Source organism: Acidovorax sp. NPDC077693, assembly GCF_044542805.1.
In the GTDB taxonomy this organism is placed as follows: domain Bacteria; phylum Pseudomonadota; class Gammaproteobacteria; order Burkholderiales; family Burkholderiaceae_C; genus Acidovorax.
Genome location: NZ_JBITVD010000026.1, coordinates 1 through 53,197 on the forward strand (window position 1 = coordinate 1; position 53,197 = coordinate 53,197).

Below are 53,197 nucleotides of genomic sequence, written 5' to 3' on the forward strand. Positions count from 1 at the left end.
TGGTCCAGCCGTTGGTACGCCAGCATCCGCGACTTCGCGGGCATGCTGGCCGAAGACATCAAGGTGCGCGAGTACCTGAAGGCCAAGCTCAAGAACGCCGCCGTGTCGCGCATCCTGATCGAGCGTCCTGCCAAGAACGCCCGCATCACGATTTACTCGGCACGTCCTGGCGTCGTGATCGGCAAGAAGGGCGAAGACATCGAGAACCTCAAGAAGGAACTCGCAGCTCGCCTGGGCGTGCCCGTCGCAGTGAACATCGAAGAAGTGCGCAAGCCTGAAATCGATGCCAAGCTGATCGCCGACAGCATCACGCAGCAGCTCGAAAAGCGGATCATGTTCCGCCGTGCCATGAAGCGCGCCATGCAAAACGCCATGCGTCTGGGTGCCCAAGGCATCAAGATCATGTCGTCCGGCCGTCTGAACGGTATCGAAATCGCACGTACCGAGTGGTACCGCGAAGGCCGTGTGCCACTGCACACCCTGCGCGCCGACATCGACTACGGCACCTCCGAAGCCAAGACCACCTACGGTGTGATCGGCGTGAAGGTGTGGGTCTACAAGGGCGATACGCTGGGTCGCAACGATCTGCCAGTGGCAGAAACGCCGCGTCCTGAAGAAGAGCGCCGTCCCCGTGGTCCTCGCCGTGATGGCCGCCCAGGTGGCGACCGTCCAGGCGCAGGCCGTGGTCCACGTCGTCCTGTCGGTGGCAACACCGCACCGGCCGACGGCAGCGACAAGCCAGCGGAAGCTGGTGGCGCTGATAACACCGCCGTTAAGCGCGTACGCAAAGTCGCCGCGCCCGCTACAGCAGCGGACGGAAAAGGAGAATAAGTATGCTGCAACCTGCTCGCCGCAAGTACCGCAAGGAGCAAAAGGGCCGTAATACCGGTGTCGCAACGCGGGGTGCCTCCGTTGCGTTCGGTGATTTCGGTCTGAAGTGCACCGATCGTGGCCGTCTGACGGCCCGCCAGATCGAAGCTGCACGCCGTGCGATTTCCCGTCACGTCAAGCGTGGCGGCCGTATCTGGATCCGCGTGTTCCCGGACAAGCCAATCTCTACCAAGCCCGCAGAAGTGCGTATGGGTAACGGTAAGGGCAACCCCGAGTACTACGTGGCCGAAATCCAGCCCGGCAAGATCGTTTTCGAAATCGTCGGTGTGCCCGAAGAACTGGCCCGTGAAGCGTTCCGCCTGGCTGCTGCCAAGCTGCCGCTGCGCACCACGTTCGTCAGCCGTCACATTGGCGCGTAATTCAGGAGAACAAGCAATGAAGACTACTGAACTGCGCCAAAAAGACGTCGCCGGCATCGAAGCCGAAATCAAGGCTCTGCAAAAGGCCCATTTCGGCCTGCGCATGCAGAAGGCTACGCAGCAACTGGGTAACACCAACACGCTGCGCACCACCCGCCGCGATATCGCCCGTGCCAAGACCATCCTTGCTGAAAAGCAAGCCGCCAAGTAAGGAGCCCCCTATGACGGAACCTAAAAAATCCCTCAAGCGCACCTTGGTTGGCAAGGTGGTCAGCGACAAGCGTCAAAAGACCGTGACTGTGCTGGTCGAGCGCCGTGTGAAGCACGAGCTCTACGGCAAGATCGTTGCGAAGTCGAGCAAGTACCACGCCCATGACGAAAATGGCGAGTACAAGCTGGGCGACGTGATCGAAATCACCGAGAGCCGTCCGCTCTCCAAGACCAAGAACTGGGTGGCTACCCGCTTGGTGCAAAAGGCCGGCCTGCTCTAAGCCCTTGCGGCTGATTGGCAGCACTGCCCTCCAGAACGACCCACAATGTGGGTCGTTTTGCTTTTGGGGGCCGCATTTTTGCAAGGCCTCGCATGCGGACGTGACAGCCAATCCGCCCATCCATCAAACCCACCAACCAACCCACAACCTAGGAGAGATCAATGATCCAAGTCGGTGACACCCTGCCCGCAAGCACCCTGATGGAGTATTCCGAAGTCGAAGGCGAAGGCTGCAGCATCGGCCCGAACGCCGTGCCGGTCGACAAGGCCACTGCAGGCAAGACCATTGCACTGTTCGCGCTGCCCGGCGCGTTCACACCCACCTGCTCGGCCAAGCACGTGCCTGGCTACCGCGACAAGGTCGAAGAATTCAAGGCGGCCGGCGTCGATGAGATCTGGTGCGTGAGCGTGAACGACGCCTTCGTGATGGGCGCCTGGGCGCGCGACCAGAAGACCGACGGCAAGGTGCGCATGCTGGCCGACGGCGATGCCGTGTTCGCCAAGGCCACCGGCCTCACGCTGGACCTGAACGGCAAGGGCCTGGGCCTGCGCAGCAACCGCTACTCCATGCTGGTCAAGGACGGCAAGGTGGTCACGCTGAATGTGGAAGCCCCGGGCAAGTTCGAAGTCAGCGACGCGGACACGCTGCTGGCCCAGGCCAAGGCATAACTCCGCTGACACCATGGCGCGTGATGCTATCTAAAACGTAGCATCACGTGCTGGATGATCAAGCGACGGCACCCTCAATGCCTCAGTAGATATCCACCTTGAGGTAATGCGCCCCGGCGATGGGGTTGTGATAGTACGGAGGAATTTCCTCGAACCCCAGGTCCGTGTAGAGCGCACGGGCCGATTCCATGTCGTCCAGCGTATCGAGCAGCACGCAGGCGTACCCCGCCTGCCGTGCGCGGTCGAGCATGGCTTCGGCCAGCTCGCGGCCCAGGCCGAAGCCGCGGAAGGCCTTGCGCACGTAGAGGCGCTTCATTTCGCTGGCGTTGGGATAGTCGGCGGTATCCAGGGGCCGCAGGGCGCAGCAGCCGGCGACTGCGCCATCGACCTTGGCCAGCAGCAGCGAGCCGCGTGGCTCTGCGTAGTCACCGGGCAGGTCGGCCATTTCGCCTTCGAAATCCTGAAAGCACAGGTCCACGCCCAGGGTGCTGGCGTATTCCCGGAAGATGTCGCGAACCTCCTGCATCTCGGCGTCCGAGGTGGGGGTCAGCAAGGTGACGGTGGGTTTGTCCACAACACGGTTGGTGCAAAACGACGGAAGCGGCAGTGTAGCGAGTCTGCTAGAACGAGGGCGCGCCGGCCAGTGTGGAGACCCACCAGGCCAGCGCTCCGCTGGCTGCGAGCACCACCAGTGCCACCAAGCGGCTGGCCCAGTCGTCGCGCGACGGGGCGGCGGGGGCTGCCAGGTCCTTGTCGCCGTGCACCATGGGTCGCACGATGCGCTGGCGCCGCACCAGTACGTAGAAGGCGATGGCCAGCAGGTGCAATACCACGAGGCCGATCACGAGGTACTGGCCGATCTCCTTGTGGTAGCTGGTGGCCTGGCCCACCACCGCGTTGGACACGAAGCGGGTGAGCGGCCCGGCGAACGCGATTTCATCGTCGCTGAGCAAGCCCGTGGCCACCTGCGCGATCAGCACCGCCAGCAGCCCGAACACCGACAGCGCACCCAGCGGGCTGTGGCCGACGCCATCTTCCGGGTGGGCAGAGCCTTTCAGATAGCGCACCAGGCGCCCCGGCGAGTACAAAAAGGACGTGAAACGCGACCACCGGCCGCCCACCAGCCCCCACACGATGCGAAACACCAGCAGGGCCAGCACCACATAGCCCAGCCGGAAGTGCCATTCCATGGCGTTGCCGCCGACCTTGGCGGTGACGACCAGTGCGATCACGCTGGCGGCCAGCGCCCAGTGGAAGAGGCGGACGGGAAGGTCCCAGATGCGTACGGTGTGCTGTGGCTGCGTCATGGTGGCTGCGGCGGCGTGGGTGGATGGGTGGGTGGGTAGGTCGGTGGGTGAGTGCGGGAAGGCTGCTCCGATGGATCGATACCCGGGCGATGGCCGCATTGTGCGGGAGAGCAGGCGCCGCGAAAAGCGCCCGGCGCACGCCAAAGCAGCACAAACAGCGCCAAACCGGCATACTGCCTGCGCTGGGAATCCGTTTCGTGATCTGGCGTGGGCCGCCATCGGTGCGCCTGCAGGGTCGCTGCCGGTTCCAAGCCGCCGATTCTTGTTCCCACCCCACGACAAAAAGGAAGTTCCCATGAAAGCAATCGCTGCGCTCGCCCTGGCTGCCGCCACCCTCGCCGTGTCGGCACCGGCCTCCGCCCAGTTCGCCAAGGCCGAAGACGCCATCAAGTACCGCCAGAGCGCGCTGTTCGTGATGGGCCAGCACTTTGGCCGCCTGGGCGCCATGGCCAACGGCCGCATTCCGTTCGATGCCAAGGCCGCACAGGAAAACGCCGACGTGGTGGCCCAGATGGCCAAGCTGCCCTGGGTGGCTTTCGGCCCTGGCACCGACAAGGGCGCCCCGACCAAGGCGCTGCCGGAGATCTGGACGGAGCAGGCCAAGTTCAAGGAACATGCCGAGAAACTGGAAGCCGAGTCGGTGAAGCTGGCGGCCGCCGCAAAGACGGGCAACCTGGACAACCTCAAGACCGCCTTCGGTGCCGCGGCCGGCACCTGCAAGGCGTGTCACGACAACTATCGCGCGAAGTAAAGTACACCCCCCCTGAGCGGCTGCGCCGCTCGGTGCTGGTCGCCAGAGGTGACAGCTCTTCGGGCCGTCCAAGGCTGCGCAGGCAGGCTCGGAGCCGCGGCCCTCAGCCCCTTCTCTCAAAGCGCTGCGCAATTCGGGATGGGGGACGACGCCAGCGCGGCGGGGCGGCCCTTGCGCGGCGTCCCTGGTCTAGGACGCAGCCGTTGCAAGCATTTGCTATCAATAAAATAGCTTTTAACGCTTCTCACATAAGCCAAAAGGCCGATTTCGTAAGAAATCGGCCTTATGTTTTGGAGGTGCAGTCGCGCCTCAGGTCTCTGCCAGCAGCTTCTCGATCAACTGGTGCAACTCGGGGAAGTTAGGCGCGCCGACGTAGGTCTTCACGATCTCGCCGCGCTTGTTCACGATGAAGGTCGAGGGAGTCAGGCGCACGTCGCCCCAGGCCTTGGCGACGTTGCCGGTGTTGTCGATGGCGACCTTGAAAGGCAGCTTGCGGGTTTCCGCAAAATTCACCACGTAGCTCGGTGGGTCGTAGCTCATGGCCACGGCCAGGGTGTCGAACCCCTGGCTGTTGTACTTGTTGTAGGTGGAGATGATCTCGGGCATCTCGGCCACGCAGGTGGTGCAGCTCGTGGCCCAGAAGTTGACCAGCGTCACCTTGCCCTTGAGGTCGGTGGTCGACTTGCTGGTGCCGTCCAGCAGCACGAACGTCGATTCGGGCGCGGTGGAGCGGCCCGTGTCCAGGTACACATAGGCGCCCACGGCAGAGAACGCCGCCACCGCCACACCCGCCGCCCAATGTTTGATTGCCATGACTTTCGCTTTCGTCCATCCGTCGATGCTGAAACTGCCGGCCGCCCTTCGTTCCGCCTGACTGACGCCACTGCCTGCAGGCCTGCCGGTGAAGGCACCGCCCGAGGCAGATTGTGCCGGACCGGGCATTGCGGCGCTGGCGCAAAGCCCTGAGACCCCGCCGCCAACCATCGGATGGAGCGGCGCCGCGGGCAAAAGTTCTGCGCGCAGCATGATCTGGCGCAAACCAGGAGCGCTCTGCCGATAATGGGCCGATGAAATGGACACTGACCGGGGCCCGGGCCCTGCCGCTGATGCTCTCGGTATCCGTCGCGCTGGGGCTGATGATGATGATGATGGGCTGCAGCCCGGCGCTGAACTGGCGCAGCGTGCCGCTGCCTGAGGCCGCGATCACCATCACGCTGCCCTGCAAGCCCGACCAGGCCACGCGTGCGGTCGAGCTGGCCGGTATGCCGGTCGAGCTGGCCATGACGGGCTGTGACGCCGACGGCGCCACGCTGGCCGTGTCGCACACCGCGCTGGCCGACCCATCGCAGGCAGGCGCTGCCCTCACGCACTGGCGCGCCGCAGTCCTTGCCAACCTGGGGCCCGCAGCCGCCGCGTCGGCCACCGACACGCCCTACACACCCACGGGGGTGCTGCCCCTGCCGCAGTCGGTGCGCACGGTGGTGCAGGGCCAGCGGGCTGACGGCAGCGCGGTCAGTGCGCAGGGCGTGTGGTTCGCGCGGGCCGTGGGGCCGCAGGTGCGGCTGTACCACGCGGTGGTCTACACCGCCAAGCCGCGCCCCGAGGTGGCGGACAACTTCTTCGCCGGGATCGCCTTCCAATGACGGGCGCGCCCCACCTGTTGCCGCGGCGGGCGGCCATCATCGTCTTTCTCGCCTTTGCGTTCGCATACTTTCTGTCGGCGCTGGTGCGGGCCGTGACCGCCACGCTGGCGCCCACCCTGGCGCAGGAATTCTCGCTGCATGCCAGCGACCTGGGCCTGCTGGCGGGCGGGTACTTCCTGGGCTTTGCGGCCACGCAGCTGCCGCTCGGTACCTGGCTGGACCGGCACGGGCCCCGCAAGGTGGCGCTCGGATTTTTGGGCGTGGCGGTGGTGGGCAGCCTGGTGTTTTCGGTGGCCACGGGGTTTTCGGGCCTGCTGGCCGGGCGCGTGCTGTGCGGCGCGGGCGTCAGTGCCTGCCTGATGGCGCCGCTCACCGGCTACCGCCGCTGGTTCGAGCCCACCACGCAGATGCGCGCCAACTCCTGGATGCTCATGACGGGCTCGCTCGGCATGGTGGCGTCCACGCTGCCGGTGCAGTGGGCGCTGCCGCTGGTGGGCTGGCGCCCGCTCTTTTGGGGCCTGGCCGCGCTGATCGCGGTGTCGATGGTGGTGATTGCCGTCTGGGTGCCGGGGTGGGCGGCTGCAGGGCAGGGCGGGGCGGACTCGTCGGCAGGCCGCCGAGATGCGCCGCCGCCCGAGGCGCCGGGCTATGCGGTGGTGTGGAGCCATGCGTACTTCCAGCGGCTGGCCCCGCTGGGCTTCTTCGTCTACGGCGGCATGGTGGCCATGCAGACGCTGTGGGCGGGCCCGTGGATGCAGCGCGTGGCGGGCTACACGCCGCTGGAGTCGGCCACGGGGCTGTTCTGGATCAATGTGTCCATGCTGTGCACCTTCTGGACCTGGGGCATGGTCAACCCGTGGCTGCTGCGCAAGGGACTGGGGCCCGACCGGTTGATGGCGGCGGGGCTGCCGTTCTCGCTGCTGATCCTGCTGGCCATCATCGTGGCCGGCCCGCGGGCCGGCGGCGGGGCCTGGGCGCTGTTTTGCGTGTCGTGCACCTTTGTCTCGCTGTCGCAGCCGGCCGTGGGCATGGCGTTCTCGCAGGCGCTGGCGGGGCGGGCGCTGTCGGCCTACAACCTGGTGATCTTCGCGGGCGTGTTCGTGGTGCAGTGGGGCATCGGGCTGGCCGTGGATGCGTTCGCCGCGCTGGGGATGGACACCGTCCCGTCCTTCCAGGCCGCCATGGGGCTGTTCCTCGCGTGCAACGTCTCGGCCTATGCGTGGTTCATGCTGCGGGGGCGGCGCCATAATGTGCTCCAAACATCCGTCCCATGAGCACCACCAGCATCCTCCTCATCGCCCACGCCCCGCTGGCCCATGCACTGCGTGAATGCGCGCTGCATGTGTTCCCCGACTGCGGCAGCAGCGTGGCCGCGCTGGACGTGCCGCCCAACCAGCCGCCCGAAGAGTCGCTGGCCCAGGCGCGCATCCTGCTGGACCAGCTGGGCACCGACTCCACCCTGGTGCTCACCGACGTGTTCGGAGCCACCCCCTGCAACATCGCGCAGCGCCTGACCGACGGCGTGCGATCGCGCCTGGTGACGGGCGCCAACCTGCCCATGCTGCTGCGCGCAGTCAGCTACCGCAGCGAGCCGCTCGACTCGGTGGTGAACCGCGCGGTGGTGGGGGGCACGCAGGGTGTGATGCAGGTGGCGATCTCCGCGCCGCAGAACCAGAACCGCCGTAATTCCCATGATCAAGACACGTACGACCATCAGCAATAAATTGGGCCTGCACGCCCGCGCCTCGGCCAAGCTGACCAAGCTGGCAGGCAGCTTTCCCTGCGACGTGTTCATGAGCCGCGGTGACCGCCGCATCAACGCCAAGAGCATCATGGGCGTGATGATGCTGGCCGCCGGCATGGGCACCGAGGTCGAGGTCGAGACCAGCGGCGACCGCGAGCAGGAAGCCATGGATGCGCTGCTGGCCTTGATCGCCGACAAGTTCGGCGAGGGTGAGTGAGCTGTTCGGCTGCCCATTTTTCATCACCCTGTTGAACCTGTAGCCCCACCACCATGACCTTTTCCGTCCACGGTCTCGCAGTCGCCCGGGGCATCGCCATTGGCCGTGCGGTGCTGGTGGCATCGAGCCGCGTGGACGTGGCCCACTACTTCATCCAGGCCGAGCAGATCCCGGCCGAGATCGAGCGCGTGCGCCAGGGCCGCAATGCCGTGGTCGAAGAGCTGCAGCGCCTGCAGGCCGACATGCCCGCCGACGCGCCGCACGAGCTGACCGCGCTGCTCGACGTGCACCTGATGCTGCTGCAGGACGAGGCCCTGACCGGTGGCGTCAAGCACTGGATCACCGAGCGTCTGTACAACGCCGAGTGGGCGCTGACCACGCAGCTCGAAGTCATCGCGCGCCAGTTCGACGAGATGGAGGACGAGTACCTGCGCGAGCGCAAGGCCGACCTGGAGCAGGTGGTCGAGCGCATCCTGCGCTACATGAAGGGCGTGGCCAGCCCCGTGGCGCCGCCGCCCAGCAGCCCGCGGCGGCACAAGCAGCTGGGGCTGCAGCAAGACCTGCTGCTCGACGAGACCGTGGACGTGCCCCTGGTGCTGGTGGCGCACGACCTGTCGCCCGCCGACATGCTGCAGTTCAAGCAGAGTGTGTTCGCCGGCTTCGTGACGGACGTGGGCGGCAAGACATCGCACACCGCCATCGTGGCGCGCAGCATGGACATCCCGGCCGTGGTGGGCGCGCGCGCTGCCAGCCAACTGGTGCGCCAGGACGACTGGGTCATCATCGACGGCGACGCGGGCGTGGTCATCGTCGACCCGTCGCCCATCATCCTGGCCGAGTACGGCTTTCGGCAGCGCCAGGTCGAGCTCGAACGCGAACGCCTGGCCCGGCTGCGCCATACGCCCGCCGTCACGCTCGACGGGCACAAGATCGAGCTTTTGGCCAACATCGAGCAGCCCGGCGACGCCGCCGCCGCCGTGCGTGCCGGTGCCGTGGGCGTCGGGCTGTTCCGCAGCGAATTCCTGTTCATGGGCAAGACGGGCAACCTGCCCGGCGAGGACGAGCAGTACCGCGCCTATTGCGAGGCCATCGACGGCATGCAGGGCCTGCCCGTGACCATCCGCACCATCGACGTGGGGGCCGACAAGCCGCTGGACAACAAGGCCCACAAGGACAGCTACCTGAACCCGGCCCTGGGCCTGCGCGCCATCCGCTGGAGCCTGGCCGACCCGAGCATGTTCCGCACGCAGCTGCGGGCCGTGCTGCGCGCCGCGGCACGCGGCAAGGTCAACCTGCTGTTCCCCATGCTGGCCCACACGCACGAGATCCAGCAGACGCTGGCCCAGGTCGAGCTGGCCCGCGCCGAGCTGGACGCCCGCGGCGAGCCCTACGGCGATGTGGAGCTGGGCGCGATGATCGAGGTGCCGGCCGCGGCGCTCATGGTGCGCACCTTCCTCAAGTACTTCGACTTCTTGTCCATCGGCACCAACGACCTGATCCAGTACACCCTGGCCATCGACCGCGCCGACGAAGCCGTGGCCCACCTGTACGACCCGCTGCACCCCGCCGTGCTGCGCCTGGTGGGCGATGTGATCGCCGAGGGCCACCGCCAGGGCAAGAGCGTGTGCGTGTGCGGCGAGACCGCCGGCGACGTGACCATGACGCGCCTGCTGCTGGGCCTGGGCCTGCGCAGCTTCTCCATGCACCCGGCGCAGATCCTGGCCATCAAGCAGGAGGTGCTGCGCGCCGACACGCGCAAGCTCGCGCCGTGGGCGCAGCAGGTGCTCGAGGGGGACGAGCCAGGGACCCTGCTGGCGTCCTGACGTGCCTCCCCGCTGTGCGGTGGGCGATTGGTAATTGGTAATTGTGGTGGTTGCTATTTAATTCATAGCTGCTTGCGCTTTCTGGATAAGCGGTAGAGGCCTTTGGGATTCAATATCTGGCGGCTGGCCGCGGCCCTTGGCAACCCGGCGCAACGCTGCGCACCCGTCGCGACGCTTACACATCTGATCGAGCCGTCCATGCAGCCCACCGCCCCCGCAGACCCCTCCCTTATCGACTCGCCCCAGGCGCTCCAGCGGCTGCTGGCCACGCTGGGCCTCGTCGTGCTGGGCAACAGCAGCATGTACGTGGTGTCGGTGGTGCTCCCCGCCGTGCAGAGCGAGTTCGGCATTGGCCGCGCGAGCGCGTCGCTGCCCTACACGCTGATGATGGTGTGCCTCGGCCTGGGCGGGCTGCTCACGGGCCGGCTGGCGGACCGCCATGGCCTGACCCCGGTGCTGTGGCTGGGCGCGCTGGCCGTGTTCGGCGGCTTCCTGGGCGCGAGCCTGTCGGGCAGCATCTGGGCCTTCGGCCTGGCCCACGCCATCATGGGCTTCATCGGCGGGTCTTCCACCTTCGCGCCCCTGCTGGCCGACACGGCCCTGTGGTGGAGCCGGCGGCGCGGCATCGCGGTGGCGGTGTGCGCCAGCGGCAACTACGTGGCGGGCGCTGTCTGGCCGCCCATCGTGCAGTACGGCATCGACACCATCGGCTGGCGGCCCACTTACATGGCGCTGGGCGCCGTCTGCGGTGCGGGCATGCTGGCCCTGTCGCTGCGCATGCGCCAGCGCCCGCCGGCCATCCCGGCGCAGGCCACGGGTACCGTTGCCAGTGCCACGGCGGTGGACCGCAGCCTTCCCTTCGGCCTGGCGCCGGGCACCGCGATGGCGCTGCTGTGCGTGGCCGGCGGGGCGTGTTGCGTGGCCATGGCCATGCCCCAGGTCCACATCGTCGCCTACTGCACCGACCTGGGCTTCGGCGCCGCGCAGGGCGCGCAGATGCTGTCGCTCATGCTCGCCTGCGGCATCGTGAGCCGCCTGGTCTTCGGCCTCATCTGCGACCGCATCGGCGGCATCCGCACGCTGCTCCTGGGGTCTGCGCTGCAGGGCGTGGCGCTGCTGCTGTTCCTGCCCTACGACGGCCTGGTGCCGCTGTACGTGATCTCGGCGCTGTTCGGGCTGTTCCAGGGCGGCATCGTGCCCACCTACGCCATCATCGTGCGCGAGCACTTTCCGCCCAGCCAGGCCAGCGTGCGCGTCGGCGCCGTGATCATGGCCACGCTGGTCGGCATGGCGCTGGGCGGCTGGCTGTCGGGCTGGATCTTCGACCTGACCGGCAGCTACCACGCTGCCTTTCTGAACGGCATCGGCTGGAATCTGCTGAACCTCTCCATCACCGGCTGGCTGTTTCTGCGCCTGCGCAGCCAGCACGCAGCCGCGCATGGTACGGTGCTATCAAAATAGGAGCTGCCAGCGCTTGCTGATCGAGCGGCAGCTCCCCATTTCACTCACATCGTTCAAAACAGGGCGCGCCCAATGCCAGCGCTCCCGTGGATCTGGCTCGGCCAGTCCACCGGGTGCGTCCCCCCTCGGGGGGGAGGCGCGCAGCGCCTCAGGGGGGCTTCACTTCGCCCGCATTCCCATGATGGCTGCGCTGATGATCATGGCCGTGGCCAGCGCAATGCTCCAGCTGAACGTCCGCCCGCTCACCACGATCAGCAGGCTGGTGGAAGCCAGCGGCGTGATGTAGCTCAGGATGCCGATGTGCCGCGCGTCGCCCAGCTTCAAGGCCTTGTCCCACAGGAAGAACGAGGCCCCCAGCGGCCCCAGGCCCAGCAAGGCCAGCAGTGCCCAGTCGCGCGGCTGCAGCGCCACCGACGGCTCCAGCGCCACATGGCACAGCAGCGACAGCACGCCCGACACCAGCCCGAACAGGCCGATGGCCGTGGTCGGGAACGCCGCCACCCGCTTGGTCAGCAGCGAGTAGGTGGACCAGATGAACGCGGCCGCCAGCGCGGGCAGGTAACCCCAGGCCAGCGTGCCGCTCAACTCCCGGCCGCCGGCGATGGCAATCGCCGCGCCGCCAAAGCCCAGCAGCGCCGCCAGCACGTGCGGCAGGCGCAGCGACACGCCGGGCAGCACCACGGGTGCGAGCACCACGATGAACAGCGGCCACAGGTAGTTGACCAGATTGGCCTCCACCGGCGGCGCATGGCGCAGCGCGATGAACAGCAGGAAGTGGTACGCGAACAGGCCGTACACGCCCAGCGCGAGCGTGCGCAGCGGAATGCGCCACTGCGACGGATCGCGCACCACGAACGGCCAGGCCGGCACGCTGCCGATGATGAGCGCGATGCCCGTGAGGAGGAACGGCGGCACATGGGTGAGCGACACCCCCAGCGACGCGAGCGAGGCCCACAGCGCAATGGCGCCCAGGGCGTAGAGATTGGCTTGCATGCCGCCGACTGTATGCGCACCGGGCCGCCGGCATCGTCGCGCAACTATGGCGTGTCGTCGCGCAAGAGGGGGAGGGCCAGGCGCCTGCGGCTGCTACGGCCCCGCGCGGCGCAGCGCTGCGGTCAGCGCCGACGGCGATCGGTAGCCCGTGCGCCGCGCCACCTCGGCCACCGCCATGCCGCTGTCGCGCAGCAGCCGCGCCTGCGCCAGCCGCTGGCCGCGCAGCCAGGCCATGGCGCTGATGCCCAGGTCATCGCGGCAGCGTGCTGCGAACTGGCTCGCGCTCAGGTGCACCCGTGCGGCGAGGTCTGCCACGGTGATGTGTGCATCCCCCTGCTGTGCAGCCCAACCCTGCAGTTGGGCCCAGTCGATGGTCCTGCGCCGGGACGCAGGCCCTGCAGTGCCGCTGTGCGCCGCTGCGGGTGCCGGCAGGGCCTGCCAGGCTTCCAGAAGCAACGCGGGGCCGTGGGCCTGGGCCATCGGAAGGCCCTGCTGCAAGGCGCTCGCCAGGTAGTGGACCAGCGCCAGTGCCGGCGCGGGAGGCTTTGCGCATTGCGACCACGCGTGGTCCGGGCTGTCGAGCACCAGGCACACGCTTCCGTGGCGGGATTCGAAGTCGTGGCGGGCTCCGGGTTCAATCACGTATCCGCTGCCAGGGGCGACGCGCAGGCCGCGCCCCTCCACTTCCAGTTCCAGCGCACCGGACACACCCATCAACACCTGGAAATGCCCATGGCTGTGGCTCCCCGGCGAGGCACCGTAGCTGCGCAGCGACAGGCTCGGCGCAGCGGTGGAGTCCATGGCAGCCGGGGTGCGGTATCAGACGCCAGCGGCGTGCGCCTGCTGGTCGGCGTGGTAGCTCGAGCGCACCATGGCGCCCACGGCCGCGTGGCTGAAGCCCATCTTGTAGGCCTCTTCCTCGAACATCTTGAAGGTGTCGGGGTGCACGTAGCGGCGCACCGGCAGGTGGCTGTTGCTGGGCGACAGGTACTGGCCGATGGTCAGCATGTCGATGTCGTGCGCGCGCATGTCGCGCATCACCTGCAGGATCTCTTCGTCGGTCTCGCCCAGGCCGACCATGATGCCGCTCTTGGTCGGCACCTTGGGGTGCAGCGCCTTGAACTTCTTGAGCAGGTTCAGGCTGAACTGGTAGTCCGACCCCGGGCGCGCTTCCTTGTACAGGCGGGGCGCGGTCTCCAGGTTGTGGTTCATCACGTCGGGCGGCGCGGCCTTGAGGATCTCGAGCGCGCGGTCGTCGCGGCCACGGAAGTCGGGCACCAGGATCTCGATCTGCGTGGTGGGCGACAGCTCGCGGATGTTCTGGATGCATTCGACGAAGTGGCCGCTGCCGCCATCGCGCAGGTCGTCGCGGTCCACGCTGGTGATCACCACGTATTTGAGGCGCAGCTGGGCAATGGTGCGGGCCAGGTTCAGCGGCTCGTCCTTGTCCAGCGGGTCGGGGCGGCCATGGCCCACGTCGCAGAACGGGCAGCGGCGCGTGCACTTGTCGCCCATGATCATGAAGGTGGCCGTGCCCTTGCCGAAGCATTCGCCGATGTTGGGGCAGGACGCTTCCTCGCACACCGTGTGCAGGTTGTTCTGGCGCAGGATGTCCTTGATCTCGTAGAAACGCGTGGTGGGCGATCCCGCCTTCACGCGGATCCACTCGGGCTTCTTGAGGACTTCGCCCTGTTCCACCTTGATCGGAATGCGCGACAGCTTGGCCGCGGCCTTCTGCTTGGCCAGCGGGTTGTACGTTTCGGTGGATTGCGCTTCGCGGACGACTTCAGGGGTGCTCATGGCGTGTAGGCAGCGTGGTGGAGGTCAAGGCGCAAGGCGGATGCTGAGCTGCTGGCCCAGCACCTGCGCGGCTTCGTCCCAGGTGGTGTGGACCCCGATTGTAGAAAGGTCCACCGTTTGCAATCCTGCGTAACCGCAAGGGTTGATGCGGCCGAAGGGTTCCAGGTCCATCGCCACGTTGAGCGCGACGCCGTGGTAGGTGCAGTGCCGGCTCACCTTGATGCCCAGCGCGGCGATCTTTCCCAAGCCGTCGAAGTCGGGCTCCGGCGGCGCGCCATCCACGGCGCGCTTTTGCGGGCGCTGGGGCAGCATCGCGTGGCTGTGCGGGTCGGCAAGGCGGACGTAGATGCCCGGTGCGCCCGCCACGCGGTGGCCCGTCACGCCGAAATGCGCCAGGGTGCGGATCACCGCTTCTTCGACCCGGTAGACATACTCCTTGACGAAATAGCCGGCCCGTCGCAGGTCGACCAGCGGGTAGGCCACGACCTGCCCGGGGCCATGGAAGGTGACCTGGCCGCCCCGGTTGGTCGGCACCACCGGAATCTCGCCGGGCTGCAGCAGGTGGTCGCTCTTGCCCGCGATGCCCTGGGTGTACACGGGGGCGTGCTCGCAGAGCCAGAGCGCATCCGGGCTGCCGTCCGCGCGCGTGGCGGTGTAGTCCTGCATGGCCTGCACGGTGGCGGCATAGTCCACCCGGCCCAGCGTGCGGATCTCGATGCTCATGCGCTGCGGCCGCTCAGAGAACGATCTTCACCAGCGGGTGCGAAGACAGTGCGGTGTACAGGCCGTCCAGCTGTTCGCGGCTGGTGGCGGTGATGGTGATGGTTATTCCGAGGTAATTGCCGGCCCGGCTGTCGCGCAGTTCAATGGTGGCGGCGTCGAAGGTCGGGTCGAACTGGCGGGCCAGTTCGGTGACGGCGTGCACGAAGCCGTCCACCTTGGCGCCCATGACCTTGATCGGGAAGCTCGAGGGGTACTCGATCAAGGAGTCCTTGCGCGAGTCGTTAGGCTTAGGGGTGTCGTGGCCGTTCGCTGGCGGCTGGGAGGAAGAGGTCATGGTGAGCAGTGCTTCGGTTTCTATAGCGGGAAAGCCTTGTCCATTGTGCGCCAAAGTGGTGAGCGTGCCAGGCCGAGAGCCTGCAGATGTGCGCCGACGCGGTGCGTGCCTGCACCCGCCGGGTGCACGGGAACTGTCGCGCCGTCGCACACCGGAGCACGCAAGTGCACAGTTTTCGGCGCACGATTGCGGGTCTTTGCTGACCTACATGGGTTTTTACTTATAATTAGAGGCTTTGTGAAAGTTTCGGTCTGTAACGCGGGCGTCATTCAACAATGAAAACAATCGCTCCTGAGACGGAAACTGAGGCTGATGAATCCGACTTCAAGCCCCTGACTGCCCAAGAGGCCGAACAGTGGCGCAGTCGCCACCTTCCCATCTCGGTGTGGAAGGTAGTGCTGGGCCAGGCGGTGGTTGGAATGCTGGTGGCCCTCGGGGCCTGGATTCTGACGGGCAGGGTGTCGGTGGGCTGGTCTGCAGCGTACGGCGCTCTGGCGGTGGTCTTGCCGGCGGCCTTGTTTGCACGGGGGGTGCTGCGCCACAAGGCGTCTGCCAATCCGCGTGCAGCCATGGTGGGATTCTTCGGCTGGGAAATTGCCAAGATTGTGTTGACGGTGCTGCTGCTCGCAGCGGCGCCCCGGCTCGTGCCGGGCTTGAGCTGGATCGCTTTGCTGGTAGGCATGGTGATCACAATGAAAACGTACTGGGTGGCACTGATGGTGCGGCCCGGTGTTCGAAAAACCGATTGATAGTTACAAGAGAGTTGTCCGATGGCCGCAGAAGCGCACGCTCCGACTGCAAGTGAATACATCGTTCACCACCTGCAGCATCTTCAAAACGTCAACCAGACCAAGATCGTCGACTTCACGGTCATCAACTACGACTCCATCATCGTGGGTTTGGTTCTGGGTGCCCTCACGCTTTTGATCCTGTGGTCAGCTGCCCGTAAGGCAACGTCTGGCGTGCCCGGCCGTTTCCAGGCGGCGGTGGAAATGCTGGTCGAGATGGTGGACAACCAGGCCAAGGCCAACATCCACAACGCCGAAAGCCGCAAGTTCATCGCCCCCCTGGGCCTGACGGTGTTCGTCTGGATCTTCCTGATGAACTTCATGGACATGCTGCCCGTGGACCTGCTGCCCGCCATCTGGGCCCAGATCTACGGCGCCGCCGGCCATGATCCGCACCACGCCTACCTGCGCGTCGTGCCCACGGCCGACCTGTCCACCACCCTGGGCCTGGCATTCGCCATCCTGATCCTGCGCTTTTGGTACAGCGTCAAGATCAAGGGCGCCGGCGGCTGGGCGCACGAACTCGTGTCGGCACCCTTCGGCACCAGCAAGAATCCCATCTTCGCCCTCATCCTGGGCGTGGTCAATCTGCTGATGCAGATCATTGAATATGTGGCCAACACCGTATCGCATGGCATGCGGTTGTTCGGCAACATGTACGCCGGTGAACTGGTGTTCATGCTGATCGCCCTCATGGGTGGCGCAGCTGCACTGTCGCTGTCGGGTGTGCTGCTGCCTGTGGGCCACGTCATCGCTGGCACCATCTGGACGCTGTTCCACATTCTGGTGATTTCGCTGCAAGCCTTCATCTTCATGATGCTTGCGCTGATCTACCTCGGTCAGGCGCACAACGCGCACTAACGGTTCCCTTTTCGTTTCTCTTTCCTTTTCAACTTTTCTTTTTTAACTCAGGAGTCATCATGGAAAACATTCTCGGTCTCGTCGCTCTGGCTTGTGGTCTGATCGTTGGCCTCGGCGCTATCGGCGCTTCCATCGGCATCGCGCTGATGGGCGGCAAGTTCCTCGAATCGTCGGCACGTCAGCCTGAGCTGATCAACGAACTGCAAACCAAGATGTTCATCTTGGCAGGTCTGATCGACGCTGCGTTCCTGATCGGTGTTGCTATCGCTCTGCTGTTCGCTTTCGCCAACCCCTTCGCTTCCACGTTCTTGGCCAACCTGCCCAAGTAATTCCCGTTCAACGCCACTCTAGAAAGGTGTTGCCGTGAGTATCAACGCGACCCTGTTCATTCAGGCCATCGTCTTCCTGATCCTGGTGTGGTTCACGATGAAATTCGTGTGGCCCCCGATCGCGAAGGCGTTGGATGAACGAGCCCAGAAAATCGCCGAAGGCCTCGCTGCTGCCGACCGTGCCAAGTCCGAACTGACCGCTGCCAACCAGCGCGTCGAGAAGGAACTGTCACAGGCACGCAACGAAACGGCCTCGCGTCTTGCGGACGCCGACCGACGTGCCCAGGCCATCATCGAAGAAGCCAAGGCACGCGCCACGGAAGAAGGCAACAAGATCGTTGCTTCCGCCCGTGCCGAAGCCGAACAGCAAACGGTGCAAGCCCGCGAAGCCCTGCGTGAGCAGGTCGCCGCGCTGGCCGTCAAAGGTGCAGAGCAGATTCTCCGCAAGGAAGTCAATGCCGGCGTTCACGCCGACCTGCTCAACCGCCTGAAGACCGAGCTGTAAGGGGACACACATGGCTGAACTCGCCACCATTGCCCGCCCTTACGCCGAAGCCCTGTTCAAGGCCGCTACCGCGGGTGCGGGCATGGACCTGGCCAGCACCGCTGACTGGGTCGATGAACTGGCGGCCATTGCCGCCAACCCCCAGTTGCGTCTGCTGGCGGACAACCCCAAGGTGACGGCAGACCAGGTGTTTGCCGTCTTCACGGGTGTTGCGCGTTCGGCACTGCCTGACACGGCCAAGAACTTCCTGCGCACGATCATCGACAACGGGCGCCTCGCCGCGCTGCCGGAAGTCGCTGCACAGTTTCGTACCCTCGTGAATGGCCGCAGCGGATCTTCGGATGCTGTGGTGCACAGCGCTTTCCCGATGGACGCTGCAGCACTGGCTGAGGTCGGCTCGGCGCTCGAAAAGCGCTTTGGCCGCAAGCTCAACCTCACTGCTCAGCTGGACCAGTCCCTGATCGGTGGCATTCGCGTAGTGGTGGGTGACGAGGTGCTGGACACTTCGGTCAAGGCCCGTCTTGAACAAATGAAAGCGGCCCTCACCGCGTAACGCGCGGCGAGGACAGCGAACCAAAGAAAGAAGGAAAGAGTCATGCAACTCAATCCCGCAGAAATTTCTGAACTCATCAAGAGCCGCATCGAAGGTCTGGCCGCCAGCACCGATATCCGCAATCAGGGTACCGTGGTGTCCGTGTCCGACGGTATCGTGCGCGTTCACGGCCTGTCGGAAGTGATGGCCGGTGAAATGCTCGAGTTCCCTGCCACCAAGGACGGCCAGCCCTCCTACGGCCTAGCCCTGAACCTCGAGCGCGACTCCGTCGGCGCCGTGATTCTGGGTGAGTACGAACACATCTCCGAAGGCGACACCGTCAAGTGCACGGGCCGCATTCTGGAAGTGCCGGTCGGCCCCGAGCTGGTCGGCCGCGTGGTGAACGCCCTGGGCCAGCCGATCGACGGCAAGGGTCCCATCAACGCCAAGCTCACCGACGTGATCGAAAAGGTCGCTCCGGGCGTGATCGCCCGTAAATCGGTGGACCAACCCCTGCAGACCGGCCTGAAGTCCATCGACTCCATGGTGCCCGTGGGCCGTGGCCAGCGCGAGCTGATCATCGGTGACCGCCAGACCGGCAAGACCGCTGTCGCCATCGACGCCATCATCGCCCAGAAGGGCCAGGGCGTGACGTGTATCTACGTCGCCATCGGCCAGAAGGCTTCGTCGATCAAGAACGTGGTGCGCGCGCTGGAACAAGCCGGCGCCATGGACTACACGATCGTGGTGGCCGCATCGGCCTCCGAATCGGCTGCCATGCAGTACGTGTCGGCCTACTCCGGCTGCACGATGGGCGAATACTTCCGCGACCGCGGCCAGGACGCCCTGATCGTTTACGACGATCTGTCCAAGCAAGCCGTGGCCTACCGCCAAGTTTCGCTGCTGCTGCGCCGCCCACCAGGCCGCGAAGCCTACCCTGGCGACGTGTTCTATCTCCACAGCCGCCTGCTCGAGCGCGCAGCCCGTGTGAACGCCGACTACGTCGAAGCCTTCACCAAGGGTGAAGTCAAGGGCAAGACCGGTTCGCTGACCGCACTGCCTATCATCGAAACGCAAGCCGGCGACGTGTCCGCCTTCGTTCCGACCAACGTGATCTCGATCACGGACGGCCAGATCTTCCTGGAAACCAGCCTGTTCAACGCCGGTATCCGCCCCGCCATCAACGCCGGTATCTCGGTGTCGCGCGTCGGTGGTGCCGCCCAGACCAAGCTGGTGAAGAACCTGTCCGGCGGTATCCGTACCGACCTGGCCCAGTACCGTGAACTGGCTGCGTTCGCGCAGTTCGCTTCCGACCTGGACGAAGCCACCCGCAAGCAGCTGGACCGCGGTGCCCGCGTGACCGAACTGCTCAAGCAGGCACAGTACAGCCCGCTGCCCATCTCGCTGATGGGTGCCACGCTGTTCGCTGTGAACAAGGGCTTCATGGACGATATCGACGTCAAGAAGGTTCTCGACTTCGAACACGGTCTGCACCAGTTCCTGAAGACCAGCCACGCAGCACTGCTGGCCAAGCTGGAACAGGCCAAGGCCATGGACAAGGATGCAGAAGCCGAATTGACCGCCGCAGTCGCAGCGTTCAAGAAGTCGTTCGCTTAAACCGGACGAGGAGCGATCATGGCAGCAGGCAAGGAAATACGCGGCAAGATCAAATCGGTGGAAAACACCAAGAAGATCACCAAGGCCATGGAAATGGTGGCTGCATCCAAAATGCGCAAGGCGCAGGAACGGATGCGGGCTGCCCGCCCTTACAGCGAAAAGATCCGCAACATTGCAGCCAACCTCGGCCACGCCAACCCCGAATACGTGCACGCGTTCATGAAAGTGAACGATGCCAAGGTGGCTGGCGTGATCGTGGTGACCACGGACAAGGGCCTGTGCGGCGGCATGAACACCAACGTGTTGCGTGCCGTGACGACCAAGCTGCGTGAGTTGCAAGGCGCGGGTGTGTCGACGGAGGCGGTGGCCATTGGCAACAAGGGCCTGGGTTTCCTGAACCGCGTCGGCGCCAAGGTGGTGTCGCATGTGACGGGCCTGGGCGATACGCCGCATCTGGACAAGCTGATCGGCCCCGTCAAGGTGCTGCTCGACGCCTATGCAGAAGGCAAGATCAACGCGGTGTACCTGAGCTACACCAAGTTCATCAACACCATGCGTCAGGAATCGGTGGTGGAGCAGTTGCTGCCGCTGTCGTCCGAGCAGATGCAGGCCGAGAAGACCGAACATGGCTGGGACTACATCTACGAACCCGATGCCCAGACCGTGATCGACGATCTGCTGGTCCGCTATGTCGAATCCCTGATCTACCAGGCCGTTGCGGAAAACATGGCGTCCGAGCAGTCGGCACGCATGGTGGCCATGAAGGCCGCCACCGACAACGCCGGCAGCGTCATTGGCGAGTTGAAGCTGGTCTACATCTAGACGCGCCTGGCAGCGATCACGAAAGAACTTTCGGAAATCGTGGCTGGCGCCGCTGCTGTGTAAGCAGCTCAACCAACATCTAAATTGGAGCGAAAAATGGCTCAAGTGCAAGGCAAGATTGTTCAATGTATCGGCGCTGTGGTGGACGTTGAGTTCCCGCGCGACCAGATGCCCAAGGTGTATGACGCACTCAAGCTCGAGGGCTCGGCCCTGACGCTGGAAGTGCAGCAGCAGCTGGGCGACGGCGTGGTGCGTACCATTGCCCTCGGCTCGTCGGACGGCCTGCGTCGCGGCCTGATGGTCAGCAACACCGCCAACGCCATCACCGTCCCAGTGGGCAAGGCCACGCTGGGCCGCATCATGGACGTGCTGGGCAACCCCATCGACGAACGTGGTCCGGTGAGCCAGGAGCTGACCGCATCCATCCACCGCAAGGCCCCTGCGTACGACGAACTGTCGCCTTCGCAAGAGCTGCTGGAAACCGGCATCAAGGTGATCGACCTGGTGTGCCCGTTCGCCAAGGGCGGCAAGGTGGGCCTGTTCGGCGGCGCCGGCGTGGGCAAGACCGTGAACATGATGGAACTCATCAACAACATCGCCAAGGCCCACTCGGGGCTGTCGGTGTTCGCTGGTGTGGGCGAGCGTACCCGCGAAGGGAACGACTTCTACCATGAAATGGCCGATTCCGGCGTGGTGAACCTGGAGAAGCTCGAAGAGTCCAAGGTCGCCATGGTGTACGGCCAGATGAACGAGCCCCCAGGCAACCGTCTGCGCGTGGCGCTGACCGGCCTGACCATCGCGGAATCGTTCCGTGACGAAGGCCGTGACGTTCTGTTCTTCGTGGACAACATCTACCGCTACACGCTGGCCGGTACCGAAGTGTCCGCTCTGCTGGGCCGCATGCCTTCCGCCGTGGGCTACCAGCCTACGCTGGCCGAGGAAATGGGTCGCCTGCAAGAGCGCATCACCTCGACCAAGGTCGGTTCGATCACGTCCATCCAGGCCGTTTACGTGCCAGCCGATGACTTGACCGACCCATCGCCCGCCACCACGTTCGCTCACTTGGACTCCACCGTGGTGCTGTCCCGTGACATCGCTTCGCTGGGTATCTACCCCGCCGTGGACCCGCTGGACTCCACCAGCCGCCAGCTGGACCCGAACGTCGTGGGCGAAGACCACTACGCCACGGCCCGTGCGGTGCAAGGCACGCTGCAGCGCTACAAGGAACTGCGCGACATCATCGCCATTCTGGGCATGGACGAACTGGCTCCCGACGACAAGCTGGCCGTGGCCCGCGCTCGCAAGATCCAGCGTTTCCTGTCGCAGCCTTTCCACGTGGCCGAAGTGTTCACGGGCTCGCCAGGCAAGTACGTTCCCCTGGCTGAAACCATCCGTGGTTTCAAGATGATCGTGAACGGCGAATGCGACCACCTGCCAGAACAGGCGTTCTACATGGTCGGCACCATCGACGAAGCCTTCGAAAAGGCCAAGAAGGTGGCCTGATTGCCCGGTGGCTGAGCAGCGCCACCGCGCTGCCCGGCCGTCCACTGCAGTCAAGCAACCCATCCCCTTTTCCTAGGAGCAATGATGAACACCATCCACGTTGATGTGGTCAGTGCCGAAGAGTCCATCTTCTCCGGTGAAGCACGCTTTGTCGCGCTGCCTGGCGAAGCCGGCGAACTGGGCATCTTTCCCCGCCACACCCCGCTGATCACCCGGATCAAGCCGGGCTCGGTGCGCATCGAAATGGCCGACGGCCGCGAAGAATTCGTGTTCGTCGCCGGTGGCATTCTGGAAGTGCAGCCCAACCGCGTGACCGTGCTGTCCGACACCGCCATCCGCGGCAAGGACCTGGACGATGAGAAGGCCAACGCTGCCAAGGCCTCGGCCGAAGAAGCGCTGAAAAACGCCAAGAGCGAAATCGATCTGGCCAAGGCCCAGTCCGAACTGGCGGTGCTGGCTGCCCAGTTTGCAGCCCTGCGCAAGTTTCGCCAAAAGAAGTAAGGCGACGTCGGAGTTGCTGTATCGGCAACCCTTCAAGAAAAACCCGGCTTTGCCGGGTTTTTTTATGGACCGACGGATGACAAGTTCGGCAACTCTGTCCGTCGTCGAGTGAACCATCTAGCCAGCCGAACATTTCGGCTGAACGTCGGCCCTGTGCGGCCTGCCTTCTCTGGACTTGGAGCACTTGCCAACTGACGCTGGTGCGCCGCCAGCGGTGTCCATCGATAGCGGGCAACCAAGCTTGAAGGTCAGGCGAGATGTACTGTTCGCCAACGACAACGGGCTCCTTGATGGAGCCCGCTTTTTTGTGCAACGGAGGGCTGTTTCAAACCACCCTGCGCAGCGGCGACACCCAAAGGCATCGCCACGATCGGGTGGCAAACAATGATGCCCCCCGATCGCTGTTGCTTACATCGCGCTGATTTCGCCCGAAGGAATCGTGCCTGCACGCACGGCTTCAGCAGCCTGGGCACGCACGGCAGCGCGGTCGGCGGTGGACTTGTAGGTCACGACGCGGGAGCCTGCTGGCTCGATGCTGCGGGTCTGGGCGACGGTGGAGGCTTCGGCAGCCACTTCAGCGCGGGTGCGGTTCGTTTCGAACTTCGTGGCGAATTGCGAAGCATCGGCTTCGTCAGCGTGGGCGCCGAAGGCAGCGAAAGCGGACACAGCGGCGATGGAGAGGAAGCGTGCGGTCTTGTTCATGATGAAAGTCCTTGAAGTTGAAAAGCGTCTCAATAAAGCCGGTACAAAACCATTCTTGAACCGGGTTCGGTGAGTCGCCTTGCGGGTTCGGCTCATCGATGGGTTGAACTGTACGCCGGTGGTGTCCAGAGAAAAACCACCCAGTTACGAACTGAATGTTCCAGTATTGCGAACAATGATCGCGCTACACTGATCCGCATCAGCGTCCCGCAGACACACCATTGCCAAAATCCGGCCTGATGTCTGCTGACAATCGTTTGCAAACCAGTGGAACCGCAACGAAGTCCTTGTTACTAAACTAGCGACGAACCCCCTCAATAGCCTGTTTCGTGTGAACGTTTCCAACCGCCTCTCTCCTGCAGATGCCATTGCCCGCCCTTCGCTGGACGCGTTCCAGCAAGCCGCGCAGGAAGGGGACTGGGTGCACGTCAGCCGGGACGGCGCGCAGTGGAAAGTGCTGGGCACCGGGACCACGCCGTCCCAGCGGTCCGTGGCCTGGATCGAGCCCGGAGCAGATTCCACGTCCGCCTTCGTGGGGGCGCTGGGCCAGAGCTTTTCGCAGGGCATTCAGGCGTCGGTCGTGCGCGAGCTGGGGTTGGGCCCCGCTCCGGGCAAACCGCTGTCGTCACGCACCGTGATGCAGGCTATCGACATGGCGCAGACTAGCCGTCAGACGATGCAGGGTGTGGATTTTCTGACCCAGCTCACGGTGAGTGCGGCGGGGCACTCAGCGGGGTTCAAAGAAGCCTGCCGGTCCAGCGGGATTTCGGCGGACGCTGTGACGCCACAGCAACGCGAATCGATCGATGCCGCCATGCAACAGCGGTTCGACCTTGCGGCGCGCGAAGGGCGCTCGCCGGTGGCCCTGCAAACTGCGCGCGATTGGCTGCGTGACGAGCTGCAAGCCCTGCAGCTTTCCCGTCCACACGCAAACTGATGGCGGCACCATCCGCATAAACACGCAGCGCACACTTCTTGCTGTACAGGTGGGAATTCCTCTGTGAAAATCCCCCGGTGCACGCCCATTTTGTAACACTTATTACCAATTCTGGAGCCCATCCAGCTGAGTGTGCACACCCGGAATATCCGCCCCTGGCGATGCCCGGACACGATAGCGAATCTGAGAGCTTGTCGGCTTCCTACGCCGCGGCGGACACCCCGGAGCGAGTGGGCGATCTGCGCGAGCACGAAGTTGTCGAGCGCGACGCCCTGTTTCGCACGCTGGTGCAAGCCCATGGCGTGCGCCTGCACCGCTTCATCATCAAGAACATCGGCAACTCCACCGATGCGGAAGACCTGGCACAGCAGGCATTCATGGAGGCTGTGCGCTCTTACGAGACGTTCAAGGGCCAGTCAGAACTGTCCACCTGGCTGTACGGCATTGCCATGAATCTCGTGCGCAATCACCTGTCACGGGCCCCCCATCGGCGCTACGAGTTCACCGACGAGTCTGAGCTGTCAGAGATGGCGAGCGAGCACCTCACGCCTGCGCAGGCCGTGGAACAGGCACAGCACCTGCGTTTTCTGGAAGAGGCGATGGCCGAGCTTCCGGAGAGCATGCGGGACATCCTCCTGATGGTGGCGGTCGATGAGCTGTCGTATGAAGACGCCGCAGCGTTGCTGACCGTGCCTGTCGGCACCGTGCGCAGCCGTCTGTCGCGAGCCCGCAGCGCCTTGCGCGCAAAGCTTCTGGCCCGCGGCGTGGAATTCGAGTTCTGACACTGGCGCGTGCGCGGTGAAGGAGCGGCTGGCGTGCAGCCCGCACTGCATGCCGTCCAGCCAGCAGAGACCCCGGCCCGGACGCCGCACGACCCGGGTCCTCGCGCTTCGAACAAACCGATCCCGCCGCGCCCTCAAGCGCCTTGAGCTGCCCACGCCTTGCGCAGGGCGGGGCAGAGCGCGGGGCATGGCACCCCTCTCCCCCAGTTGCCGAGGATCCCCGGCCTTGTTGCGCCGCTCTACTGCTGCGTGGCGGGATTCCCGGTCATTGGCGGCAAGTATGCGGGGACTACCGGCGCGGGCTGCGGCACATTCAGCGGGGGCATGGCCACCGCAGGGCCGGTGCGCAGCGCATCCGCCGCCGATACCACGTTGGAGGGCAGCGATACCAGCCGGGGCTTGATCATGAACACGCGTTCACGCGACTGGACGTTGTTGACGCGGTTGGAGAAAAACAGGCCCACGACGGGCACGGCGCCCAGGCCAGGCACCTTGTTCAACTCGTTGGTCCGCTGCGTGCTTTTGTAGCCGCCGATGACCAGGGTCTGCCCTTCGCCGACGATGGCCTGGGTGCTCACCACGCTGCGCCGAACGGTAGGAATGGTGTCGACCGTCGTTTCCTGGATCTGCCCGTCCTCGATGTCCACGTCCAGCTGAATGACGGGCCCCTCATCGCGCTGAACGAAGTGCGGCGTCACCCGCAAGGTCGTGCCGGCCGTGATCGGCGTGATGGTGGCCACGCGTTCACCGATGCTGCGGATGTAGAAGGTCTCGGACAGGTCCAGCAGTGCCCCGATGTTGTCGATGGTGAGGATGGACGGTCGCGACTGGATGGATGCCTCTCCGGTGCCCTCCAGCGCGCGGATGCGGCTCATCAGGAAGTTGCCCGAGCTGACGACGAGGCTGGTGGGGTCCACGCTGGCGCCACGCTGCAGGGCGCCCAGCACCAGGTCGTTGCCATCGTCGACCCGGGTCATGTTGCCGAAGCCTCCCACGCTGCCACCGCGGCGGCCGCTCCAGGAGATGCCCAGCTCGTCCAGGCGGCTGGAGTTGATGTCGATGATCATCGCCTCGATCTCGATCAGCGGCGTGGGGATATCGAGCTGATCGATCAGCGCCTTGTACAGCGGTATGCGCTCGGGCGTGTCCTGCACGATGATGGCGTTGAGCCGCGAATCCGCCTGAATGGAGGGCGCCAGCCGCCGGGTGGACGACACGCTCGCCGCCCCGGAAGAGCCCCCGCGCCCGCCCACACCTGCGGCCGGGCCCGAGCCAGAACCCTGGGCGTTGGTCGCGCCCGTGCCTGACGCCGTTCCATTCGCCGAGGCCGCAGGCCCGGTCTGCATGCCGGAGCTTGCAGGGTCGAAGGAGATGCCGGCGGTGTTGGCCGCCACCGGCATCCCTGCCATGTTGCCGGACTGTCCTGCCACCGACGACAGCAGGGCGTTGTTCACCCCGGCAGTGCCAGCACTGCCGCTGATGAGGTTGCGCAGCACCTGCGCAAGCCCGGGCGTCGTGATCTGCCGGTCGCGGTAGAGAATGGTCCGGTCGTCCACCGACGCGTGTTTCAGGCGGAACACGGCCACCTGCTGCCCGCCCGCCATCAGCGGCAACGAGGCCATCGTGCGCTCGATCAAGGCCACGTAGGCGGGCGGGCCGGAGACCAGCGCCACCCCCTGCTCGGGCAATTCACCCCATCCGAAGCGTGTGTCCAGCACGCCCAGGCTGGTCAGCGCCTGGCGGACCGTGGCGATGCCGCTGCCGCCGCCAGTGATGCTGCGGGTGCTCATTTCGGTGGTGCGGCTCACGAACAGCGTGCCGGCGTGGGTGAACCAGGTCAGCCCGTAGACGCTGGCCATCCGGTCCATGAACTCGGTCGGGTTCTGGGCGTTGAATCGGCCGTTGACCTTGCCCTCCACCAGCGGCGAGAGTTCGAGCGACAGGCTGAAGCTGCTCGCAAAGTCCCGCAGCACGTTGGCGATGGGCGCGTTGTCTGCGTAGTAGCTGTAGGGCGCGTTGGCCCACGGCGGCGTGCCGGCCTGCGCGGGCGCAGCGCCCAGCAGCAGCGCGCATGCCAGGGCGATGGCGGAGCCCAGCGGGCCAGCGGCCGGCATGCGTGGGAAGAAGGAGCGTGGAGTGGCGTGCATAGGGTTCGGATCGTGCGCAGGGACAGGGGGATCAATCAGACGGTGGCGATGGCCTTGGACCAGAACGCCAGGGCATTCACAAAACCGCCCACGGCGTCGTCGATATCCTGGCCGGAGGCTGCAGGCGCCGTCTGCTGCAGCCAGATGGCGCGCGCGCGCTCATCGACCACGCAGCCGCTGGCATGGTCCTTCATGGTGCCGCAGGCCAGGCGCGCAACGCCCAGCAGCATGTCGTCCCGGGCCGGGCCGGGCTCCGGCAAGGTGCGCAGGCGCGCGCTCACTGCCACACCACCCTGGGGCAGTGCGCGCAGGCGGATGCGGTAGATGCCGTCCACGGTCATGTCGACGGGGGCACTGCTGGCGGCGCCCGGTGCCACCAGGCCGTGCTGGCTGGCGTAGGTCTGCAGCAGGCGGGCGGAAGCGGGGTCTGCGGGGGCGGATGATTTCATGGTGTTTCGGGATCGGGAGCGACGTTCAGGACAGGCCCGGATCGGCATTCATCTGTTGCAGCAGGCGCAGCAGTTCCGCCACGGGCTCCACCAGCTCGGAAGGGATGTACTGGCCGGCTTCGGCATGTTCGGTGAGGGCGCGGGCCAGCGGAATGTTCTGCATCACCGGCACACCGGCTTCGCGGGCTGCCTGCATCATGCGTTCGGCCAGCGCGCCTTCGCCCTTGGCCAGCACCACGGGCAGCGGCGTTTCTTCGGCGTCGTAGCGCAGGGCCACGGCCAGGTGGGTGGGGTTGGTGACCACCACGGTGGCCTTGCGGGAGCTTTCCACGGCGCCGTGCTGCATCATCTCCTGGTGCAGGTGCTTGCGCTGGTGCTTGATGTGGGGGTCGCCCTCCATCTCCTTGTACTCCTGCTTGATCTCGTCCTTGGACATCATCAGCCCCTTGCGGTACTGGTACCGCTGCCAGGCGAAGTCGGCCAGCGCAATGGCGCCATACGCCAGGCCGATGTGGATGAGCATGGTCTTGAGGAGCGCGGCCACCACCTGCCCCAGGCCCGGCAGGCCGGCCTGCGGAATGCTCGTCATGATCGGCAGCGCGTCCTTGATCAGCAGCGTCAGCAGGGTGGACAGGAACGCGATCTTGAGGATCGACTTCAAGAACTCCATGAGGTTCTTCTTGGAGAAGATGTTCTTGAGGTTGTCCAGGACGTTGAGCTTCTTGGCGGACGGCTTGAGTTTCTCGAAGGCGAACAGCACGCCCACCTGCAGCGCATCGGCAAACACACCGGCGCCCAGCACGATGCCGATGATGGGGAGGGTGAGCCACGCAGCTTCCCGCAGCAGTTCTTCCACCAGGGTGTTGGCCGCTTCGTTGAAGCCCAGCTTGAGCAGCGTGGTGGGCAGCAGGATCATCTGGCCCATCACCTCGACCATGTGCCCGGCACTGGCCAGCAGGTAGCCGAAGATGGCCAGGATCAGAAAGGTCTGTGTGAAGTCCTTGCTGTAAGCGACATCGCCCTTTTGCCGCGAATCGCGCAGGCGCTTGGAGGTGGGTTGTTCGGTCTTTTCGCTCATGGTGCTCCTCAGCCGCCGGACGGCGCCGCCCACTGCTCGCGCAGGAAAGGCAGGATGTGGCCCATGGACTCGACCTGCTCCGCGCCGTACTCGAAGAGCGACGCCCCATAAAGCAGCAGCACCAGCATCGCCAGCGCGCTCTTGATGGGCATGGCCATGAAGAACACCTGCAGCTGCGGCGCAAAGCGGCTCACGAGCGCCAGGCCGATCTCGGCGAGGAACATCGCCACCAGCACCGGCGCCGCCAGCAGCATGGCCATGCGCACCAGGCGGTCGAGCTGATCGAGCAGCAGGGGGATCGATTCAGGCCGCAGCGTGGGCGCCCACTGGGTCACGCTCCACAGGCCGAAGCTGTCGTACAGCACGCCCAGCAGCAGCGTGAAGCCCCCCGTGATGAGAAAGAACACGATGAACGCCTGGTTGAACAGGATGCCCAGCGGCGACGAGTCGTTGCCCGTCAGCGGGTTGAGCGTGGACGCGATGCTGGCCCCGCGCTGGTTGTCCACCAGGAACCCGACGGCTTCGAAGATCCAGAACGGGATGGCGGCGATGTAGCCGATGACGAAGCCGATGAACGCTTCCTTCATGATCAACAGCAGCAACTGCGCCGCGTGCAGTTCGGCCACCGCGATCTGCCCGGACAGCGCGGGCACCATGACGATGCCCAGCGACACGGCCACGGAAATGCGCAGCAGGCCCGGCACCAACTGGGTGTTGAAAAGCGGCAGGACGATGAACATGGCCAGGATGCGCGGTTGTGTCAGGGCCAGCGTTCCGATGAACGTCTTGGCTTCCTGGTAAGTAACCGGCAGGTCCATGCGGTTCCGTCCTGTGCGTGTGCGGGCTGAGGGCGTTGCTGTCCGTGCGGGGCTCAGCGGCCCAGCGACGGGATGGAGTCGAAGATCTGCACCGTGAAATTGAACATTTCGCCGCCGACCCAGCGGGCCGTCAGCAAAATGGTCACGGACACGGCGATCAGCTTCACGCCGAAGGACAGCGTCTGCTCCTGGATCTGCGTGAGCGCCTGGAACAGCGAGAACAAGGTACCCACGACCGAGCCCACGACGATGGGTGGCAGGGACAGCCAGAGCACCAGGTACAGCGCCTGGGTGAAGAACGAAACGACGTCGACGGATTGCATGTCAGTGGTCCAAGGTAGGGTGTGCCGCGCGTGGTGTTGCTGCCGTCAGCGCCAACAGGGGAGTGTGTTCATGCATAGGTGAGGACCAGGCCCTGGATCAGCCGCGACCAGCCGTCCACCATCACGAACAGGAAGAGCTTGAGCGGCAGGGAGATGGTCACGGGCGAGACCATCATCATCCCCATCGCCAAAAGGATGTTGGAGACGATCAGGTCGATCACCACGAACGGCAGATAGAGCAAAAAACCTATCTGGAACGCCGCCGTGAGCTCCGACACCACGAAGGCCGGCATCAGCACGATGAAGTCGCGCTGCGTGATGCCTTCCGACAGCTTGGGGCCCCACATGCGCTGCGCAGTGCGCACAAAAAAGTCGCGCTGCTCGGCCCGGCTGTTCTTGAGCATGAATTCGCGCAGCGGCTCCGCTCCGTCGCGCACCGCGCCGACCAACGTGGGCACGCTCTTGAGCGTGTCGGGGCGTTCGGTGAGCCGATCGAACATGTGCATGCCCACCGGCGCCATGACATAGGCCGACAGGATCAGCGCCATGCCGTACAGCGCCAGGTTGGGTGGCATCTGCTGCACCCCGATGGCATTGCGCAGCAGCGACATCACCACGGCGATCTTGAGGAAGCTCGTGCTCACCACCACCAGCGTGGGCATCAGCGCCATCAGGGCCAGCAGTACCGCCAGCGTGATCGGATCGAAATTGCTCATCGGGGACTCAGTGGCTGGCAGAGTGCAGGCTGCGCACGGACACGCCGATCTGGCCGTCGATGTCCACGAGGTCGCCTTCGCCCACCAGTGCGCCGTTGGCACGGATGCGCACGGCACCTGCCAACGGGTGGCCCAGGTCCAGTGTCTGGCCGGGCTGCAGGGCGCGCAGCTGCGCGAGCGTCAGGGTCACATCGCCCAGGTCGAAGGAAAGCCGCACCGGCACCGTGTCGAGTGCCGCGGTGTCGGTGGAAGGGGTGTCGGAGTTGGCGGGCATGGTTTCGGTCCAGGGGAGGATGACGGTAAGGCGGCTCGGCTGGGTGGCGTCGGCGGCATCGGCCGGCAGGGGCCACTGCACGTGCACGCCCTGGCGGCCGTCGGCGCTCAGCCACAGCGCACGGTCGGCCGTGGCGAAGAAGGCATCCAGCAGCACCACGTCGCCAAGCGCCAGCGTGGCGGCATCGCTGGCGGGCAGGCGGGTGAAGCCGACTTCCGCACGCAGGGTGACGGGCAGGCTGTCGTCCAGCGGGCCCGGCTGCGGCGGGCGCTTGCCGACCAGGCCTGCCACGAGCAGCAGCCCCAGCCCATCGAGGTGCAGCGAGCCGGCAATCGCCTGCACGCCGTCGTCAGCGGCCAGATAGACATCGCAGGCATGGGGCGGCAGGTTCTGCACGTCGCCTGGCTGCGCCGGGCCCCAGGCCAGCAGCTCTGGCGTGCCACGGCCCAGGGCCTGCAGGCTCTGGAGCAGCTCGCCCGCGCTGGCTTCCAGCACGGCATCGGCCAGGGTGGACGGGATGGCGGGCAGCGCGGCACCTTCCAGCACGCTGGCCAGGGCCTGTTCGATGGCTGCGGCGGGCAGCCGCAAGGCCATGGCGGCACCGGCCCATTCCAGGCGGAGAACGTAGCCGGGCTCGGGCCAGGGCGCGGCCGAGCCGGCCACCGGATGAAGGCGGGCCTGCCAGGCGGACGCGCCCAGGCGCAGCGGCAGCCCCGCGGCGCGCTGGGCAATGGTGGTGCGGGCCTGGGCCTCGTTGCGCGACAGGCGCAGGGGCTGCAAGGCGGCGGTGGCGTGGGGGGAGGACATGGGTGCTCGGTAAAAAGGCGAGTCGATGGGTGGTTCGGTCAGCGGTGCAAGCGGTGGGAAACAGGCAGCAGGTGGGGTGTCACCCGCCGGCGTGCGCCTCCACCAGGCAAAGATCTTCCGGGTCGTCGGTCTGCACCCGCACGGACACGCCCTGGGCCAGGCGCTCGGCCAGTCCGTCCGCCAGCCACTGCGCATTGCGCACGAGGCGTTCGCGCGACGACTCCTGCATGCAGGTGAACTGCGCCACGACGCGGCCACCGTCTTCGAAGATGTCGACCACCACGCCCGGCAGGCTGTCGTCCGCCAACTGGATCTGCACCGAGCGCCGGCCGGTGCTGCCGTCGCCCACCAGCAGCCGCTGGGCCATCTGCGACAAGGTCTCGCCAATGCCCCGGGGCGCATCGGCGGGGGCTGCCGCTGCGGTGCCCGCGGGCTGGACGGCCTGCTGCGGCACCTGGCCTGGCAGTGCCGCGGCACCGGCGCCAAAGAGGTCGAAGGGGCGCGGGGCGCTGGGCGGCTGCGCCGCGCCAGCGGGGGGCGCCGCACGCTGCTGTTCCAGCAGGCTGCGCAGTGCCTTCGCATCGTCGGACAGCGTGTCGGTGTCGCGGGGCTCGCCGCCGGTCTGCGCGCCAGTGCCGGTGCGGGCTTCGAACGCCGTCGACGCCGGCATGCCCAGGTCCAGGTGAATCGGTCGTTCGGTGTTCATGCCAGCACCTTTGCAGCCATGGGTGTTGGCATAAAAAATGGCCCCTGCCGCTCGATGGACGTGTTTCTTAAGCTATCAAATATGTAGCATTCGGTGTGTGGGCGGCTTTTGCAGCTGCGGGGTGCGCCTTGCAGGGGGGTCATGCCACGGCCTCCGGGTCGTACGCTTCCCAATCTTCGCGGTCGCGTTTCACGCTGGCAGCTTCTTCCATCTCCAGGTCTTCCTTGCGCTCGGTCTCCCGCATCTGCTCTTCGGCGTAGTTGCGCGCCAGGTCGACGAACTTGGATTTCTGCCGGCTGGCCTCCTGGTGGGCAGCGCGCGCCGTCTCCAGCTTCTCGTTGGCCTGCTCCTGCACCTTGGTGGCCGCCACGACCGCATCCTGCTGCTGCGCTTCGCGCTGGCGCAGGCCGACCACGGCCAACTGCACGTCTTCGATCTCGCGCAGCCGCACGATGCGTTCGCACAGGTCGCGGTAGAGCTGCATTTCGTGCGCCAGCCCTTCGCGCAGCAGGCGCTCCAGCAGCGCCTGGGCCGCCTCGCGGGCCTCGCGGGCCTCGCGCAGCGCATCACGCTGCACGCGCACCGCCGTCTCGGCCTTGTTCTCGCGAAAGGCCTTGATGGCGAGCAGGTCGCGGAAGATGCTCATCGGCGTACACCCGAGCCCACCAGGGCAGACAGTTGTTCCAGCGTCTGCTGCATGGTGGCGTGCTCGTCCGTGCGCTGCCGCAAGAACGTGCGGATGGCTTCGATCTTGTCGATGGCCTCGTCCGTCGTCGGGTCGCCGCCGCGCTTGTACTCGCCGATCTTCACCAGCAGCTCGACCTCTTCGTACTTGGCCATCAGCTCGCGCAGCCGGCCGGCCAGCTTCTTGTGCTCGGGCGTGATCACGGCGTTCATCACGCGCGATGCCGACGCCAGCACGTCCACCGCAGGGTAGTGGTTGGCGGCGCCCAGCTTGCGCGACAGCACGATGTGCCCGTCCAGGATGGACCGGGTTTCGTCGGCGATCGGCTCGGTCATGTCGTCGCCTTCCACCAGCACGGTGTACAGCGCGGTGATCGATCCCTTGTCGTTCATGCCCACGCGCTCCATGAGCTTGGGCAGGGTGGCGAACACGCTGGGCGGGTAGCCGCGCCGTGTGGGCGGCTCGCCCGCTGCCAGCCCGATCTCGCGCTGCGCCCGGGCAAAACGCGTGACCGAGTCCATGAGGAACAGCACCTTCTTGCCCTGGTCGCGGAAGTACTCGGCGATGGCGGTGGCGACGTACGCGGCCTTGGCGCGCTCCATGGACGACTTGTCGCTGGTGGCGCAGACGATCACGCTCTTGCGCCGGCCTTCCTCGCCCAGTTCGTGCTCCAGGAACTCGCGCACTTCGCGGCCCCGCTCGCCGATCAGCGCCACCACGGTCACATCCACTGCGGCGCCTTTGACCAGCATGCCCATCAAGGTGGACTTGCCGCCGCCCGCCGCCGCGAAGATGCCCATGCGCTGGCCCTCGCCGCAGGTCAGCACCGAGTCGAGCACCCGCACGCCCAGCTCCATCGGCTCGCTGATGATGCGGCGCTTGAGCGGATCGGGCGCATCCGCGAAGACTGGGTAGAACTTGGTGGCCTCCAGCGGGCCGCGCTCGGCCTCGTCCAGGGGCCGGCCCAGGCCGTCCAGCACGCGGCCCAGCAGGCCGAAGCCCACGGGCACCATGTGCGCGCGGCCGGTGGGGATGACCTCGGTCGCGGCAGAGATGCCGTACATGTCGCCGATGGGCGTGAGCAGCGCGGCGTCGCGTGCAAAGCCCACCACCTCGGCCTTCATCTCGAAATCCTCGCCGGGGTTGCGCAGCACGCACACCTCGCCGACCTTCACCGTGGGCACCACGGCCTTGATGATGGTGCCGATCACCTGCGTGACGCGGCCCTTGATCTGCAGCACCGGCGTGTCGTCCAGCGCCAGCTGCATCATCTCGGCGATGTAGTCGAACTGGCGCACCGAGCGCGTGGCGCCCTGCGGGTGGCCGGGGGTGCCGGGGGGTGTCATATGCGGCTGCCCAGCACTTTCTGGAACGCGCCCTGCAGCGCGGCGATCTGCCCGTCGATGCTTGCCTCCACCAGGCCGATCTCGCTTTCCAGGATGCACGCCTCCTTGCCCAGGCGGCCGTCGCCCACAATGTCCAGGTAGCCCACGCCGGGGTACGCGGCCAGCAGGTCGTTCACCCGCGCGCGCACCGTGTCGACCTGCTGCGGGTGCAGGCGCAGCGTCATCTGCTTTTGGTTGCGCACCACCGACAGTGCGTTCTTCACCACGATGATCACGCGGTCGGCGTCGTCGTAGCCGTCGATGATCTTGCGCACCGCAGACATCACCAGGGCGACCATGTCGGTCTCGACCTTGGAGAAGTAGTCCACCGTGCGGCTCACGTTCTCGATCATCTTCTCGGCCTGCTCCAGCTGGGCCTCGGCCACGCCTTCCTCATAGCCGCGCTGGCGCTCTTCTTCGAAGGCGGCCTGCGCCTGCGCCACGATGGCATCGGCCTGCGCGCGCGCCGCGGCAATCAGGCCTTGCGCGTCGGTCCAGGCGGCCACGTCGGCGGCGCGCACCACGCGGCTGCCCGGTGCGATGCGCGCTTGCAGCGTGCGCTGGGGGGTCAGCGGGTCGCGGGGAAGTTGGAAAGCCATGCAGGGTCCAGTCGGGCCAGTAGTTGAAGGCAAAGTTGTCGCGCGCCCTGAGGGTCCAGGGCGCTGGCGGTGCGCACCGCAGTGTCTTCGACTGCCGTGGGGGGCAGCTTCCAGTCGGCGCGCAGTTTGAGGGGCGCGGGGGCATCCTGCCAGGACTGGGCGATGACGCCAGCGCCCAGCAGGTCTGCCGCCTCGCCCAGGTCGGACTGGGTCCATCGGCCGGGGTCTGCCAGGCCGGGGTGGACATCTGCTGCGCCGTGGCGGGCCCATTCCAGGGCCGGCGCGCCCAGGGATTCACGGGCCGACAGCACCGCGTCGCGGGCGATGGTGCGGCGCAGGTAGCCGCCCAGCAGCGCCACCCCTGCATCGCGTGCCACGCGGCCCAGCAACGCCGGTGCGGCCAGCGCCACCGGCAACGCCGCGTGGGACAGGTCCAGCACGGGCTGCGCGTGGTCGCCCAACTGGGCCAGCAGTTGCGCAGACCAGCGCCGGTGCAGTGCGCGCTGCACGGCGGGGGGCGCGGCCAGGGCTGCTGGCCCCTGCGGCGGCATGCCGGCATGCGCCAAGGCCTGCGCGCGGCCGGCGTGCAGGCTGCGGCTGGGCAGCAGGTTGAACTCCTGCAGCGGTGCCTGCAGAAGACGGGGGGAGAAAGCGGCCTGTGCGGGCATGCGAGAGGGGCGGGCTGAACGTGAAGGCGGGTGGGGTGGTGCGGTCAGGCGGCCCGTGCCAGGCCATCACCGCGTGCGGCAGCCTTGCGGGCTGGCAGCACATAGCGCCACAGCAGAAAGCCCAACGCCGCCAGGGACAGCACCGCCACCGCCAGCAGGCCCCACAGCACGCTGCCCAGCGTGCCGGCGCTGCTGCTGGGCACCGCGATGCCCCAGACCGTGCTGCCTGCGCCGGCGCCAGTCTCTGCGCGGACGCCGTTGGTGCGGGGCTGCGCGGCCACGAAGATCACAGAGACCCGGTCGGCCGTGAGGCCCGGAATGCTGTTGGTCACCAGCCTGCGGATCTGCGGCTGGATCACATCCAGGTTGTAGCCCTCCTGGTGCTTGATGAACACGGCCGACGTCGACAGCACGCCGGTTTCGCCCGCGGGGCCGCGCTCGGGCAGCACCACGTGCACGCGGGCGGCCAGTACGCCGTCGATCTTGGACAGGGTGTTGGACAGCTCCTGCGACAGCGCGTAGATGTAGCGCGCACGCTCTTCCAGCGGCGAGGAGATCAGGCCTTCCTTCTTGAACACCTGCCCCATGCCGGCGAAGCGTTCGCGCGGCAGGCCGTTCTCGCGCAAGATCTCGAGTGCGCGGCCCACCTGGCTGGCATCGACGCGCACGCCGACCATGCCTTCCTTGCCGGCGATCTTCTCGGCGGGAATGTCGGCTTTCAGCAGCGCCGAGAGCACGTCGTTGGCTTCGTCTTCGGGGATGGACCCCATCAGGTCGACGCGCGCTCCGCAGGCCGCCACCAGCGCCAGCAGGGCGCAGGCCAGGGACACACGCAGCCAGCGCGCCAGCGATGAGGAGCCCGTCGAGCCCGTTGAAAAATGCAGCTTCATTGGATGCGTACCAACTGATCGAAATTCTGGGTGGAACGGCTGACGGCCTTGCCGACGAGGTCGTACTGCACGGACACCTGCACCAGCTGCAGCTGCAGCTTGAGCAGGTCCTGCATGCCCATGGATTGCGAGTTCGCGTCCAGCGACGCGGACACCGACTTCCAGGCCGACTGGAAGTCGCTCGACACCCCCTGCATGCCCGCCAGGATGCGGTCGCCCACCGACGACGGTCCCTTGACTGCTGCGGCCGTGCTGCCGGCGGCGGGTTGCGCCGCCATGGATGCGGCCACGCTGTCCATGGCGGTGGGGGCTGCCGGCGGAGCCTGCATCAGTGCAGCGAAGCGCGCGGTGGCCGACGCATCGGGCACCGCGGTGGCGACCGCAGGCGATGAGAGGGCCGGCAAAGTGGTGGCAACCAGTGGGCTTGCAACGATGTCCATGGTGGTTCCTAGGGTCAGGATGGGGATGTGGAAAGACCGGGCTGCTGCGTGCTGCCGGGGATGCCGGCGGGTTGGCCCAGCAGGCGCTGTGCCAGCCGCACACCCTCGGTGGTGTCTGCCGTGCTGCCATTGTCACCGCGCGCTGCCACGGGGCGCAAGACGCGCATGGCTTCTCCGGCCCGGCCGTCGAGCTGCAAGGCCAGGCCAAGAAAGGCCTGCACCAGGTCGGTGTCTTCGCCGGCCGAGGTCCGGGCATCCGACAGCCGCGTGGCTGCATCGCCAGCACGGCCCGCATTGAGCAACGCCGTGGCCATGCCGATGTGTCCGAAGGCGCGGTCGGGCCGCACGCGCAAAAGCGCGCCGAAGATTCGTTCGGCGCGCTGTACGTCCGCGCGGGCGGAGGCCATGAACCCGACCTCGGTCAGCAGGCGGATGTCCGGGGCGTCAAGCAGACACGGCCCCCTTGGCGGACGACAGCAGGCCCAGCAGGGCTTCGGCACGGTCGCCGACCTTGCCGGTGATCGCGTTTTCCTTGCAGTACTGCAGCAGCGTGGTCACCGTGTCCTGGGCTTCCTCGAATTCACGCTTGAGCAGCAGGCACTCGACGATGGCCATGTTGTGGTCCAGGTTGTCCGGATCGATGGTGGCCAGGAACGAGTACACGTTCAGCGCCTCGTCGTAGCGCTCCATCATGCGGTAGGTCAGCGCCAGGCCCTGCAGGTAGGCCGTGTCGGTCGGCTTGTACAGCGTGAGCAGCGAGAAGTAGCGGTAGGCCGTCTCGTAGCGGTTTTGCCCGACCAGCTGGTAGGCCAGTGCGTAGATGGCGTCGGCGTCGGCCGTGGACAGGCGCGTGTTGGACGGCAGGGACTCGAGTGCGGCCTTGAGGTCCAGGATGGACTGGACGGCGGCGGAGGGAGAAGCGGTGTTCGACATGGCGGCTGGGTTCCTCTCGGTGATCAGATGTTGCGCGCGATGCCGCGGTTGGTTTCGATGGACGCCTGCTGGATGGAGGACAGCTTTTCGCGCACGTCGCGGATCACGTCCATCATCTGCTGCATCATGTCGTTGGCATGCTGCACGCCGGTCTCGGCGACCTTGGCCTGGGTTTCCAGGTTCATCTTGTCGGCGTCGAGCAGATCGGCCTTGTGGGTGAACGAAGCGCCGATGATGCCGCCCAGGCCTGCGGTGATGCCGCCTGAGGCCTGTGCATAGCTCACCTGCGCCTGGCCGGTGGCCGTCAGCTTGGCGGCATCGGCCTTGGCGCCAGTCATGACGGCTGCCTTGGGGCTCATCGCATCGGCTTCTGCACCCATCTTGGCGCCCTTGACCGTGTTGGAAATGGAAGCTGCCGACAAGCCGACCTGCATCACGCCACCCGCAATTTGCATGGCTCCCTGCACGACGGCTGCCGTGAGGCGCTCAGCCGCTGCGTCCTTCATCTTTTCGGCCGCGTTTTGCAGCGACGACACTTGCGCCTGCATGTCGGTCGTGCGCTGCGTGCGGGCCGTGTCGCGCATTTGCTGCGCGAGCTTCTGGAACAGCGCCATGAAGGCAAAGATGTCCGCCGTGACCTGGGTGTCCGAGAAGCCGCCCAGATTGTTCAGCGCCGCTTCCTGGGCCTTCGGGTCGCTGGACGATGCAGGCGTCTTGAGTGCATCCGCCGCGCTCTTGGCGCCGCCTGCGGGGCCGCCTTTCGCGCCCAGCAGCGCCTCGATGTCGATTTCAGAATAGCCCTTGGCCCCGGCGGTCTTGCCTGCGGCCTGGGTGGGGCCGGTGTCGCCCAGCGGGGCGAGGGTGGGGGCTCTTTGGATGCCGTCGATGCTCATGAAATTCTCCTTGGCGCCTGGTGCGTCAAATGGTTTGTGCCTTGCCGGACAGGTTCGATGCAATCTGGGCGCGGCTCTCCCCAGCGGAATTGATCATCTTGCTGACGATGTTCATGCCTTCCATCATCTGGTCGAGCACCTTCTTGATTTCGTCCCGGTCCTCGTCCATCTGCTTTTGCAGCTTGGCGATGATGGCGTCGATCTTCTTCTTGTCGGCCTGGATGAGGGTCGCGTCGCGCTGGTCGTGCGCCACCGCGATGTCCACGCCGCCCTTGGCGGCCGTGGTCGCACCGGCGACGACGCCTGCCACCGCCTGGCCGACGCGGGCCGCCGTGAGGATCATCTTTTGCACGTCGCTCACTGCCGATGCGCCGCCGGTGAGGGCGATGGACGCAGCCATGATGGCGATGGTGGCCACCACCGCGAACGTGGCCGACACGATGGCGGCCTGCTCGTCGCTGGCGCCGAAGGCCTTGGCCAGTTCACCCATGCCCTTGCCGATGATCGAGCCCGGGTCCATCCACTGGGTGACGTGATCGAACCCCTTGCCCCCGTTGGCCTTGTCGACTTCGCTGGCAATGTCGACCGCAGAGGAGGCCAGGGCGAGCACCGCCAAGGCCAGCAATGGGGCTGCCGCACCGCCGGTCGCCACGGTGGCGACAGCGGCTGCCACCACCGCGAATGCGGCGGCGATGGCACCGGCGATCTTCTTGAACCAGTTCAGCACGCCGCCGGCCTTTTCCTTGGCGGACGCCTCTTCGCACTTCTTGATCCAGTCGTTGATCTTGTCGGTGGCGCGCTGGTTCTGGTCTTCCAGCTTTTTCTTGTTGGTGTTGATGCCTTCCTTGGCCGTGGACAACTGGGCTTCCTGGGTCTTGCCCTGCAGGACCAGGAGCGTGGCCGCCATGTCTTCGGCCGAGAAGTTGACCGTGACGCCGTCCAGCTGGGGCGCGCCGTTGCCGTTGACGATGGAGTTGCCGCCCGTGCTGCCCTGTGGATTCAAGGTTTTGATCGTGCCGGCAAGGTCCGCGATTTCCTTGAGGGACTGGGTGGGGTCGAGCCGCGCCTGCTGCATGCGGCTGGCCACCTCGGCACTCAGGTCGCTGGGCTGAAAGGGGGTGAAAGCGGCGGGGCCGCCTGCCACGCGGGTGATGTCGTTCATGGGATCTCCCTGTTCAGTGCGTGGACGTGGACGATTTGGCGCTGTTCATCAGCTCGAGCATGGCCTGTGCGCGCGACTTGAGTTCTGCGCGCTCCGGCGTTTCGCTCTGGCGCAGCACGAACTGCAGCGCTTCCTTGGCTTCGGCCGTGTAGCCCAGCGCGATCATGCATTCGGCGGTGTGGTAGGTGGGCAGCGGGTCGCCCATGTCCATCAGCGAGGCCATCGAGTAGTACTTGATGGCTTCCTTGTAGCTCTTGAGCATCTGCAGGCTGGCGGCAAACGCGTTCATGAACCGCTTTTCCATGTGGTTGTGCGTGACCAGGAAGCCGAAGGTGCGCATGGCATCCTGGTAGCGGGTCTGGCTGTACAGGCTGTGGCCCAGTGCGTAGAGCACTTCGTAGTCGGTGTCGTCGTAGTCGTAGACGGAACCCAGGGTTCCGCCGTTCGTCAGCAATTCCGCAATCTGTTCTGGCAGATTGTCGGGAATCGAAGCGGGTGCGTTTTTGGTATTCATGGGTGACTCTCGGGGGTTGGCTGTGGCGCGCGTTCGCGTGCGCTCAGCGCATGTTGCCGATGATGGAGCTGCGGCTGTCCTGCATCTTCTTGATGAAGTTGGTCATCACGTCGAAGGCTTCGTTGCGCTTGTTGGACAGGCTCTGCAGGCGCAGCATGTCCATCTGCTGCGAATTGCTCATGCTGTCGATCTGCGACTTGACCTGCTGGATGAAGCCGTCGAGCTCGCCCTTGGTGGGTTGCGGCGTGGTTTCCGTGATGGACGCGATGCCCTTCTTGCCGCTGTAGTCGCTGGAGCGGAACGCCCAGTTCTTGGATTTGTAGTCGTCCGCTTCGCGTTTGCCGGCTTCGTCCACCTTGTGCGTGGTGCCGTCGCGCAGTTTCACTTCCCAGGATTTTTCGGCGCCAATGCTCTCGGGCAGCGTCACGCCAGCGCTGGCGGCAGCCGACTTGAGGTCGGGTGCGGATCCGGCGATGTTGACCTTGTCGCCGGCCTTGGCGTCGGCCGGCACACTGGCTGCGGCCTTGTTGAGCGAGCCCAGCAGCTGGTTGAGCTTGGAGATCTGGTCGTTCTTGGCCTGGACTGAAGAGATCTGGTCCTTGAGCTGCGCTTCCAGGAGATTCGCGCGGTTGGATTGAACGGCCATCATGGCGGTTTCCAGGTCCATGCCCTGGACGTTGATGGAGGTCACGCCCCCCACATTGACATTGCCGACAGTTGACATGATGGCGTCCTTCCGATGCTGTTGTCGTTGTTGCGGGTCGCTGATCTCAGCGCATGTTGCCGATGATGGAGCTGCGGCTGTCCTGCATCTTCTTGATGAAGTTGGTCATCACGTCGAAGGCTTCGTTGCGCTTGTTGGACAGGCTCTGCAGGCGCAGCATGTCCATCTGCTGCGAGTTGCTCATGCTGTCGATCTGCGACTTGATCTGCTGGATCGCGCCATCGAGCTTGCCCTTGGTCACGTCGCCGCGCAGGCCGCCTTCCAGGCGCGCTGCACTGCCATCGGCCTTGAGCGTGTTGGTCAGCCCGCCGCCGCCGTCCTTGTTGTCCGACAGGCCGGGGTTGGTGATGCCGGCCGAGATGTAGGCGCTGTTGACTTCCTTCTCGACGTTGTAGGCGCCGCCGTTGGCGAACTGGCTGTTCCCATCGATGCGGGTGTCGGCCTTGGCGTCCGAGCCGAACATGGCAGCGGCCTTGTTCAGCGAACCCAGCAGCTGGTTCATCTTGGAGATCTGATCGTTCTTGGCTTGCACCGAGGAGATCTGGTCCTTGAGTTGCGTTTCCAGCAGATTGGCGCGGTTGGACTGGACGGCCATCATGGCGGTTTCAAGGTCCATGCCCTGGACGTTGATGCCCTGTGCGCCGCCGATACCAGAGATACTAGACATAGTTTTCTCCTATTGAAATGTTTGGTTGATTGGAGATTTTTAGATCATCGAACGCGGGCGGCGCGCCGCACCGGCGCCGGGCGCTGCAAACGAAGCGCGGGCCTGTTCTTCCTTCACGTCCTGCTCCACCGCAGCCATGTCTTCCTGGAAGGCCTTCTGCGCGGCTTCGATGCCCTTGAGGTCGAGCTGGGCGTCCAGGACACTGCGCACCTTCTCGGGGTCCAGGCCCTGGCTGCGGTAGAACTCGTCGGCGGCTGCCAGCTGGCCTTGCACTTCATCGATCAGCGCCTGGGCGCGGGCTACGATGTCCTGGGGGTTGTCTTGTCCTGCCATTTCGAAACTCCTGTTGATATTGGGCGGTGGTGGTGCGAAATGTGCCGCACGACACCGGGTAAGTAACCACCCCGAAGGTCCGGTTCCACGGTCGCGCAGAAATTTTCGGCAGGCCTTGCAGGGAACCCGATGGCGCCAGCCGTTACCCACCCAGGGGTGCCCTGCGCGCGAGCCCATAAGAGAAATCCCTATGTCCAGAATCGAATCGTTCAACACCCCGTCTTTCGACAACATGTCTTTGCGCGGCGGGCTGCAGGGCGGGGGCCAGGCTTTGGCCGGGCAATACGCCGGCCAGCAGGTCAAGGTGGATGACGGGCTGTCCGTGCTGGCCGACGCGGCGGAAGAAATCAGCCTGCACCATTCGGAAAAGGCCGAGACCAAGCACGCCTCCGAACGCAAGAAGGAGGCCACCCGGCCGATGGAGCTGATGAGCCCCGAGGCCATCACGGCCTACATGGAGGCGGCCCAGGCCTTCGAGGACCCCGAGCAACTGGTGCAACTGGCCAAGCGGATGCTGTCCGGCCAGGGCGACCCCGCAGCCCAGGCTAAGCAGGCTTTCCAGGGGCCTACCGAGCAGTTCATGGCGCTGCAGTACGCGCTGCACCAGGGCGAGCGCGACGGCGCGCCGGCCGAGGTGCTGGACGCCCTGCGCGAGGCCCTGGACGACCTGGAGATGGAGCACGGGCCGCGCATGCGGGCCGATGTCAACACCATCGGCACGGCGCAAGAGGGCGCGCGGGGGCATGCCGATGTGGCGCAGTTCCAGTCCACCTACCGCGACGTGGTGCTGGGCAACCCGTCGCTGGCGGGCACGCTCAAGCTGGCGCTCGAGCGCTTTGGCGACAGCGACTTCGCCGCCGGGCTGGCGCGCCTGACCCAGGCGCTGGGCCAGGACCTGGCAGCCGCCCGGCCCTCGGCCGACCCCACGCGGCTGCAAAACCTGGTGCAGGACCTGTACCACCTGGGCGTGGCCTCGACGGTGCTCGATGCCAGCCGCGAGCTGCACGCCAAGATCAGCGAACAGCACGGCCCGCTCACCGGCACGCCGGTCGCCCTGATGCAGGACCTGGTGGGCATCAGCGCCGAAAAATGGGTCTCCGGCGCGCGGTTCACCGCCCTGGCCGAGAAGTTCGGCGCCACGGGCGTGGAGGCGCAGATCCATTTCCTCACGGGCGTGAAGCTGCTGGTGCGCGACATGCCGGTCAAGGTGTTCGTAGATGCGGACCAGCGGCAGACGATTTTTCAGGCGGTGCAGGATGCACTGGACGCCGCCATCGACAAGGAGGACTACTGACCATGGCGCATTTGCAACAGGCGCTGGCCGATTTCGGCCGCGATATCGGCCTGCCCACGCTGGAGGGCGGCCCGGACGGGGGCGTGCAGCTGCGTCTGGAGTCGGGCGCGCTGCTGGGGGTTGCCCAGCAGGGCGAGGAGGTGGTGGTGCACTGGGCCGAACCGGTGCGCTACGACATTGCTGCGCTGCTCCTGCGTGCCATGAAGCTGGCGGGCGACGCCCGCGATGCCGCCCAGCCCGTGCAGGTGGGGCTGCGCAGCCTGCCCACGGGCGACTGGCTGGTGCTGGCCACCCGGTTCGCGGCCGAAGGCGTGAGCGCCCGCCGCATTCGGGAGGCCTCGGAGTTCCTGCGGCAGTGGCAGGCCGACCTGGGCGGCAGCCGCTGACCGCGAGCCCCCTTCGATGCCGCGGGCGGCTGGGGGCGGTGCCGCGGCGCACCGGCACAACTAAACTGCGCGCGCGATGGAACTTCCCCGTGCGCGCGGTTACTGAAACACGCAAGGCTGCGCCCGCACCCTGCGAATCTTCTGGGAGCATGCTGTATGACGGATATGAGAATCAGCGGTCTGGTGTTTGACCGGGGCATCGACAGCATCACCTACGCCCAGCAGGATGCGCAGACCATGCTGCCCGAACGCGGGGAGTCCGCACCGCCCGACGTGGGTTCACGGGCCCAGCTGTCGGCTTTGCTGGACAAGCCGTCCATCGACGACTTCCTCGACACGGCCACCCGCCCGCAGATCGCGAACCGGGACCTGCTCGTGCCCACGCGCTTTCGCGAGGCCCTGGACAACGCCCTGCAGCAGTTGCGCGATGCGGCGGCCCAGTGGCAGGCGCCGGGCGGCGCGGGCTCGGCCCCCGGCTCGGACGACGAGCTGCGCGTGCTCAACCGCGCCACCCGCCTGCTGAGCGAAGAGGTGGGACTGCGCGACCTGGTGCAGATGTACCGCAGCGCTCTCTACCAGGGCTGATGGCGCACATGGCATCTGACGCAGCAGCACCCGCAACCGCGGCGGCGAGCGCCGAGCAACCCGGCGCAACCCCGGCGGCCAGTATCGAGCTGATGGACCTGCTGGCCTTCGTGTACCTGCAAAACGGCCTGCCCGACAAGGCCGCCGTGCTGCTGGCCGCCCGCAACCTCCTGGCGCCCGAGGATCCCCGGGCGCTGCTGTCGCTGGCGCTGGCCCAGGTGCGCTCGGCCAAGCCGCAGCGCGCCCTGAACACCCTGGAGCAGCTGGCGCTGCTGGGCGCCATGGATGCTTCCTTTCACCTGGTGCGCGCGCAAGCCCTGCATGCACTGGACCGCCGCGACGAAGCGGCGGCCGCGATGCGTGCCTTCGTCGCACAGCGCAACGCTGCCGAGCCCACCCCGGAGACCGCGTCCACCGGGCGCTGATTGCATTCCACCATGTCCCAGACTGCTTCGTTCTCTCCGTTCGCCCGCCTGCAGCGCTTCGTCCAGATACTCACCAGCCGCAACGACCTGATCCTGGCGTTCTTCCTGGTGGCGGTGATCTTCATGATGATCCTGCCCCTGCCGACCTGGCTGGTGGACGCGCTCATCGGCATCAACATGACGATCTCGGCCATCTTGCTGATGGTGGCCATGTACCTGCCCTCGCCGCTGGCGTTCTCGTCGTTTCCGTCGGTGCTGCTGGTGACCACGCTGTTTCGCCTGGGCATCTCGATCGCCACCACCCGCCTGATCCTGCTGCAGGGCGACGCGGGCCACATCATTTTCACGTTCGGCAACTTCGTGGTGGGCGGCAACCTGGTGGTCGGCCTGGTGGTGTTCCTGATCCTGACCATCGTGCAGTTCGTGGTGATCACCAAGGGCGCGGAGCGCGTGGCCGAAGTGGCGGCGCGCTTCTCGCTCGACGCCATGCCCGGCAAGCAGATGTCCATCGACGGCGACATGCGCGCGGGCACCATCGACATGGACGAGGCAAAGCGCCGCCGCAACATCGTCGAGAAGGAAAGCCAGCTCTACGGCGCCATGGACGGCGCGATGAAGTTCGTCAAGGGCGACGCCATCGCCGGCCTGATCATCGTGGCGGTGAACCTGCTGGGCGGCATCGTCATCGGCACCACGCAGCGCGGCATGACCGCGGCGGACGCCATGAAGACCTACTCCGTGCTGACCATCGGCGACGGCCTGATCGCGCAGATCCCGGCGCTGTTCATCGCGATCTGCGCGGGCATGATCGTGACGCGCGTGCAGACGGGCGATGGCCCCTCCAACGTCGGTAAGGACATCGGCCAGCAGGTACTGGCGCAGCCCCGCGCGCTGCTGATCGCTGCGGCCGTGGCGCTGGGCATGGGGCTGATCCCCGGCATGCCGCTGCCGGTGTTCCTGATCCTGGCGGTGGTCATCGGCACCATCGGCTTCACCATTTTGCGCGGCACCCGGCGCGTGGTGGACGAAAAAACCGGCGAGGTCACCGAGGTGCCCGCCATGCAGCCCGCGGGCGAGGCGCGCACCAAGCCCAAGGCATCGGACGGCAGCGACGAGTTCGCGCCCACGGTGCCCCTGCTGATGGACGTGGCCGCGGGCCTGCAGACCAGCTTCGATGCCGGCGTGCTCAACGACGAACTGCTCAAGATCCGCCGTGCGCTGTATTTCGACCTGGGCGTGCCGTTCCCGGGCATCCAGCTGCGCTTCAACGAATCCCTGCCGCCCGAGAGCTACAACATCCTGCTGTCCGAAGTGCCGGTATCGCAGGGCCGCCTGCGCCCCGGCTACCTGCTGGTGCGCGAGAGCCTGAGCAACCTCGATGCGCTGCAGATCGCCTACGAGGAAGACCGCAAGTTCCTGCCCCACATCCCGACCCTGTGGGTGGGCGACCACCTGCGCGAGCCGCTGTCGCGCGCGGGCATTCCGTTCATGGACCCCAGCCAGGTGCTGACGTACCACCTGGCCTTCGTGCTCAAGAAGTACTCGGCCGACTTCATCGGCATCCAGGAAACCCGCTTTTTGCTCAGCGCGATGGAGGGCCGCTTCCCCGACCTGGTCAAGGAGTCCACCCGGGTCCTGCCGATCCAGAAGATCGCCGAAATCCTGCAGCGGCTGGTGTCCGAGGACATTTCCGTGCGCAACCTGCGCGCCATCCTGGAGTCGCTGATCGAATGGGGCCAGAAGGAAAAGGACTCGGTCCTGCTGACCGAGTACGTGCGCTCCACGCTCAAGCGGCACATCAGCTACAAGTACTCCAGCGGGCAGAACATCCTGCCGGCCTACCTGCTGGCGCCCAGCATCGAGGACACCGTGCGCGGCGCGGTGCGCCAGACCTCGGCGGGCAGCTACCTGTCGCTGGACCCTGCGGTGAGCAAGCGGCTGGTGGAGAACATCAAGAAGGCGGTGGGCGACATCGGCGGCAATGCGCAGCGCCCCGTGCTGCTCACCTCCATGGACATCCGGCGCTACATGCGCAAGATGATCGAGCAGGACCTGTACGACCTGCCCGTGCTGTCCTACCAGGAGCTGACCCAGGAGATCAACATCCAGCCGCTCGCGAGGATCGACCTGTGAGCGGAAGCCGACCCTGGAGCGATGCTCCTGAATTCATAGCTGCTACCGCTTGTCCAGCAAGCGACAGGGCCCATTTTTGCTTCAAGTTCAACGCCCCGTCGGCGTTACACCTTGGCGATGCCCTCGTCCAGCGTGTCGGTCACGGCGAACAGGGTCAGGAAGCCGCTCATGTCGAACACCTCGCGCACCATGTCGCGCAGGCCCACGAGCACCAGCTTGCCCTTGCTGGTGCGCAGCTTCTTGCCCGCCAGCAGCACCACGCGCAGGCCGGCGGAGCTGATGTATTCCAGCGCCGAGAGGTCGAACACCAGGCGCTGGATGCCTGCGTCGAGTTGCTCGGTCACCACGCGTTCGAGCTCCGGCGAGCTGCTGCTGTCCAGACGGCCACGGGGACGCAGGATGAGGATGTCATTGCGGCGTTCCTGTTCGAGATTCATGGACGCAGTCCTTCGGGGGTGAGGGGTGGAGTGGGGGAGAAAACCGGAAAGGGCGCATTGTATGGGCCGCCCCGCCAACCCGCGCGGATTAATTGCCCGGCGCCTGCACGGCGTGCGGCGCGGGTGTCCGCCGCAGGAGGCGCACGATGAGCGCCGCGGCGGAACTGCGCATCCTGACCGGCCGGCACGCCGGCGCGCGCGCCCCCTTGGCGGGCGGCGAGCGCATGGGGGCGGACGACGGTTGCGACCTCATCCTGACCGACCTGGACCTGCCCTCCGACATGGGGGCCTGGGTACAGATTGCCATGGGACGCTGGTGGGTGCGCTCGTCGCCGCCCGAGGCGCAGGCACTGGCCGATGCCCCGCCGGCAGACCCCGCTTCCTCCTGGGTGTCCGAGCAGCCCTGGGGCGCGGTGGCCTACCTGGGGCAGGTGGCGATCACGGTCAGCGCGGCGGACGCTGCCTGGCAGGCCGTGCCGCACGGCCATGTGGAAGCGGCTGGTGCGGCTGCAACCGCTGACAAAACCGCCGCAGGTACCACTTTGACGGCAGCCAGCGCCGGCTCGCCAACGCAGGCCTCCCGAACCGGCGACCCGGTGCTGGCCGTCATTCCACAGAACGACGCGGCCGATCCACAACACGGCCACAACCCGGCATCGGAGCCGGGAGAGCGTGCCGTGGACGCCACGGTGCGCACCGGTGCTGGCGTGGCCGCGGGCAGCGCGCCGGCCAAGGCGCGCCGCCGGTGGCAGCCGGCGTTGATCATCGGCCTGGCGCTGGCGGCATTGCTGCTGTCGGTGTTCTGGTCGTTGCTCAAGGGCCAGGGAGCCCAGCGTGCGGCCGAGGGCGCCCAGGCCTCCGAGGCCAATGCGGCGGCGGCCGGCGCCGAGCGCCAGCAGCGCCTGCTGCGGGACATCCAGCTGGCCATTGCCCGTGTGGACCCCGGCCTGCGCCTGCGCATCGAGGCGCTGCCCACGGGCGGCGCCCGGGTCAGCGGCTGGGTGGCAGACATCGCGCAGCTCGACCGGCTGGCCGAAGGGCTTGCCGGCATCCGCCCCGCGCCCGCGCTGGCGGTGCGCACGGCGTCCGATCTGATGGACGACCTGGTCGAAGCGGGCGGGCCGGACGCGCAGGCCCTGCGGTTCGAGTTGCTGGGCGAAGGCCGCGTGCGCGCGCATGGCCTGGTCATGGCGCCGGCCGAGCGCGACAGGGTGCTGGCCCTGGTGCGTGCCCGCGTGCCCCCGGGCATCGAGATCGTGGACGGCCTGCGCGTGGCGTCCGCCCAGGGCGGCACGGTGCAGGAATGGCTGCGCACCGCGGGCTTTGCGGGGGCCGAGGCACGCTGGGATGGCGAGCAGATGGTGATCGGTCTGGACATCGGCGGCCAGGAGCGCGCAAGGCTCGAGTCCCTGCTGGCGCGGGCGGCCACGCCGCTCTCCGGCATACCCTTCGTGCTGCGCACCCGCGAGGTCGGGCGTGCACCAGCCGTGGCCGCGGTGCCGGCGGTGCCCGCACACGCCAGCAAAGCGCCGCTGCCTTTCAGCATCCGCAGCGTGGTGGGCGGCGCGGTGCCTTACATCGTTCTGGGCGACGGCTCCAAGTTGCAACCCGGCGGTCGGCGTGCGGGTTGGCGCCTGGTGGCGGTGGAGTCCGACCGCATCGTGTTCGACGGACCGCGCTCCCTGGTGGTCCTGCGGTGAAGCTGCTGCTGCCCGATGCGCCCGCGGTCGCGCCCGACGAGCCGCTCAGCGAGCTGGAAGCCCGGCTGCGCGGCCCCGAAGCAGACGCGGCCCGCCAGGATGCGCTGGCCCGCATCGCCGTGCTGGAGCAGCGCATGCGCGCTGCGCTGGCCGAAGGCGTACCCCCGGCGGACTATCCCGCGCTGGCAGCAGTGCTGGACGCTTGCCAAGCGGCGCGTGAAGTGTTGACAATGGCGGTGCGCGCGCCCTGACAGGGCCACGCCGGCACCGTTATGCCTTTTTTCATCGTGTTCACCCTTTCTTGAATCAGGAGCTTTTCCATGCTGACGACCGGCGGTATCACCTTCAACTCCATCAACAACTCCATCTCGCAAGTCACCTCGCGCCGCGAAGCCGACCTGCAGAACACCATCAACAGCCTGGGCGACAGCCCCAGCACCGGTGAGCTGCTCGGCCTGCAACAGCAGGTGCAGCAGTGGACGATGTTCACGCAGATCCAGAGCACCATCGTCAAGGAAGTGTCCGAGGCGATGAAGGGCGTGATCCAGAAGGCTGCCTGACCGCGCACGCAGGGGCCCCGCCTTCAGGGCGCTGCCCCCGTGCTTCATTCAGGGCGCTGCCACTGCGTCGATGAATGCGCAGGGGCCGGGGCGACGGGCCCCGGGACGATTGCAGTTTCAGGGCTTCACGCCCGCTGGTGGAAGAAGGCCATCCCACCCTGAGCTTCCGCAGTCAACGACTGCGCCGCCGTGCCCTGCGGCTCTGTGCCCAGGAAGGTGGACCAATCCTGCGCATGGTCCACAAAGCGTTCCACGGACTGCACAAACTCGGCAGGTGCGCCCGGCACCCGCTCATCGAAACGCTGCGTCAGCAGCACCGACGCCGGTTCGTTTTCATCCAGCGACAGCGTGGCGCCGCCGGTGCCCCGCCAGAACCGGTTGGCGCGCAGCATGGCGGCCATCACTTCCTCGCGGCGTGCGGAGGGCACGGCGCCCAGCACCGCAAAGCAGGTGAGTGCATGGGCTGCGGCGTCGTGCTGCAGGTGCACGGCGATCTGGTCGAACGCCAGGGTGCAAGCGCCCTGTGCATCGAGTTCGACCGGGAAAAGGCCTGCGGCTTGCCGCAAGGCATCGAACAGCGCACTGCGCGTTGCGGCGGTATCGGTCATGGCAATCTCTCGCTTTCTTGTCTTCAAGGGTGGTTTCGGTCGCCGGGTGGCGGGAGCGGCACGGCGTTGCTACAGCGCACGCACCGACACGAGTGCCGACAGGTAGGCATCGCGGTCGGCGGCCAGGTCGTCCAGCGACGCTGCGCGGCCGGGGTGGGTCCAGCCCCAGCGCTGCGGCTGGCTGCTGAAGGCATCGTCCACCAGCACCAGCGTGCGCCCCTCCGGCCAGCGGCCGTCGGCGCGGGCTGCGGCGGCACGCTCCTGCAGCAGGCGTGCCAGCGTGAATGCGCCCTCTACCGCCATGGCAGGCGTAGCGCCGGCCGTGCCTTCGCCGTCCCCCACGGGTGACCAGTCGCGTTGCATGAACAGCGCCACGTCCGGGCCTGCGCTGTAGCAGCGCAGCCGGGCATGCAGCCCGCTGCCGATGATGCCGAGCACCGCGTCACCGCGAACGCTGCCGCCGCGCGCGGCCCAGGCCTGGAAGGCTTGCTCGGGGTCGAGGTCGGCCCACTGCGCAGCCACGCCGCTGGCGAACAGGTGCGGGGCCAGGGGCTCCATCGCCTGGAGTACGGCCTGTGCGAGCGGTGGCGTCGGCAGGCCGGCGCGGGCCAGCCAGCCAGAGGCCGCGGTGCTGGGGCGGGAGAGAAGACCGGAGAGCTTGTCCATGGTGCGTTCCGAGGTGTAGGTAGTCCGGGTGGAATGTCGCGTGGCTGCTGGGCGCCAAGACCGCGGTGTCTGGGTGTCGGGGTGCCGGATGTGCGTCAGCGAACGCTGCGCGGGTCCAGCAGCGGTTGCTGGCGACTTGTGCGGACCTCGGCCAGGATGGACGATTCGCGCGCGACGTAGCTGACGTTGGAGATCTGTTCTTCCAGCGCCTGGATCTGCCGGTTGACCGCGGGGGTGCGCGGCTGCTGGCTGCGCAGCGTTTCGAGCTGGGTCAGGGCGTCGGTGGTACCCATGCCCAGCAGGCTGCCAACGCGCTCGGAACCCCAATCTTCGGTGCGCTCGGCGACCTGGCCCTTGGCCTGCAGGTCGCGCACGTGCGTCTGAATGGCGCCGAGCCGGCTCTGCGCGGCCGCTTGCTCCCCGGGGGTGAAGCCCGGCCCCATCAGTTCGAGCATCTTGTCGGGCGTCATCGCCAGCAGCGCGGTGGCGGTCTTGGTGCTGACCACCTGGGGCAGCACGCAGCCCTTGAACGGCGGCGATTCGCCCGTGCGCGTGCGCATCGCCGCGGGGTTCACATCGTTGGGGTCGGTCAGCTGGTCGCCGAAGGCGATGTCGTTGTCGATGCCGATCACGCCGGTGACGCGGCCATCCGCGCCTTGCTGCACGATGTAGTTGTGGCCGTGGCGGTCCACCTGGCCGCACAGCGCATCGAGCCACTGCAAATCGGTGGTTTTCTCGCGCAGCACCGGGTCGGAGAAGTCGAACGCGACGAAGGCATCCTTCTCCTGCACCGTGATCTCGCCGTCCATGTTTTCCACTTCCATGGAGTTGATCAGCTGGAGGCCCCCTTCCACCAGCTTGCCGCCCACAAAGCCTTTTTCCCGTGCGTAGGCCGTGGCCAACTCGGGGCTCGCGCTCAGCTCGGCGCGCTTCTCGGGCGACAGCGTCACGACCACGTCACCCGACTTCAGGGGCGACAACCCTGGCGCGAAGGACATCACCAGTCCCATCCGCTGCTGGCCGTCCACCTCGTGCACGCCGATTTCGGCTTTGGGTGTGACGCCCATGCCCAGGTGCTGGTCCAGGCGGTGCACCGCCACGTTGCGCTGCTCCATCACGGGCCGATCGGTGTTGATGCCGGACGCCGAGACCGCATCGGGCTGCTCGCCCCCCGGCACGGAGGGCTTGAACACGCCGGTGAAACGCGTGCCGTCGCCCAGCTGGTAGTGGCCCTTGAACACCGTGTTGACCGCGCCGCTGCCCAGCTTCGTCAACCCACCGCCGGCTTCGGGGCTCCTGTCGAGCGTCTTGTCGTTGAAGGCCAGGCCCGCCGTCTCGGGGCGGATCGGCACACCGGTCTGCGCGTACTGCTGCGCCAGGCCTTCGGGCATCTTGAGCTTGATGGCCTGCACCAGCGACTCACCATCGAGCGGCAGGCTGAACAGCCTCTCGACGCCCGCCTGCAGTTCGGCGGGGTTCATGCCGCTGGCGCGCAGCTCGGTGGTCACGGCGTGGATGTCCTGCAGCGACAGCGGGGGCTTGTGCTGCGAGAACGCGCGCGCATCGGCAACGCTCAGGCCCTCGGGCATGCCTTCCCTGCCGATCTGATCGCGCAGCCCGTCAAGCTGCGCGCGCTGGGCCTGCACCTGGCCCTTGAGCTGGGCGATGTCGTCCCGGTGGCTGCGGCGCGAATTGCCTTGCGCATAGGCGTCGCAGGAGCGTTCGAGCTCGCCCAGCTCCTGCGACAGCTTGTGGATCTGCCCCTCGGCATAGGCCTTGCGGGATTCCGGGGTGGTCGGCGGTGCGGGCGGGCGGTCGTTGCCGGCAGCCTTGTGGAAGGACTCGAGCTTGTTCAGCACGTCCTTGTGGCCGGTGGAGCGGTGCATCACCGTAATGCCGAACAGCTTCCAGTCGCGCTTGGGCTCGCCCACGGTGTCGCGCAGCGCAGTGGGCGTGGCCAGGGCCTCGCGGCGCAGCGCTGCAGGCGCCTGGGGCGCGGTGGAGACGGTGCGCTCCTGCAGAGGCCGTCCGCTCGTGGGTTGGGGCGTGGCGCGCAGCGCTTCGCCCAGTGCTGCGTGGGGCGGGGTGGCCAGGGCGGTCACGGTGTG

At 66.4% G+C, this 53,197-nt stretch carries 65 protein-coding genes and 1 pseudogene (1 of these 66 cut by a window edge); 31 read left to right on the plus strand and 35 right to left on the minus strand.

All coding sequences use genetic code 11. The annotated features are described in order from the left end of the window. From rpsC to ACIGHN_RS26445, 5 genes are all read left to right on the plus strand, one after another. Positions 1–831 (plus strand): 30S ribosomal protein S3 (gene rpsC / locus ACIGHN_RS26425; RefSeq protein WP_396507182.1); only part of this gene is annotated, 831 nt, incomplete at its 5' end. Between the two features lie 2 nt (positions 832–833). After that, a complete protein-coding gene (gene rplP / locus ACIGHN_RS26430) occupies positions 834–1,250 on the plus strand; it encodes a 50S ribosomal protein L16 (RefSeq protein WP_056164770.1) in 417 nt (138 codons plus the stop codon). Positions 1,251–1,266: 16 nt separating this feature from the next. Further along, a complete protein-coding gene (gene rpmC / locus ACIGHN_RS26435; protein ID WP_008906429.1) occupies positions 1,267–1,461 on the plus strand; it encodes a 50S ribosomal protein L29 in 195 nt (64 codons plus the stop codon). A gap of 10 nt (positions 1,462–1,471) precedes the next feature. Next, positions 1,472–1,741 carry a 30S ribosomal protein S17 gene (rpsQ, locus tag ACIGHN_RS26440; RefSeq protein WP_055394987.1) on the plus strand — a complete coding sequence of 90 codons (270 nt, stop codon included), beginning with the start codon at positions 1,472–1,474 and terminating at the stop codon, positions 1,739–1,741. A 161-nt stretch (positions 1,742–1,902) separates the two neighbouring features. After that, entirely contained in the window at positions 1,903–2,409 is a 507-nt protein-coding gene (locus tag ACIGHN_RS26445; RefSeq protein ID WP_056416667.1) for a peroxiredoxin, read from the plus strand. Positions 2,410–2,491: 82 nt separating this feature from the next. Here the strand turns inward: ACIGHN_RS26445 and ACIGHN_RS26450 are convergent, their stop codons facing one another. Continuing rightward, positions 2,492–2,983 (minus strand): GNAT family N-acetyltransferase, encoded by a 492-nt coding sequence (locus tag ACIGHN_RS26450; protein WP_056416670.1) that lies wholly within the window; start codon positions 2,981–2,983, stop codon positions 2,492–2,494. A 46-nt stretch (positions 2,984–3,029) separates the two neighbouring features. Then, complete coding sequence (locus tag ACIGHN_RS26455; RefSeq protein ID WP_396507186.1) at positions 3,030–3,716, minus strand: cytochrome b/b6 domain-containing protein; 687 nt, start codon at positions 3,714–3,716, stop codon at positions 3,030–3,032. A gap of 295 nt (positions 3,717–4,011) precedes the next feature. On the opposite strand from ACIGHN_RS26455, the gene ACIGHN_RS26460 reads away from it, so the two are divergent. Beyond that, positions 4,012–4,467, plus strand: coding sequence for a c-type cytochrome (locus ACIGHN_RS26460; protein WP_396507188.1), 456 nt, complete (start codon positions 4,012–4,014; stop codon positions 4,465–4,467). A 309-nt stretch (positions 4,468–4,776) separates the two neighbouring features. On the opposite strand, the gene ACIGHN_RS26465 is transcribed toward ACIGHN_RS26460, so the two are convergent. Continuing rightward, positions 4,777–5,280: a TlpA disulfide reductase family protein gene (locus ACIGHN_RS26465; RefSeq protein ID WP_396507190.1), complete on the minus strand. Its 504-nt coding sequence runs from the start codon at positions 5,278–5,280 to the stop codon at positions 4,777–4,779. 254 nt (positions 5,281–5,534) lie between these two features. Between ACIGHN_RS26465 and ACIGHN_RS26470 the strand changes: the two genes are divergently transcribed. The 6 genes from ACIGHN_RS26470 (at position 5,535) to ACIGHN_RS26495 (ending at position 11,355) form a co-directional block, all read left to right on the plus strand. Beyond that, positions 5,535–6,110 carry a hypothetical protein gene (locus tag ACIGHN_RS26470; RefSeq protein ID WP_396507192.1) on the plus strand — a complete coding sequence of 192 codons (576 nt, stop codon included), beginning with the start codon at positions 5,535–5,537 and terminating at the stop codon, positions 6,108–6,110. Beyond that, complete coding sequence (locus tag ACIGHN_RS26475; protein WP_396507194.1) at positions 6,107–7,384, plus strand: MFS transporter; 1,278 nt, start codon at positions 6,107–6,109, stop codon at positions 7,382–7,384. Before ACIGHN_RS26470 ends, ACIGHN_RS26475 begins: the two co-directional genes overlap by 4 nt. Beyond that, positions 7,381–7,833, plus strand: coding sequence for a PTS sugar transporter subunit IIA (locus tag ACIGHN_RS26480; protein WP_056164753.1), 453 nt, complete (start codon positions 7,381–7,383; stop codon positions 7,831–7,833). The genes ACIGHN_RS26475 and ACIGHN_RS26480 overlap by 4 nt, the downstream gene beginning before the upstream one ends. Continuing rightward, the gene (locus tag ACIGHN_RS26485) at positions 7,802–8,071 is read left to right on the plus strand and encodes an HPr family phosphocarrier protein (RefSeq protein ID WP_056164752.1); all 270 of its coding nucleotides are present in this window, start codon (positions 7,802–7,804) and stop codon (positions 8,069–8,071) included. The genes ACIGHN_RS26480 and ACIGHN_RS26485 overlap by 32 nt, the downstream gene beginning before the upstream one ends. Before the next feature lie 53 nt (positions 8,072–8,124). Then, positions 8,125–9,894, plus strand: coding sequence for a phosphoenolpyruvate--protein phosphotransferase (ptsP, locus tag ACIGHN_RS26490; protein WP_396507196.1), 1,770 nt, complete (start codon positions 8,125–8,127; stop codon positions 9,892–9,894). A gap of 198 nt (positions 9,895–10,092) precedes the next feature. Next, on the plus strand, positions 10,093–11,355 hold the full coding sequence (locus ACIGHN_RS26495) for an MFS transporter (protein WP_396507198.1): 1,263 nt from the start codon (positions 10,093–10,095) through the stop codon (positions 11,353–11,355). Between the two features lie 159 nt (positions 11,356–11,514). Here ACIGHN_RS26495 and ACIGHN_RS26500 read toward each other — a convergent pair whose 3' ends face one another. The 5 genes from ACIGHN_RS26500 to ACIGHN_RS26520 all read right to left on the minus strand — a co-directional run bounded on the left by ACIGHN_RS26500 (position 11,515) and on the right by ACIGHN_RS26520 (position 15,205). Continuing rightward, positions 11,515–12,348 carry a DMT family transporter gene (locus ACIGHN_RS26500; protein WP_056416691.1) on the minus strand — a complete coding sequence of 278 codons (834 nt, stop codon included), beginning with the start codon at positions 12,346–12,348 and terminating at the stop codon, positions 11,515–11,517. Between the two features lie 93 nt (positions 12,349–12,441). Beyond that, positions 12,442–13,149: an AraC family transcriptional regulator gene (locus ACIGHN_RS26505; protein ID WP_396507200.1), complete on the minus strand. Its 708-nt coding sequence runs from the start codon at positions 13,147–13,149 to the stop codon at positions 12,442–12,444. Between the two features lie 18 nt (positions 13,150–13,167). Further along, a complete protein-coding gene (gene lipA, locus ACIGHN_RS26510; protein ID WP_056164742.1) occupies positions 13,168–14,148 on the minus strand; it encodes a lipoyl synthase in 981 nt (326 codons plus the stop codon). A gap of 24 nt (positions 14,149–14,172) precedes the next feature. Next, positions 14,173–14,871, minus strand: a complete 699-nt coding sequence (gene lipB / locus ACIGHN_RS26515) for a lipoyl(octanoyl) transferase LipB (protein WP_396507203.1) — start codon at positions 14,869–14,871, stop codon at positions 14,173–14,175. Positions 14,872–14,884: 13 nt separating this feature from the next. Continuing rightward, positions 14,885–15,205 (minus strand): YbeD family protein, encoded by a 321-nt coding sequence (locus ACIGHN_RS26520; protein WP_056416701.1) that lies wholly within the window; start codon positions 15,203–15,205, stop codon positions 14,885–14,887. 275 nt (positions 15,206–15,480) lie between these two features. On the opposite strand from ACIGHN_RS26520, the gene ACIGHN_RS26525 reads away from it, so the two are divergent. The 9 genes and pseudogenes from ACIGHN_RS26525 to ACIGHN_RS26565 all read left to right on the plus strand — a co-directional run bounded on the left by ACIGHN_RS26525 (position 15,481) and on the right by ACIGHN_RS26565 (position 22,663). After that, positions 15,481–15,954, plus strand: coding sequence for an ATP synthase subunit I (locus ACIGHN_RS26525; protein WP_396507205.1), 474 nt, complete (start codon positions 15,481–15,483; stop codon positions 15,952–15,954). 21 nt (positions 15,955–15,975) lie between these two features. Next, complete coding sequence (gene atpB, locus ACIGHN_RS26530) at positions 15,976–16,854, plus strand: F0F1 ATP synthase subunit A (RefSeq protein ID WP_010467223.1); 879 nt, start codon at positions 15,976–15,978, stop codon at positions 16,852–16,854. Positions 16,855–16,913: 59 nt separating this feature from the next. Beyond that, complete coding sequence (gene atpE, locus ACIGHN_RS26535) at positions 16,914–17,183, plus strand: F0F1 ATP synthase subunit C (RefSeq protein WP_007847749.1); 270 nt, start codon at positions 16,914–16,916, stop codon at positions 17,181–17,183. 34 nt (positions 17,184–17,217) lie between these two features. Continuing rightward, positions 17,218–17,688, plus strand: coding sequence for a F0F1 ATP synthase subunit B (locus ACIGHN_RS26540; RefSeq protein ID WP_007847746.1), 471 nt, complete (start codon positions 17,218–17,220; stop codon positions 17,686–17,688). Between the two features lie 10 nt (positions 17,689–17,698). After that, entirely contained in the window at positions 17,699–18,241 is a 543-nt protein-coding gene (locus ACIGHN_RS26545) for a F0F1 ATP synthase subunit delta (RefSeq protein ID WP_056416706.1), read from the plus strand. Positions 18,242–18,283: 42 nt separating this feature from the next. Then, positions 18,284–19,837 carry a F0F1 ATP synthase subunit alpha gene (atpA, locus tag ACIGHN_RS26550; protein ID WP_056416708.1) on the plus strand — a complete coding sequence of 518 codons (1,554 nt, stop codon included), beginning with the start codon at positions 18,284–18,286 and terminating at the stop codon, positions 19,835–19,837. 18 nt (positions 19,838–19,855) lie between these two features. Further along, positions 19,856–20,722, plus strand: a pseudogene (gene atpG / locus ACIGHN_RS26555) (F0F1 ATP synthase subunit gamma). Between the two features lie 33 nt (positions 20,723–20,755). After that, positions 20,756–22,162, plus strand: a complete 1,407-nt coding sequence (atpD, locus tag ACIGHN_RS26560; protein ID WP_056416714.1) for a F0F1 ATP synthase subunit beta — start codon at positions 20,756–20,758, stop codon at positions 22,160–22,162. An 84-nt stretch (positions 22,163–22,246) separates the two neighbouring features. Beyond that, a complete protein-coding gene (locus ACIGHN_RS26565; protein ID WP_056164895.1) occupies positions 22,247–22,663 on the plus strand; it encodes a F0F1 ATP synthase subunit epsilon in 417 nt (138 codons plus the stop codon). 408 nt (positions 22,664–23,071) lie between these two features. On the opposite strand, the gene ACIGHN_RS26570 is transcribed toward ACIGHN_RS26565, so the two are convergent. Then, complete coding sequence (locus ACIGHN_RS26570) at positions 23,072–23,365, minus strand: hypothetical protein (RefSeq protein WP_056173302.1); 294 nt, start codon at positions 23,363–23,365, stop codon at positions 23,072–23,074. 331 nt (positions 23,366–23,696) lie between these two features. On the opposite strand from ACIGHN_RS26570, the gene ACIGHN_RS26575 reads away from it, so the two are divergent. Next, positions 23,697–24,302 (plus strand): hypothetical protein, encoded by a 606-nt coding sequence (locus ACIGHN_RS26575; protein ID WP_396507209.1) that lies wholly within the window; start codon positions 23,697–23,699, stop codon positions 24,300–24,302. Positions 24,303–24,493: 191 nt separating this feature from the next. Beyond that, on the plus strand, positions 24,494–25,084 hold the full coding sequence (locus tag ACIGHN_RS26580; RefSeq protein WP_396507210.1) for an RNA polymerase sigma factor: 591 nt from the start codon (positions 24,494–24,496) through the stop codon (positions 25,082–25,084). A 239-nt stretch (positions 25,085–25,323) separates the two neighbouring features. Here the strand turns inward: ACIGHN_RS26580 and sctC are convergent, their stop codons facing one another. From sctC to ACIGHN_RS26690, 22 genes are all read right to left on the minus strand, one after another. Next, positions 25,324–27,231 carry a type III secretion system outer membrane ring subunit SctC gene (gene sctC, locus ACIGHN_RS26585; RefSeq protein ID WP_396507212.1) on the minus strand — a complete coding sequence of 636 codons (1,908 nt, stop codon included), beginning with the start codon at positions 27,229–27,231 and terminating at the stop codon, positions 25,324–25,326. Between the two features lie 35 nt (positions 27,232–27,266). Further along, complete coding sequence (locus ACIGHN_RS26590; protein WP_396507214.1) at positions 27,267–27,680, minus strand: hypothetical protein; 414 nt, start codon at positions 27,678–27,680, stop codon at positions 27,267–27,269. 25 nt (positions 27,681–27,705) lie between these two features. After that, positions 27,706–28,758, minus strand: a complete 1,053-nt coding sequence (gene sctU, locus ACIGHN_RS26595) for a type III secretion system export apparatus subunit SctU (protein ID WP_056416851.1) — start codon at positions 28,756–28,758, stop codon at positions 27,706–27,708. Between the two features lie 8 nt (positions 28,759–28,766). Continuing rightward, positions 28,767–29,576 carry a type III secretion system export apparatus subunit SctT gene (sctT, locus tag ACIGHN_RS26600; protein WP_056164708.1) on the minus strand — a complete coding sequence of 270 codons (810 nt, stop codon included), beginning with the start codon at positions 29,574–29,576 and terminating at the stop codon, positions 28,767–28,769. Positions 29,577–29,629: 53 nt separating this feature from the next. Next, a complete protein-coding gene (gene sctS / locus ACIGHN_RS26605; RefSeq protein ID WP_056416730.1) occupies positions 29,630–29,899 on the minus strand; it encodes a type III secretion system export apparatus subunit SctS in 270 nt (89 codons plus the stop codon). 68 nt (positions 29,900–29,967) lie between these two features. Next, entirely contained in the window at positions 29,968–30,615 is a 648-nt protein-coding gene (sctR, locus tag ACIGHN_RS26610) for a type III secretion system export apparatus subunit SctR (RefSeq protein ID WP_056416733.1), read from the minus strand. Positions 30,616–30,622: 7 nt separating this feature from the next. Next, positions 30,623–31,696: a type III secretion system cytoplasmic ring protein SctQ gene (sctQ, locus tag ACIGHN_RS26615; protein WP_396507217.1), complete on the minus strand. Its 1,074-nt coding sequence runs from the start codon at positions 31,694–31,696 to the stop codon at positions 30,623–30,625. Between the two features lie 79 nt (positions 31,697–31,775). After that, on the minus strand, positions 31,776–32,402 hold the full coding sequence (locus ACIGHN_RS26620; protein ID WP_396507219.1) for a hypothetical protein: 627 nt from the start codon (positions 32,400–32,402) through the stop codon (positions 31,776–31,778). Between the two features lie 139 nt (positions 32,403–32,541). Continuing rightward, on the minus strand, positions 32,542–33,048 hold the full coding sequence (locus ACIGHN_RS26625; RefSeq protein WP_056416741.1) for a YscO family type III secretion system apparatus protein: 507 nt from the start codon (positions 33,046–33,048) through the stop codon (positions 32,542–32,544). Then, the gene (sctN, locus tag ACIGHN_RS26630; protein ID WP_156370654.1) at positions 33,045–34,385 is read right to left on the minus strand and encodes a type III secretion system ATPase SctN; all 1,341 of its coding nucleotides are present in this window, start codon (positions 34,383–34,385) and stop codon (positions 33,045–33,047) included. Before sctN ends, ACIGHN_RS26625 begins: the two co-directional genes overlap by 4 nt. Positions 34,386–34,429: 44 nt before the next feature. Beyond that, entirely contained in the window at positions 34,430–35,071 is a 642-nt protein-coding gene (locus ACIGHN_RS26635) for an HrpE/YscL family type III secretion apparatus protein (protein ID WP_082485934.1), read from the minus strand. Further along, a complete protein-coding gene (locus ACIGHN_RS26640) occupies positions 35,041–35,739 on the minus strand; it encodes a hypothetical protein (RefSeq protein ID WP_396507222.1) in 699 nt (232 codons plus the stop codon). The genes ACIGHN_RS26635 and ACIGHN_RS26640 overlap by 31 nt, the downstream gene beginning before the upstream one ends. 44 nt (positions 35,740–35,783) lie before the next feature. Further along, complete coding sequence (sctJ, locus tag ACIGHN_RS26645) at positions 35,784–36,629, minus strand: type III secretion system inner membrane ring lipoprotein SctJ (RefSeq protein WP_056416752.1); 846 nt, start codon at positions 36,627–36,629, stop codon at positions 35,784–35,786. After that, a complete protein-coding gene (sctI, locus tag ACIGHN_RS26650; RefSeq protein WP_056416755.1) occupies positions 36,626–37,069 on the minus strand; it encodes a type III secretion system inner rod subunit SctI in 444 nt (147 codons plus the stop codon). The genes sctJ and sctI overlap by 4 nt, the downstream gene beginning before the upstream one ends. 14 nt (positions 37,070–37,083) lie before the next feature. Further along, positions 37,084–37,476, minus strand: coding sequence for a hypothetical protein (locus tag ACIGHN_RS26655; protein ID WP_056416758.1), 393 nt, complete (start codon positions 37,474–37,476; stop codon positions 37,084–37,086). 37 nt (positions 37,477–37,513) lie between these two features. Then, a complete protein-coding gene (locus tag ACIGHN_RS26660; RefSeq protein WP_396507224.1) occupies positions 37,514–38,002 on the minus strand; it encodes a tetratricopeptide repeat protein in 489 nt (162 codons plus the stop codon). 23 nt (positions 38,003–38,025) lie between these two features. Next, positions 38,026–38,895 (minus strand): type III secretion system translocon subunit SctB, encoded by an 870-nt coding sequence (gene sctB, locus ACIGHN_RS26665; RefSeq protein WP_396507225.1) that lies wholly within the window; start codon positions 38,893–38,895, stop codon positions 38,026–38,028. 25 nt (positions 38,896–38,920) lie between these two features. Next, positions 38,921–40,057: a type III secretion system translocon subunit SctE gene (sctE, locus tag ACIGHN_RS26670; RefSeq protein ID WP_056416765.1), complete on the minus strand. Its 1,137-nt coding sequence runs from the start codon at positions 40,055–40,057 to the stop codon at positions 38,921–38,923. Between the two features lie 13 nt (positions 40,058–40,070). Continuing rightward, a complete protein-coding gene (locus ACIGHN_RS26675) occupies positions 40,071–40,571 on the minus strand; it encodes a SycD/LcrH family type III secretion system chaperone (RefSeq protein ID WP_056416768.1) in 501 nt (166 codons plus the stop codon). A gap of 43 nt (positions 40,572–40,614) precedes the next feature. Next, entirely contained in the window at positions 40,615–41,295 is a 681-nt protein-coding gene (locus ACIGHN_RS26680; RefSeq protein WP_396507228.1) for a hypothetical protein, read from the minus strand. A gap of 46 nt (positions 41,296–41,341) precedes the next feature. Beyond that, on the minus strand, positions 41,342–41,962 hold the full coding sequence (locus tag ACIGHN_RS26685; RefSeq protein WP_396507230.1) for a hypothetical protein: 621 nt from the start codon (positions 41,960–41,962) through the stop codon (positions 41,342–41,344). Between the two features lie 39 nt (positions 41,963–42,001). Beyond that, positions 42,002–42,295 (minus strand): hypothetical protein, encoded by a 294-nt coding sequence (locus ACIGHN_RS26690; RefSeq protein WP_056416775.1) that lies wholly within the window; start codon positions 42,293–42,295, stop codon positions 42,002–42,004. A 190-nt stretch (positions 42,296–42,485) separates the two neighbouring features. On the opposite strand from ACIGHN_RS26690, the gene sctW reads away from it, so the two are divergent. The 5 genes from sctW to sctV all read left to right on the plus strand — a co-directional run bounded on the left by sctW (position 42,486) and on the right by sctV (position 47,118). Further along, positions 42,486–43,589: a type III secretion system gatekeeper subunit SctW gene (gene sctW / locus ACIGHN_RS26695; protein WP_396507232.1), complete on the plus strand. Its 1,104-nt coding sequence runs from the start codon at positions 42,486–42,488 to the stop codon at positions 43,587–43,589. Positions 43,590–43,591: 2 nt separating this feature from the next. Beyond that, positions 43,592–43,975: a hypothetical protein gene (locus ACIGHN_RS26700; RefSeq protein WP_056416780.1), complete on the plus strand. Its 384-nt coding sequence runs from the start codon at positions 43,592–43,594 to the stop codon at positions 43,973–43,975. A 156-nt stretch (positions 43,976–44,131) separates the two neighbouring features. Then, positions 44,132–44,560 carry a hypothetical protein gene (locus ACIGHN_RS26705; protein WP_056416783.1) on the plus strand — a complete coding sequence of 143 codons (429 nt, stop codon included), beginning with the start codon at positions 44,132–44,134 and terminating at the stop codon, positions 44,558–44,560. An 8-nt stretch (positions 44,561–44,568) separates the two neighbouring features. Further along, positions 44,569–44,985 (plus strand): CDC27 family protein, encoded by a 417-nt coding sequence (locus tag ACIGHN_RS26710; protein WP_396507235.1) that lies wholly within the window; start codon positions 44,569–44,571, stop codon positions 44,983–44,985. Between the two features lie 12 nt (positions 44,986–44,997). After that, positions 44,998–47,118 carry a type III secretion system export apparatus subunit SctV gene (sctV, locus tag ACIGHN_RS26715; RefSeq protein ID WP_396507237.1) on the plus strand — a complete coding sequence of 707 codons (2,121 nt, stop codon included), beginning with the start codon at positions 44,998–45,000 and terminating at the stop codon, positions 47,116–47,118. Between the two features lie 104 nt (positions 47,119–47,222). Here sctV and ACIGHN_RS26720 read toward each other — a convergent pair whose 3' ends face one another. Then, a complete protein-coding gene (locus tag ACIGHN_RS26720) occupies positions 47,223–47,555 on the minus strand; it encodes an STAS domain-containing protein (RefSeq protein WP_056416786.1) in 333 nt (110 codons plus the stop codon). Between the two features lie 146 nt (positions 47,556–47,701). Between ACIGHN_RS26720 and ACIGHN_RS26725 the strand changes: the two genes are divergently transcribed. The 3 genes from ACIGHN_RS26725 to ACIGHN_RS26735 all read left to right on the plus strand — a co-directional run bounded on the left by ACIGHN_RS26725 (position 47,702) and on the right by ACIGHN_RS26735 (position 49,815). Further along, positions 47,702–49,255, plus strand: a complete 1,554-nt coding sequence (locus ACIGHN_RS26725; RefSeq protein ID WP_396507238.1) for a hypothetical protein — start codon at positions 47,702–47,704, stop codon at positions 49,253–49,255. Next, the gene (locus ACIGHN_RS26730) at positions 49,252–49,506 is read left to right on the plus strand and encodes a hypothetical protein (protein ID WP_396507239.1); all 255 of its coding nucleotides are present in this window, start codon (positions 49,252–49,254) and stop codon (positions 49,504–49,506) included. Before ACIGHN_RS26725 ends, ACIGHN_RS26730 begins: the two co-directional genes overlap by 4 nt. 69 nt (positions 49,507–49,575) lie before the next feature. Continuing rightward, on the plus strand, positions 49,576–49,815 hold the full coding sequence (locus ACIGHN_RS26735; protein ID WP_056416793.1) for an EscF/YscF/HrpA family type III secretion system needle major subunit: 240 nt from the start codon (positions 49,576–49,578) through the stop codon (positions 49,813–49,815). Between the two features lie 125 nt (positions 49,816–49,940). Here ACIGHN_RS26735 and ACIGHN_RS26740 read toward each other — a convergent pair whose 3' ends face one another. The 3 genes from ACIGHN_RS26740 to ACIGHN_RS26750 all read right to left on the minus strand — a co-directional run. Further along, a complete protein-coding gene (locus tag ACIGHN_RS26740) occupies positions 49,941–50,423 on the minus strand; it encodes a type III secretion system chaperone (protein ID WP_396507241.1) in 483 nt (160 codons plus the stop codon). A gap of 69 nt (positions 50,424–50,492) precedes the next feature. After that, positions 50,493–51,089 (minus strand): hypothetical protein, encoded by a 597-nt coding sequence (locus tag ACIGHN_RS26745; protein ID WP_056416800.1) that lies wholly within the window; start codon positions 51,087–51,089, stop codon positions 50,493–50,495. Positions 51,090–51,184: 95 nt separating this feature from the next. Beyond that, positions 51,185–53,197, minus strand: the 3' portion of a protein-coding gene (locus tag ACIGHN_RS26750; RefSeq protein ID WP_396507243.1) for a hypothetical protein. 102 nt of this gene lie beyond the right edge of the window; 2,013 of the gene's 2,115 nt are visible here — the last part of the coding sequence; its start codon lies off the right edge, out of view — the gene reads right to left on this strand; the stop codon is at positions 51,185–51,187.

Bases quoted from the DNA above. Each gene is read 5' to 3' on its own strand.
- rplP (WP_056164770.1), top strand. From the start codon at position 834: ATGCTGCAACCTGCTCGCCGCAAGTACCGCAAGGAGCAAAAGGGCCGT.
- rpmC (WP_008906429.1), top strand. From the start codon at position 1,267: ATGAAGACTACTGAACTGCGCCAAAAAGACGTCGCCGGCATCGAAGCC.
- rpsQ (WP_055394987.1), top strand. From the start codon at position 1,472: ATGACGGAACCTAAAAAATCCCTCAAGCGCACCTTGGTTGGCAAGGTG.
- ACIGHN_RS26445 (WP_056416667.1), top strand. From the start codon at position 1,903: ATGATCCAAGTCGGTGACACCCTGCCCGCAAGCACCCTGATGGAGTAT.
- ACIGHN_RS26455 (WP_396507186.1), bottom strand. From the start codon at position 3,716: ATGACGCAGCCACAGCACACCGTACGCATCTGGGACCTTCCCGTCCGC.
- ACIGHN_RS26460 (WP_396507188.1), top strand. From the start codon at position 4,012: ATGAAAGCAATCGCTGCGCTCGCCCTGGCTGCCGCCACCCTCGCCGTG.
- ACIGHN_RS26465 (WP_396507190.1), bottom strand. From the start codon at position 5,280: ATGGCAATCAAACATTGGGCGGCGGGTGTGGCGGTGGCGGCGTTCTCT.
- ACIGHN_RS26470 (WP_396507192.1), top strand. From the start codon at position 5,535: ATGAAATGGACACTGACCGGGGCCCGGGCCCTGCCGCTGATGCTCTCG.
- ACIGHN_RS26475 (WP_396507194.1), top strand. From the start codon at position 6,107: ATGACGGGCGCGCCCCACCTGTTGCCGCGGCGGGCGGCCATCATCGTC.
- ACIGHN_RS26480 (WP_056164753.1), top strand. From the start codon at position 7,381: ATGAGCACCACCAGCATCCTCCTCATCGCCCACGCCCCGCTGGCCCAT.
- ACIGHN_RS26485 (WP_056164752.1), top strand. From the start codon at position 7,802: ATGATCAAGACACGTACGACCATCAGCAATAAATTGGGCCTGCACGCC.
- ptsP (WP_396507196.1), top strand. From the start codon at position 8,125: ATGACCTTTTCCGTCCACGGTCTCGCAGTCGCCCGGGGCATCGCCATT.
- ACIGHN_RS26495 (WP_396507198.1), top strand. From the start codon at position 10,093: ATGCAGCCCACCGCCCCCGCAGACCCCTCCCTTATCGACTCGCCCCAG.
- ACIGHN_RS26500 (WP_056416691.1), bottom strand. From the start codon at position 12,348: ATGCAAGCCAATCTCTACGCCCTGGGCGCCATTGCGCTGTGGGCCTCG.
- ACIGHN_RS26505 (WP_396507200.1), bottom strand. From the start codon at position 13,149: ATGGACTCCACCGCTGCGCCGAGCCTGTCGCTGCGCAGCTACGGTGCC.
- lipA (WP_056164742.1), bottom strand. From the start codon at position 14,148: ATGAGCACCCCTGAAGTCGTCCGCGAAGCGCAATCCACCGAAACGTAC.
- lipB (WP_396507203.1), bottom strand. From the start codon at position 14,871: ATGAGCATCGAGATCCGCACGCTGGGCCGGGTGGACTATGCCGCCACC.
- ACIGHN_RS26520 (WP_056416701.1), bottom strand. From the start codon at position 15,205: ATGACCTCTTCCTCCCAGCCGCCAGCGAACGGCCACGACACCCCTAAG.
- ACIGHN_RS26525 (WP_396507205.1), top strand. From the start codon at position 15,481: ATGAAAACAATCGCTCCTGAGACGGAAACTGAGGCTGATGAATCCGAC.
- atpB (WP_010467223.1), top strand. From the start codon at position 15,976: ATGGCCGCAGAAGCGCACGCTCCGACTGCAAGTGAATACATCGTTCAC.
- atpE (WP_007847749.1), top strand. From the start codon at position 16,914: ATGGAAAACATTCTCGGTCTCGTCGCTCTGGCTTGTGGTCTGATCGTT.
- ACIGHN_RS26545 (WP_056416706.1), top strand. From the start codon at position 17,699: ATGGCTGAACTCGCCACCATTGCCCGCCCTTACGCCGAAGCCCTGTTC.
- atpA (WP_056416708.1), top strand. From the start codon at position 18,284: ATGCAACTCAATCCCGCAGAAATTTCTGAACTCATCAAGAGCCGCATC.
- atpD (WP_056416714.1), top strand. From the start codon at position 20,756: ATGGCTCAAGTGCAAGGCAAGATTGTTCAATGTATCGGCGCTGTGGTG.
- ACIGHN_RS26565 (WP_056164895.1), top strand. From the start codon at position 22,247: ATGAACACCATCCACGTTGATGTGGTCAGTGCCGAAGAGTCCATCTTC.
- ACIGHN_RS26570 (WP_056173302.1), bottom strand. From the start codon at position 23,365: ATGAACAAGACCGCACGCTTCCTCTCCATCGCCGCTGTGTCCGCTTTC.
- sctC (WP_396507212.1), bottom strand. From the start codon at position 27,231: ATGCACGCCACTCCACGCTCCTTCTTCCCACGCATGCCGGCCGCTGGC.
- ACIGHN_RS26590 (WP_396507214.1), bottom strand. From the start codon at position 27,680: ATGAAATCATCCGCCCCCGCAGACCCCGCTTCCGCCCGCCTGCTGCAG.
- sctU (WP_056416851.1), bottom strand. From the start codon at position 28,758: ATGAGCGAAAAGACCGAACAACCCACCTCCAAGCGCCTGCGCGATTCG.
- sctT (WP_056164708.1), bottom strand. From the start codon at position 29,576: ATGGACCTGCCGGTTACTTACCAGGAAGCCAAGACGTTCATCGGAACG.
- sctS (WP_056416730.1), bottom strand. From the start codon at position 29,899: ATGCAATCCGTCGACGTCGTTTCGTTCTTCACCCAGGCGCTGTACCTG.
- sctR (WP_056416733.1), bottom strand. From the start codon at position 30,615: ATGAGCAATTTCGATCCGATCACGCTGGCGGTACTGCTGGCCCTGATG.
- sctQ (WP_396507217.1), bottom strand. From the start codon at position 31,696: ATGTCCTCCCCCCACGCCACCGCCGCCTTGCAGCCCCTGCGCCTGTCG.
- ACIGHN_RS26620 (WP_396507219.1), bottom strand. From the start codon at position 32,402: ATGAACACCGAACGACCGATTCACCTGGACCTGGGCATGCCGGCGTCG.
- ACIGHN_RS26625 (WP_056416741.1), bottom strand. From the start codon at position 33,048: ATGAGCATCTTCCGCGACCTGCTCGCCATCAAGGCCTTTCGCGAGAAC.
- ACIGHN_RS26635 (WP_082485934.1), bottom strand. From the start codon at position 35,071: ATGGCTTTCCAACTTCCCCGCGACCCGCTGACCCCCCAGCGCACGCTG.
- ACIGHN_RS26640 (WP_396507222.1), bottom strand. From the start codon at position 35,739: ATGCCCGCACAGGCCGCTTTCTCCCCCCGTCTTCTGCAGGCACCGCTG.
- sctJ (WP_056416752.1), bottom strand. From the start codon at position 36,629: ATGAAGCTGCATTTTTCAACGGGCTCGACGGGCTCCTCATCGCTGGCG.
- sctI (WP_056416755.1), bottom strand. From the start codon at position 37,069: ATGGACATCGTTGCAAGCCCACTGGTTGCCACCACTTTGCCGGCCCTC.
- ACIGHN_RS26655 (WP_056416758.1), bottom strand. From the start codon at position 37,476: ATGGCCTCCGCCCGCGCGGACGTACAGCGCGCCGAACGAATCTTCGGC.
- ACIGHN_RS26660 (WP_396507224.1), bottom strand. From the start codon at position 38,002: ATGTCGAACACCGCTTCTCCCTCCGCCGCCGTCCAGTCCATCCTGGAC.
- sctB (WP_396507225.1), bottom strand. From the start codon at position 38,895: ATGAGCATCGACGGCATCCAAAGAGCCCCCACCCTCGCCCCGCTGGGC.
- sctE (WP_056416765.1), bottom strand. From the start codon at position 40,057: ATGAACGACATCACCCGCGTGGCAGGCGGCCCCGCCGCTTTCACCCCC.
- ACIGHN_RS26675 (WP_056416768.1), bottom strand. From the start codon at position 40,571: ATGAATACCAAAAACGCACCCGCTTCGATTCCCGACAATCTGCCAGAA.
- ACIGHN_RS26680 (WP_396507228.1), bottom strand. From the start codon at position 41,295: ATGTCAACTGTCGGCAATGTCAATGTGGGGGGCGTGACCTCCATCAAC.
- ACIGHN_RS26685 (WP_396507230.1), bottom strand. From the start codon at position 41,962: ATGTCTAGTATCTCTGGTATCGGCGGCGCACAGGGCATCAACGTCCAG.
- ACIGHN_RS26690 (WP_056416775.1), bottom strand. From the start codon at position 42,295: ATGGCAGGACAAGACAACCCCCAGGACATCGTAGCCCGCGCCCAGGCG.
- sctW (WP_396507232.1), top strand. From the start codon at position 42,486: ATGTCCAGAATCGAATCGTTCAACACCCCGTCTTTCGACAACATGTCT.
- ACIGHN_RS26700 (WP_056416780.1), top strand. From the start codon at position 43,592: ATGGCGCATTTGCAACAGGCGCTGGCCGATTTCGGCCGCGATATCGGC.
- ACIGHN_RS26705 (WP_056416783.1), top strand. From the start codon at position 44,132: ATGACGGATATGAGAATCAGCGGTCTGGTGTTTGACCGGGGCATCGAC.
- ACIGHN_RS26710 (WP_396507235.1), top strand. From the start codon at position 44,569: ATGGCATCTGACGCAGCAGCACCCGCAACCGCGGCGGCGAGCGCCGAG.
- sctV (WP_396507237.1), top strand. From the start codon at position 44,998: ATGTCCCAGACTGCTTCGTTCTCTCCGTTCGCCCGCCTGCAGCGCTTC.
- ACIGHN_RS26720 (WP_056416786.1), bottom strand. From the start codon at position 47,555: ATGAATCTCGAACAGGAACGCCGCAATGACATCCTCATCCTGCGTCCC.
- ACIGHN_RS26725 (WP_396507238.1), top strand. From the start codon at position 47,702: ATGAGCGCCGCGGCGGAACTGCGCATCCTGACCGGCCGGCACGCCGGC.
- ACIGHN_RS26735 (WP_056416793.1), top strand. From the start codon at position 49,576: ATGCTGACGACCGGCGGTATCACCTTCAACTCCATCAACAACTCCATC.
- ACIGHN_RS26740 (WP_396507241.1), bottom strand. From the start codon at position 50,423: ATGACCGATACCGCCGCAACGCGCAGTGCGCTGTTCGATGCCTTGCGG.
- ACIGHN_RS26745 (WP_056416800.1), bottom strand. From the start codon at position 51,089: ATGGACAAGCTCTCCGGTCTTCTCTCCCGCCCCAGCACCGCGGCCTCT.